At 47.7% G+C, this 45,450-nt stretch carries 35 protein-coding genes and 1 tRNA gene; 18 read left to right on the plus strand and 18 right to left on the minus strand.

Annotation, left to right across the window (positions count from 1 at the left end):
- Positions 1 to 104: 104 nt before the first annotated feature.
- Entirely contained in the window at positions 105 to 1,346 is a 1,242-nt protein-coding gene (locus LRP50_RS22910) for a multifunctional CCA addition/repair protein (protein WP_274166741.1), read from the minus strand.
- 216 nt (positions 1,347 to 1,562) lie between these two features.
- Here LRP50_RS22910 and LRP50_RS22915 point away from each other — a divergent pair, with 216 nt between their 5' ends.
- Positions 1,563 to 3,920 (plus strand): AAA family ATPase, encoded by a 2,358-nt coding sequence (locus tag LRP50_RS22915; protein ID WP_274166742.1) that lies wholly within the window; start codon positions 1,563 to 1,565, stop codon positions 3,918 to 3,920.
- Between the two features lie 156 nt (positions 3,921 to 4,076).
- On the opposite strand, the gene LRP50_RS22920 is transcribed toward LRP50_RS22915, so the two are convergent.
- The 3 genes from LRP50_RS22920 to LRP50_RS22930 form a co-directional block, all read right to left on the minus strand.
- Complete coding sequence (locus LRP50_RS22920) at positions 4,077 to 4,691, minus strand: TIGR04211 family SH3 domain-containing protein (RefSeq protein WP_274166743.1); 615 nt, start codon at positions 4,689 to 4,691, stop codon at positions 4,077 to 4,079.
- Positions 4,692 to 4,922: 231 nt separating this feature from the next.
- Positions 4,923 to 6,188 (minus strand): inorganic phosphate transporter, encoded by a 1,266-nt coding sequence (locus LRP50_RS22925; RefSeq protein ID WP_274166744.1) that lies wholly within the window; start codon positions 6,186 to 6,188, stop codon positions 4,923 to 4,925.
- A gap of 35 nt (positions 6,189 to 6,223) precedes the next feature.
- On the minus strand, positions 6,224 to 6,904 hold the full coding sequence (locus tag LRP50_RS22930) for a TIGR00153 family protein (RefSeq protein WP_274166745.1): 681 nt from the start codon (positions 6,902 to 6,904) through the stop codon (positions 6,224 to 6,226).
- A 179-nt stretch (positions 6,905 to 7,083) separates the two neighbouring features.
- On the opposite strand from LRP50_RS22930, the gene LRP50_RS22935 reads away from it, so the two are divergent.
- A complete protein-coding gene (locus tag LRP50_RS22935; protein ID WP_274166746.1) occupies positions 7,084 to 8,610 on the plus strand; it encodes a CYTH and CHAD domain-containing protein in 1,527 nt (508 codons plus the stop codon).
- A 60-nt stretch (positions 8,611 to 8,670) separates the two neighbouring features.
- On the opposite strand, the gene LRP50_RS22940 is transcribed toward LRP50_RS22935, so the two are convergent.
- Positions 8,671 to 9,549, minus strand: coding sequence for a potassium channel family protein (locus tag LRP50_RS22940; protein WP_274166747.1), 879 nt, complete (start codon positions 9,547 to 9,549; stop codon positions 8,671 to 8,673).
- A 114-nt stretch (positions 9,550 to 9,663) separates the two neighbouring features.
- Here LRP50_RS22940 and LRP50_RS22945 point away from each other — a divergent pair, with 114 nt between their 5' ends.
- Positions 9,664 to 11,262 (plus strand): methyl-accepting chemotaxis protein, encoded by a 1,599-nt coding sequence (locus LRP50_RS22945; RefSeq protein WP_274166748.1) that lies wholly within the window; start codon positions 9,664 to 9,666, stop codon positions 11,260 to 11,262.
- 126 nt (positions 11,263 to 11,388) lie between these two features.
- A complete protein-coding gene (gene glnE / locus LRP50_RS22950) occupies positions 11,389 to 14,235 on the plus strand; it encodes a bifunctional [glutamate--ammonia ligase]-adenylyl-L-tyrosine phosphorylase/[glutamate--ammonia-ligase] adenylyltransferase (protein ID WP_274166749.1) in 2,847 nt (948 codons plus the stop codon).
- An 87-nt stretch (positions 14,236 to 14,322) separates the two neighbouring features.
- Here glnE and lpxL read toward each other — a convergent pair whose 3' ends face one another.
- Positions 14,323 to 15,252, minus strand: a complete 930-nt coding sequence (lpxL, locus tag LRP50_RS22955) for an LpxL/LpxP family Kdo(2)-lipid IV(A) lauroyl/palmitoleoyl acyltransferase (RefSeq protein WP_274166750.1) — start codon at positions 15,250 to 15,252, stop codon at positions 14,323 to 14,325.
- Positions 15,253 to 15,426: 174 nt separating this feature from the next.
- Between lpxL and hldE the strand changes: the two genes are divergently transcribed.
- Positions 15,427 to 16,857 carry a bifunctional D-glycero-beta-D-manno-heptose-7-phosphate kinase/D-glycero-beta-D-manno-heptose 1-phosphate adenylyltransferase HldE gene (gene hldE / locus LRP50_RS22960; protein WP_274166751.1) on the plus strand — a complete coding sequence of 477 codons (1,431 nt, stop codon included), beginning with the start codon at positions 15,427 to 15,429 and terminating at the stop codon, positions 16,855 to 16,857.
- 124 nt (positions 16,858 to 16,981) lie between these two features.
- Here the strand turns inward: hldE and tolC are convergent, their stop codons facing one another.
- Positions 16,982 to 18,310 carry an outer membrane channel protein TolC gene (gene tolC / locus LRP50_RS22965; RefSeq protein WP_274166752.1) on the minus strand — a complete coding sequence of 443 codons (1,329 nt, stop codon included), beginning with the start codon at positions 18,308 to 18,310 and terminating at the stop codon, positions 16,982 to 16,984.
- 242 nt (positions 18,311 to 18,552) lie between these two features.
- Here tolC and nudF point away from each other — a divergent pair, with 242 nt between their 5' ends.
- The 8 genes from nudF (at position 18,553) to idi (ending at position 26,975) form a co-directional block, all read left to right on the plus strand.
- Positions 18,553 to 19,185: an ADP-ribose diphosphatase gene (gene nudF / locus LRP50_RS22970; RefSeq protein ID WP_274166753.1), complete on the plus strand. Its 633-nt coding sequence runs from the start codon at positions 18,553 to 18,555 to the stop codon at positions 19,183 to 19,185.
- 35 nt (positions 19,186 to 19,220) lie between these two features.
- Positions 19,221 to 19,649 carry a DUF1249 family protein gene (locus tag LRP50_RS22975; RefSeq protein ID WP_274166754.1) on the plus strand — a complete coding sequence of 143 codons (429 nt, stop codon included), beginning with the start codon at positions 19,221 to 19,223 and terminating at the stop codon, positions 19,647 to 19,649.
- A 51-nt stretch (positions 19,650 to 19,700) separates the two neighbouring features.
- Positions 19,701 to 20,525, plus strand: coding sequence for a 3',5'-cyclic-AMP phosphodiesterase (gene cpdA, locus LRP50_RS22980; RefSeq protein ID WP_274166755.1), 825 nt, complete (start codon positions 19,701 to 19,703; stop codon positions 20,523 to 20,525).
- Positions 20,526 to 20,527: 2 nt separating this feature from the next.
- Positions 20,528 to 21,106, plus strand: coding sequence for an esterase YqiA (gene yqiA, locus LRP50_RS22985; RefSeq protein ID WP_274166756.1), 579 nt, complete (start codon positions 20,528 to 20,530; stop codon positions 21,104 to 21,106).
- A gap of 96 nt (positions 21,107 to 21,202) precedes the next feature.
- Positions 21,203 to 23,095, plus strand: a complete 1,893-nt coding sequence (gene parE, locus LRP50_RS22990) for a DNA topoisomerase IV subunit B (RefSeq protein ID WP_274166757.1) — start codon at positions 21,203 to 21,205, stop codon at positions 23,093 to 23,095.
- Between the two features lie 26 nt (positions 23,096 to 23,121).
- Positions 23,122 to 25,401: a DNA topoisomerase IV subunit A gene (parC, locus tag LRP50_RS22995; RefSeq protein WP_274166758.1), complete on the plus strand. Its 2,280-nt coding sequence runs from the start codon at positions 23,122 to 23,124 to the stop codon at positions 25,399 to 25,401.
- A gap of 220 nt (positions 25,402 to 25,621) precedes the next feature.
- Positions 25,622 to 26,350 carry a 1-acylglycerol-3-phosphate O-acyltransferase gene (locus LRP50_RS23000; RefSeq protein WP_274166759.1) on the plus strand — a complete coding sequence of 243 codons (729 nt, stop codon included), beginning with the start codon at positions 25,622 to 25,624 and terminating at the stop codon, positions 26,348 to 26,350.
- 88 nt (positions 26,351 to 26,438) lie between these two features.
- On the plus strand, positions 26,439 to 26,975 hold the full coding sequence (idi, locus tag LRP50_RS23005; RefSeq protein WP_274166760.1) for an isopentenyl-diphosphate Delta-isomerase: 537 nt from the start codon (positions 26,439 to 26,441) through the stop codon (positions 26,973 to 26,975).
- Between the two features lie 94 nt (positions 26,976 to 27,069).
- On the opposite strand, the gene LRP50_RS23010 is transcribed toward idi, so the two are convergent.
- From LRP50_RS23010 to arcA, 5 genes are all read right to left on the minus strand, one after another.
- Complete coding sequence (locus LRP50_RS23010; protein ID WP_274166761.1) at positions 27,070 to 27,459, minus strand: RidA family protein; 390 nt, start codon at positions 27,457 to 27,459, stop codon at positions 27,070 to 27,072.
- A 220-nt stretch (positions 27,460 to 27,679) separates the two neighbouring features.
- Positions 27,680 to 28,147 (minus strand): aspartate carbamoyltransferase regulatory subunit, encoded by a 468-nt coding sequence (pyrI, locus tag LRP50_RS23015; RefSeq protein ID WP_274166762.1) that lies wholly within the window; start codon positions 28,145 to 28,147, stop codon positions 27,680 to 27,682.
- A 16-nt stretch (positions 28,148 to 28,163) separates the two neighbouring features.
- Entirely contained in the window at positions 28,164 to 29,093 is a 930-nt protein-coding gene (gene pyrB / locus LRP50_RS23020; RefSeq protein ID WP_274166763.1) for an aspartate carbamoyltransferase, read from the minus strand.
- Between the two features lie 404 nt (positions 29,094 to 29,497).
- Positions 29,498 to 30,502 carry an ornithine carbamoyltransferase gene (gene argF, locus LRP50_RS23025; protein WP_274166764.1) on the minus strand — a complete coding sequence of 335 codons (1,005 nt, stop codon included), beginning with the start codon at positions 30,500 to 30,502 and terminating at the stop codon, positions 29,498 to 29,500.
- Positions 30,503 to 30,708: 206 nt separating this feature from the next.
- Positions 30,709 to 31,929, minus strand: a complete 1,221-nt coding sequence (arcA, locus tag LRP50_RS23030) for an arginine deiminase (RefSeq protein WP_274166765.1) — start codon at positions 31,927 to 31,929, stop codon at positions 30,709 to 30,711.
- A gap of 573 nt (positions 31,930 to 32,502) precedes the next feature.
- On the opposite strand from arcA, the gene rraB reads away from it, so the two are divergent.
- On the plus strand, positions 32,503 to 32,907 hold the full coding sequence (gene rraB / locus LRP50_RS23035; RefSeq protein ID WP_274166766.1) for a ribonuclease E inhibitor RraB: 405 nt from the start codon (positions 32,503 to 32,505) through the stop codon (positions 32,905 to 32,907).
- A 116-nt stretch (positions 32,908 to 33,023) separates the two neighbouring features.
- On the opposite strand, the gene LRP50_RS23040 is transcribed toward rraB, so the two are convergent.
- A complete protein-coding gene (locus LRP50_RS23040; protein WP_274166767.1) occupies positions 33,024 to 33,938 on the minus strand; it encodes a bifunctional helix-turn-helix transcriptional regulator/GNAT family N-acetyltransferase in 915 nt (304 codons plus the stop codon).
- Between the two features lie 503 nt (positions 33,939 to 34,441).
- On the opposite strand from LRP50_RS23040, the gene LRP50_RS23045 reads away from it, so the two are divergent.
- On the plus strand, positions 34,442 to 35,551 hold the full coding sequence (locus LRP50_RS23045; protein WP_274166768.1) for a YjgN family protein: 1,110 nt from the start codon (positions 34,442 to 34,444) through the stop codon (positions 35,549 to 35,551).
- A gap of 83 nt (positions 35,552 to 35,634) precedes the next feature.
- On the opposite strand, the gene LRP50_RS23050 is transcribed toward LRP50_RS23045, so the two are convergent.
- The 4 genes from LRP50_RS23050 to pepA form a co-directional block, all read right to left on the minus strand.
- Complete coding sequence (locus tag LRP50_RS23050) at positions 35,635 to 36,036, minus strand: DUF2061 domain-containing protein (protein WP_274166769.1); 402 nt, start codon at positions 36,034 to 36,036, stop codon at positions 35,635 to 35,637.
- A gap of 369 nt (positions 36,037 to 36,405) precedes the next feature.
- Positions 36,406 to 39,279 carry a valine--tRNA ligase gene (locus LRP50_RS23055; protein WP_274166770.1) on the minus strand — a complete coding sequence of 958 codons (2,874 nt, stop codon included), beginning with the start codon at positions 39,277 to 39,279 and terminating at the stop codon, positions 36,406 to 36,408.
- Between the two features lie 24 nt (positions 39,280 to 39,303).
- Positions 39,304 to 39,753, minus strand: a complete 450-nt coding sequence (locus tag LRP50_RS23060; protein ID WP_274166771.1) for a DNA polymerase III subunit chi — start codon at positions 39,751 to 39,753, stop codon at positions 39,304 to 39,306.
- Positions 39,754 to 39,898: 145 nt separating this feature from the next.
- Complete coding sequence (pepA, locus tag LRP50_RS23065) at positions 39,899 to 41,407, minus strand: leucyl aminopeptidase (protein ID WP_274166772.1); 1,509 nt, start codon at positions 41,405 to 41,407, stop codon at positions 39,899 to 39,901.
- A 193-nt stretch (positions 41,408 to 41,600) separates the two neighbouring features.
- Here pepA and lptF point away from each other — a divergent pair, with 193 nt between their 5' ends.
- Both lptF and lptG read left to right on the plus strand, forming a co-directional pair.
- Positions 41,601 to 42,701: an LPS export ABC transporter permease LptF gene (gene lptF / locus LRP50_RS23070; protein WP_274166773.1), complete on the plus strand. Its 1,101-nt coding sequence runs from the start codon at positions 41,601 to 41,603 to the stop codon at positions 42,699 to 42,701.
- Positions 42,701 to 43,774, plus strand: a complete 1,074-nt coding sequence (lptG, locus tag LRP50_RS23075) for an LPS export ABC transporter permease LptG (RefSeq protein WP_274166774.1) — start codon at positions 42,701 to 42,703, stop codon at positions 43,772 to 43,774. Before lptF ends, lptG begins: the two co-directional genes overlap by 1 nt.
- A 144-nt stretch (positions 43,775 to 43,918) precedes the next feature.
- On the opposite strand, the gene LRP50_RS23080 is transcribed toward lptG, so the two are convergent.
- Positions 43,919 to 44,395 carry an RDD family protein gene (locus LRP50_RS23080; protein WP_274166775.1) on the minus strand — a complete coding sequence of 159 codons (477 nt, stop codon included), beginning with the start codon at positions 44,393 to 44,395 and terminating at the stop codon, positions 43,919 to 43,921.
- 181 nt (positions 44,396 to 44,576) lie between these two features.
- Between LRP50_RS23080 and LRP50_RS23085 the strand changes: the two genes are divergently transcribed.
- A tRNA-Leu gene (locus tag LRP50_RS23085) sits at positions 44,577 to 44,662 on the plus strand.
- The last annotated feature ends 788 nt before the right edge of the window (positions 44,663 to 45,450 follow it).

The following is a 45,450-nucleotide window of genomic DNA, read 5'->3' on the forward strand; positions in this document are numbered from 1 at the left end:
AGAAAAGAAAAAGCGGCTCTCAATAGAAGCCGCTTTTTTTGTATCTCATTGAGGGTAGTTAATCACTGAGGACAATGTTCTTTTAGGACCTAGAACCTTGATTATTACTCCGGCTTTTCTGGCCTCGCCTCTGCCAGAAAGCCTTTCACCGCTTCAATACGCTGACGCGTTAACTCTTCACGGATCTGCGGCCCTTGAAAACCCGCCGCAACAATGTGCTTCACTTGTACGCTTAGCGCTGCGTGAAACGCGCCTTCTAGTAAAGCCGCTTGCGGATAAGCGCGAGTTTCAAACCCTGTTCGACCTTGATGGTCAGCTTCACTGGCAATGGCGAGTTGTGGCACTTTTTCTGGTTTACGCCAGCAATCATTGCGATCAAATATTTTGATGAAGGTAGCCGCTTTTAGCTCGCCTGCATTGTGTACATTGGTGTGCTCGGCACAGACCAGTAAGCCCGCATCGCGGTAAGTATTGGGGACACGAATGCGTTGGCACAGTGCTTTAACAGGCTTTAGCCCAAGTTTGGTATGCAGTTTGTGGCTTGGCCATTCTTCTTGTGGTGTAAGCGCTTTTCCGAGGTCATGAACTTGCGCGGCAAAGCGGATCAGAGGGTCATCGGTGAGTTGGGCGGCTTGCTTGGCGACCATTAGCGTGTGAATGCCGGTATCAATTTCTGGATGCCATTGCTCGGGTTGGGGCACGCCAAACAGGGCGTCGATTTCTGGCAACACGACAGCGAGTGCGCCGCAGTCACGAAGGACACGAAGAAAGATGTCTGGGTTGGCAGTTTGTAGCGACTTCTCCCATTCTTTCCACACGCGCTCGGGCGTTAATGCATCCAGCTCACCGCTTTCAGCGATGGTGCGCATTAAGCCCATGGTGTCGTCGGCAACCACAAAGCCAAGGTGATGGAATCGCGCCGCGAAACGTGCCACTCGGAGTACGCGTAAAGGGTCTTCAACGAATGCGGGGGACACATGCCGCAGTATTCGGTTTTCGAGGTCCCCTTGCCCCTGATAAGGGTCAACCAGCGTGCCATCAGAGGCCTCTGCAATGGCGTTGATGGTGAGATCGCGACGAGCAAGATCTTCCTCCAGCGTCACATTGGGGGCGAAATCGCAGACGAAGCCAGTATACCCAGCACCTGATTTTCGCTCGGTGCGCGCAAGGGCATATTCTTCATGGGTTTTAGGGTGCAAGAAAACAGGGAAATCTGCGCCGACTTGTTGGTATCCCGCATTGAGCATGGTGTTGATATCGGCACCCACCACTACCCAGTCTCTATCTGTCACACTGAGCCCCAGCAATTTGTCTCTTACTGCGCCGCCAACAAGGTAGGTATTCACATGACTATCCGATATTTAAGCAATAATGTAATTATCATAAACCGTGTGGCGAGCTCAAACCAATCCATTGTGATGGCTGATAATCGCATTAGTGTGCAAAAGCTGCGAACCCGCACTCGATTCACCTGTCACACCTAGTGATAACCTTTACATGGTTAGGGTGGCGCGATACCGTGACGTGCCAATCAAACAGGATTGAGAACACAGAGAACCTTCATGTATCAAGATTTTTTCCGTCTTACCGAATCGCCTTTTGCGATCGTGCCAAATCCAAAATTCTACTTCTTAAGTGAACGACACAAAGAGGCATTGAGCCATGTGCTGTCGGGTATCGAAGACGGTGGTGGTTTGGCATTGTTGACAGGGGAAGTGGGCACGGGCAAAACCACGACCATGAAAGCGATGTTGGAGCGTTTACCTGAGAAAACACAGGTTGCGACCATTCTTAACCCCAGTGTCTCTGTGCTCGAATTGTTGCAAACGCTGTGTGACGAACTCGGTGTTGAGTACCGTGAAGATGACAGCTTTAAACGCCTCTATGACGCCATTACGGATAAGTTGTTTAATAACGAGTCCAAAGGGATTCAAACCATCTTATTGGTTGATGAAGCGCAACATCTGATGCCTGATGTGTTGGAGCAGCTTCGGTTGCTGACCAATATTGAAACCTCTTATCGCAAGCTGTTGAAGGTCATTTTGATCGGACAGCCTGAACTGCAACAAATGCTGCGTCAGCCGAATTTGCGTCAGTTAGCACAGCGCATCACCGCGCGTTATCACTTAATGCCACTGACGGCGGATGAAGTGCATCAATACATGACGCACAGAATTAGCTGCGCTGGTGGCCTTGTTCCCTTGTTTGATACCGCTGCGGTAAAGGTGATAGCCAAAGAAACTGGCGGTGTCCCGCGATTAGTTAACTTGGTGAGCGATCAATCGCTCAAGATAGCATTTAGAGAATCCAAGCAGCGCGTGAACAAAGATATCGCCTTGCAAGCCTGCCGAGACGTGCTGGATTGGCAAGACGCAAGTAAGCCTGCTTTTCGCGATGCATCAGAGCGTTCTGTCAGCCGTTATTGGCCATATTATGCGGGGGCGATTGGTGGGGCTGCATTGCTCGCTATTGCTATCCGCATTGGGCTAAGTGGCGGTGCAGAGACGGTATCACCGCAGGTAGCGAACGTATCTACACCCATCAATGCCCCCGTCGTTTCGAGCCAGTCTGTCGAGCAGCCCGTGGTGACCGCTGATACCGCAAATCATGCGATGAAAACCACAGCGCCAATGCCTGAGGCCACCCAAGCGCCTGCAGCTAACCGTGCGGTGGCTGCGACGTCTGCAGTGAAAAACACCCCTGAAACGGTTTCTTTCTCGTCGCTGGTGGCTGAGAGTTTGAGTGCTGGATCTGCGATGCAGTCGCTTTATAAGCTATGGGGCTTTGACGCCGATGTATTTGCAGCAGGCTGTTCTTCACAAGTGCGTGGCGAGCTTGCTTGTTACAAAAGCAAATTACCCTTCGATCAGTTAATGACGATTGACCGTCCTGCAGTACTCGGCATGAATGGCCCTGAAGGGAGTTCATGGTTTGCGGTGCTGTACAGTAAGGGCAACCAACAATACGAGTTGCTGGCAGGCGATCAGCGTGTATTGGTTAGCGAAGCGTTTCTTAAGCAAATGTGGAATGGCGACGCGTTGATTTTATGGCGTCCGCCTTTGGGTGATCCGTCAGCCATTAAATCGGGGCAACGTGGCGAGCGTGTTCGCTGGCTGGAGCAGCGATTAAATCTGGTACTGGGTAGCACGGATCCGATTTCGAATCAGTTTGGTTTAAAAGAGCGCAGTAAAGTGCGTGAGTTTCAACGAAACAATGATCTGGATGCCGATGGTATTCCAGGACCTATCACCTTTATGGTGTTAGACAGGGTGCTTGAAATGCCAGGGCCTAGCTTGATGAAAAGCATCAATGCGACATCGTCTGAGAAAGCACTAATTGCAGATGGCGACATTGTTGTGTTGCCTGACGAGGAAGTGTTTAACGTCGCGTTACAGCAACTGCCAGAGCCTGAAGACGATGAAGGCGTAGTGAATATTGGTATTGCCCCTTCTTCTCCATCACTAGAAACAGGCTCTGTGAGTGCGAATACAGATGCGACGCCTTCTCGCGGTAAACCAGTAAAATCCCCGCTGTCGATGATAGAACAAGATGAGATTTCGCTAGATGATCTCGACTTGTCTGCGTTGTCACCTGAGCTGGCTCTGAAAGTAGAAAGTGCGTTAAGCAGTGATAAATCGCGAACATTAGAAGCGAAGTTAGAGAGAACTCGCGCTGATAACAATGTGTTGTCTATTGCCGAGTTGTCGAATGACATGCTGAATCGCCTGCCTAAGATGGATTTTCAAACCCATATTTATGCTTCAAATGAGCGTTCACGTTGGATTAAAGTGAATGGGCAAGAGGCACGTGAAGGGGAGTTTGTGGCCGACGGTGTTTTACTTCGTGGCATTGAACCGCAGCAGGTGGTTGTTCAGTTTGAAGACGCGTTGATTGCTATTCCTGCGTTGTCGACGTGGTAAGGATGAAGAGTAGGTTCTAGGAAGAGCAGGTCCTAGGAAGAGCAAGGGCCTAGGAGAAGATCTTAGTAGGACCCAGACCTTAGGGCGTTCCTTTCCTTATACCCAAACCAAAAAAAGCCGCTTTCGCGGCTTTTTCGTGTTGAATCTTTCGTAGGCTTACGCCCAACCGTTATTACGTTTCTTACGGCGTGGAATAAGATGCGGCAAAATCAAACCAAACAGCAAGCCACCACCGGCAACCATGCCACCATAGGTGAAGTAACGCATCAGTAGGTCGTCTTTCTGTGTGTCGATACGTGCACGCAATTCGCGGATTTCAGTCTGTGCATCAATCAGCTTTTGATTCAGTTCACTGGTGTGCTGCTCAAGCTCTTGTACTTGTGCATTGCGCTGCTCTAGCGATGAAATTAATCCTTTGGTTTTTGCTTCCGTATCGCCTTGTGCACTTTCTAATGCAGATTTGACTTGGGAAAGCTCTTCTTCCAAAGCAGGTAGACGGGTTTTTAGACCCGGCTGGTTGGTGACATATTTGGTTTCGACCCAGCCTTTACGACCGCGATCATCAATCACTTGGCTGTAACCTGCATTACGGTTACGGTCCACAACTGTAATCTTCGTTCCCGCATCCACGCTACCAATAATGCGATATTGGGAACCCGGGCCAGAATGCATGTAAGTGAAAAGTTCGTCAGAGATGTAGTTGTCCTTAGCGTGTGCCAATGGGACCACTAGCATCATCAACACAGCCAGGGCAGAGAAAAGTTGCTTCACGGATTCTTCCTTTGGTTGTTCGTGAGTGTCGTTAGTTTGTCTTTATTTCGTCTATGTGTCTTGCTCAGGGTTGCTTTGGCAATCTTCGAGCGGAAACACCATGCGATTGGTATCAGATACTAAAAAATTTTCGGGGCTAGGTACAACAAAAGGGAGGCATAACCTCCCTTTTTTAACCGAAGACTGACATCACTGCACAAAAACGTGACGGAAATGCCTTTCTTGGCGTAGTTACAACCCGAAGATTGCCTGCATCATGAAGAAGAAAATCACGGCTAACAGCGCACCCGCTGGTAGGGTAACCACCCAAGATGCCACGATGTTTCTGACCACACCTAAGTTCAGTGCGCCAATACCACGAGCAAAGCCTACACCCAGTACCGCACCGACTAGCGTCTGTGTGGTAGAGATTGGCAAGCCAGTGCCTGAGGCTAGAACAACGGTTGATGCGGTTGCTAGCTGCGCGGCAAAACCACGGCTTGGTGTCAGTTCAGTAATGCCCGTACCGACGGTTGCCATTACTTTATGACCAAGCGTTGCCAGACCGACGACGATACCCGCGCCACCCAGTGGCAATATCCACCATGCGATTTGCGTTTTCTCTGACAGTTGACCCATGTTCTCTACCGTTGAAACGATAGCAGATAGGGGACCAATTGCATTGGCAACGTCGTTAGAACCGTGGGCAAATGCCATGGCACATGCGGTCACCACCATGAGAAGGCTAAATACGCGTTCTACACCTTGGTACCCGTTAGTTCCCGGTACATCATCTTTGTATTTACGGTTGATGTAGACGTAACCAAACATCATGATCAGTGCAGAGATGGCGATTGAAACCATGACCGCTTCACCCGTAGTTAGGTGCAAGCCTACATGCTTCAAGCCCTTTTTGATGGTGACCATAGCGATGATCAAAGCCGTCAAAAACATGTAAACAGGTACAAAGCGTTTGGCGTTGATCAGCGGTTTGTCGGTATCAAAAATCAGACGTTGTGCGCTGACAAAAATCACGTAAGCAAAAATGCCTGAGATCAGGGGAGTAACAATCCAACTGCCCACAATACCTTGCACTGACGCCCAATCTACGGCTTCAGTACCGACAGATACGCAAGCGAAACCAATGATAGCGCCAATGATGGAGTGGGTCGTTGATACAGGCCAACCCATGAAAGAGGCGAGCAGAAGCCAGGTGCCAGCGGCAAGCAGGGCTGCCATCATGCCGTAGACCAATACTTCTGGCTGGCTAGCATAGAGAGAGGTGTCGATGACGCCTTTACGGATGGTGTCGGTCACTTCGCCACCGGCGAGGTATGCACCCGCAAATTCAAAAATCATCGCAATGATGATTGCTTGTTTAACGGTGAGTGCTTTAGAACCAACAGATGTTCCCATGGCATTCGCAACGTCGTTTGCGCCAATACCAATAGCCATCATGAAACCAAAAGCCGCGGCCACCAAAATAATGATGGTGCCGTAATTCGCTAGGATTTCCATTGTCTTACCTTGTTATTTGTTCGGTGAACGTTGCACTACGAACGAGAAAGCATAAGCTCAAGACGCGAGCCAACACGTTGTGCTTGATCGGCGATTTCGCCGACCCATTCAAGGATCTTGTACAGGAACATCACATCAACCGGATTGTATTCACTCTCGATTGACATTAGTTGCTGACGTAGGTGAATTTGCATCGTATCGGTGTCATCTTCGATGGCATCCAATTGATTGATCATCTCTTCCACTAGCGTAACTTCACGTCCTTTAAAGCCAGTTTCGAGTAATTCATCCAATTCACTAATAACGCGGCGCGCCTGATCGGCGGCGTCGAGACAGCGCTGCACATAAGCAACAAAGTCTGGGTAAAGAAGGGAAGGAACCTGAAGTTGTCGGCCAATAACGCGACCAGCAATGTCTTTGGCGAGGTTGGCTAGCTTGTCTTGCTGAGTCAGCAGGTCAAGCATATCGGTGCGGTCTACAGGGAGAAAAAGACCACGAGGTAATTTGAGACGAATTTCGCGCTTCAAGACATCCGCTTCTTTTTCTAGCGTCGAAATTTCGTGTCGCAAAGACTCTGCTGCCACCCAATCCCCTTTTTCACATTCAGCAAAAAAAGGTACTAGCAAAGAGCAGCAGTCATTGACGCGGCTCACGTGACGTTGCAAAGGTTTTAAAGGGCTCTTTGCGAATAGCCCCATGATTGTATTTACTGGCATAGCCGTATCTACCTATCAAGTCAGCATTGAGTGCGGACTAAATTTTACACGATGGTGTACAAGCGGCGAATGTTAACGCAATCACATTCTCATTGATACCGTTTCAGATCAATGAAAGTCTCTTGCTCGAGTGCCCAATTCCCCATATTCTTGTTTGGCTATTGGTTATAGGTACCTTTATGGAAACTGAGATAGAGTTAAAGTTTTTTGTCTCGTCCGATTTTTCGCGACAGATCCGAGACAAAATTGCTGATTTAAAGGTATTGCAGCAACGCCAGCGAAACCTCGGCAATATCTACTACGATACCCCTGATTTTTTGCTGCGCCAGCACGATATTGGCTTGCGGGTAAGACGATACGACGATGTATTTGTACAAACCCTAAAGACCGCCGGACGTGTTGTTGCAGGCCTTCACCAACGACCAGAATACAATGCGGAGCTTGACTCTCCGGTTCCTGACCTTTCGTTGATCCCCGCCGATGCTTGGCCTGCAGGGCTAGATGTCGAGGCGCTTGGTGCCAACATTCACCCTCTTTTTTCGACTGATTTTGAACGCCAACAATGGTTACTTGCGATGCCCGACAGCAGTCAGGTTGAGCTGGCTTTTGATTGCGGTGATGTCACCACCACTGATGGTGGCTACGATCCTATCTGTGAGGTAGAGATTGAACTGAAATCAGGCCAAACGGATGCTTTGTTTGTGTTAGCCCGTGAGCTGGCTGAAAACGGCGGCTTGCGTCTAGGTAACTTGAGTAAAGCTGCGCGAGGCTATCGCCTTGCTACGGGGTATCAAGGCGACCTTGTTAAACCGTTATCGATTGTGAAGGTGGGTGATTCCGAGTCCACCGAGCAAGCATTTGTTACTGCGTTAGAACATGCACTTGAGCATTGGCATTACCACGAACAAGTGTATGTTGAACGGCCTGAGCCGGACGCTATTTTCGAAATGTGCAATGCGGTGGCGTTGATCCGCCAAGCATTAGCTTTATACGGTGGTTTAATACCGCGCCGTGCCAGTGCGTTGCTTCGCCAAGAGCTGCAATGGTTAGAAGGTGAGCTGGATTGGATCAACGAAGCGCGAGCTATTGAGCGTTTGGTGGATGACAAAGGCTATTTCCTGAGAAAGCTGAACGTGCAAAAGCCGTTGTTAGCCAAGTTGAGTGAGAACTATGAAGCGCTGCCTGAACGTTCGGAAGTGCTTGAATTACTTCACTCTGCGCGTTACTGCAATTTGTTGCTTGATCTTAGCCGATGGATTTTGACACGAGGCTGGCAACCGTTTTTGGATGACAAAGCCCGCGAAAAGTTGGCCGAGCCAATTCGAAGCTTTGCAAACCGCGCATTAACGACGTCTTGGAACGAACTGCTAAGTGTATTTTCGCTTGAGCATGAATTAGATCGATTTGGCTACTTGGATCAACAACCACGCCTGACGCGTAATTTGTTGTCGGGGTGCTGTGTTGCTGCACTTTATGATGTAGAAGATCGTGAGACGTTCAGGTTGCCTTGGCTGGATCTTCTTCAAGGCATTGACGACATTTTGTTGCTCGATCCGGTGCGCAAGTTGGCTGAGGAAGAAGACTTCAGCGAGGAAGACAAAGCGCAGATTGAGAAATGGCTGCGACGCAAGGAAGAGTCCTTGTCCCATGCCATGATGCAATCGCGTCAAATTGGATTAAACCTGGACCCTTACTGGGACGAGTAGGCTTGCCTCAAGCCCGATCTTAAAACGAGATCTAGAGATGAAAAATAGCGCCTGATGGCGCTATTTTTTTGTCTGCGTATCTGAGCCAGAACCAGAATTGTCACTGGAACCAGAAACATCGCTTGCTTGCTTGGGACGCGGCGCTGAGGGCGGTGTCGCTAATTGTTGAGATGTCGTTGGCGAAAGCACATCTAAGCGCTCTTCCATAGCGGATAAGCGAGTGAGGATTTTCTCTTGCTGGTTCAATATGGTTTCCAAGGCTTCGCGCTGACGTTCGGATTGTTCCTGCTCTTTCTTCTCTGGCTTAGTGATGTAAGACGCGACTAAGCCAGTGACCGCACCAAAAATAGCGACGCCACAAATGATCACAATAACGGAGATGGCTCGTCCCACTGGCGTCACCGGGTAATGATCGCCATACCCAACCGTAGAAATGGTGACAAACATCCACCAGATTGCATCAGTCAGACTCGTGATGTTGGCGTTTTCTGCAGGGCTTTCAAAGGTAAAAATGGCGGCAGAACCCGTCGAAATCAGCAAGGTCATGAGCAGCAGTATGCTGGCTAGCGTGGTTTCGTTGCGATTTTTTCCCATGTATGTCAGCAACGGTTCGCTGACTTTGAGCAATCTGATCACCCTGAAAATTTGGAACACACGAGCAAACCGAAGGGCTTCGACAACGGGAATACTTGCAAGTATGTCGATCCAGTGTGTTTTCAAATAATTGAGCTTTTTGTCACTTTTAAGAAAATGTATCGAGAGTTGGAGCAAGAAAATTAGACAAATCAGCGTGTCGATACCGAGCAGTAAGGTATAAAGGGGATCACTTTTGGGCAATAACAGAATGGTACTGACAACACACAATGAAACGAAAGAGAGCACTAAGCTCAACAAGCTCATCGGATTGAGATCTAGGTTTTGTGTTTTAGAGTCAGTCATCACTCAATGAATTGCCTTTGCTGTCGTTAAAAATAGGGCGAATTGAAGCCACGATGCCTCATCGCTTTAGTGTATCGCAACCGATGCGAAGCCACGATTAAGGAGTCACGTAGAATGTCCAAGATGATATTCAAGCCTTGGGAAAAGGCTGTTAGTAACATCAAACTCGTCCCTAAACTTGTGCTGCTGATGGTATTTAGTACCGTGTTGCTGATCGCAAAGCAACTGTGGGATGCCAATACATTTCGAGAATCCGTTATTACTGTGACGGAAACGCACAGCCATAGTCAGGCGTTACGCAGCGCTGAACTTGCCAACGTACTCCTTACGCAGCCTCAAGGAAGCACATTGCTGGAAAATGTGGCCAACCGTGAGAACGCGACCAGCACAGACAATGAATATGTCTTTTTCGCTAACCCATCTACTGGTGAAGTTCTTGCACACCCAACGATTCGTGATTTTAAAGGGTTAAACCTATCACTCAAAAATGGGCGCATGCTGGACGAGCAAATGCGTAATGCGCAGAGCGACTTCACCTATCACCTGACGGGACAAGATCGTCATGGCTTTGTTGTACCAGTTAGGGGAACAGATTGGTTAGCCGTTGCATCACAACCTGATTCTGCAGCAAATCAGTATTACCAAGCTTACCTCGTGCAAGTGGCTTGGCAGACCGCATTTATGATTGTCGCGTTTATGGTGATTCTGCTTGGTGGCTCTCGACTCATGCTTCGCCAGATCAATTACTTGATTGATTGCATTCGCGAGATGGCACGTCGGAATTTGAGCCAGCCCGTGGTGATGGAGTGCGATGATGAGTTTGGTGAATTGGCCCGTGAGCTAGAGAAAACCCGAATTCAGCTAGCTGGCGTGATCAAAACGCAACGAATCTCATCTGAAGATCTGTCCTCTTTGGCAGAAGTGATGACCATCAGTATGGATGAAACGCGAGAATCGACGAAAGAGCAATTTGGTGAAATTGATCAGCTTGCATCGGCCATGAGTGAAATGACATCGACGGTACAAGATGTCGCAGGCCATGCTCGTGCAGCGTCGCAAGCGACTGAAAATTCACGTGCGCAGGCGGTCAGCGGTCAGCAATATGTCAGCAATACCATTGGAACGATCAATAAACTGTCTGACGATATTCGTGAATCGGCAAAAGTGGTCAATCAAGTTGAAGAGCGCGTCGAAAAAATCAGCTCTGTGGTGGTTACCATTCAAGGGATCTCTGAGCAAACGAACTTACTGGCTTTGAATGCAGCGATTGAAGCGGCACGAGCGGGTGAACAAGGCCGAGGTTTTGCCGTGGTTGCTGATGAAGTGCGAAATCTGGCGCAAAGCACACAAAAAGCGACGGTTGAAATTCAGGATATGATCAGCCAGTTGCAATCATCAGCCCAACAAGCGGTGGGCTTGATGGAGCAGAGCGTCGTGGAAGCGGTTGAGAGCGTAGAATCGGTGAGCAAGGCGGGTGATGAACTGAACCTGATTGTTGAACAGATCGCTCAAATCAATGACATGAATTTCCACATCGCGACGGCTGCGGAGCAACAATCCTCGGTCACGGATGAAATGAACCTGAACCTGAACAATGTGAGGGAGTTGGTACAAGCATCGGTGACCGTGGTGACTGAGCTGGCAGAAACGTCTGGCGAAATGCAAAACAATGCGGAAGCGCTGGATCTGAAAATAAAAGAGTTTGCCGTTTAGTCCCTGTACGAGAATCAAGAAGCCTGCACCTTGTGCGGGCTTTTTTTATGATATTTTAAAGAGGATATTGGCTAGAAAATTAGCGAAGAAACTAAAAATAGCATTTTGTGATAGGAAAAATATCAGATGTCGTTGCCCATGGAACTGGAAACTTGCGCGACACGCAGGTTAGAAGCACTTGTTGAAAATCAGTCGGATAACCTTGCCAGTTGGCAAGGCGCGTCTCGCGAAACGCTGATACGTACATTGGCGTTGAGCGATTTTATTGCTGAATCCATCTTGCATGACAGTACCTTGCTACCTTGGCTTGAGCAAAATCTGTCATCAGGTTTGCGTGCACCACAGTATCGCGAGCGCCTCAAAGCAAAGCTTGATGAACAGCAAGACGAAAACAGTTTGATGCGAGAACTGCGTCGTTTTCGCAGGCAGGAAATGACGTGGCTTGCGTGGCATGATTTTAATAACACCATGTCATTGGATGACAGCCTGTCGCACCTGTCTAAGTTGGCTGAAGCATTGATTATGGAGGCCTATGGTTGGCTTTATCGCCAATGTTGCACCGACTGGGGGACCCCTTGCGATGCTGATGGAAACCCACAGCCTATGTTGATCCTCGGTATGGGGAAACTCGGTGGTGGTGAACTGAACTTTTCGTCTGATATTGATCTTATCTTTACCTACCCTGAAAACGGTGAAACACAGGGCGCACGCCGCAGCATTGCCAATGCACAATTCTTTACCCGCTTGGGACAGCGATTGATCAAAGCGCTGGATCAACACACATTCGATGGTTTCTGTTATCGCGTCGATATGCGATTGCGTCCGTTTGGCGATAGTGGTCCTTTGGTGATGAGTTTTGCGGCACTGGAAGATTATTACCAAGAGCAAGGGCGGGATTGGGAACGTTACGCGATGATAAAAGCGCGTGTGATGGGCAAAGAGCAATTTGATTGCTACCAAACGTTACGCCAAATGCTGCGTCCTTTTGTTTTCCGTCGTTATATCGATTTCAGTGCGATCCAATCATTACGTCGCATGAAAGCGATGATCCGCAGTGAAGTGCGCCGCCGTGGGCTTAGTAACAACATCAAGTTGGGGGCGGGTGGCATTCGTGAAATCGAATTTATCGCGCAATCATTCCAGCTTATCCGGGGGGGACGAGATCCTATTCTTCGCCGACGTGGTCTTTTCTTCACGCTCTATGCGATTCGTGAACTGGGTCTGTTACCGGATCCTGAGGTGGATACGCTGGAAGCGTCATATCGTTATTTACGCCGTGTTGAAAACCTGCTGCAGGCGATTGACGATAAACAGACACAAACCTTGCCGGATAAACCTATCGATCAATCACGTTTGGCGATCGCAATGGGAGAAGCAAGCTGGGACGATCTGTTGGCCGCGATCGGTGGTCACATGCAAGGCGTTCATACCGTTTTTGATGATCTGATTGGTGATGAAGAAGACAGTGGTGGTGAGAAGATCGCTGAAGATTTTAGTGAGATTTGGGATGCCGCCCGCGATCCTGATTTGGTCGAAAAGATCTTGTTCGATATCTCAGCTAATCATGCCGCTGAAAAAGCGAAAGCCTTATTGAGCTTTAAAGAAGAGCTCGCGAAACGGACGTTGGGGCCTCGCGGCCGTGAAGTGATGAACCGTCTGATGCCAGTGGTTCTCAGCCAAATTGTCTGTCGTGAAGATAGCCTTGCAGTGCTCGAACGAGTGTTAAAGCTGTTAGTGCGAATTGCGACCCGTACCACCTACCTTGAGTTGCTTGATGAGCACCACGGTGCGATCACGCAGTTGGTGCGTTTGTGTGGTGCTAGCCCAATGGTTGCGGAGCAATTGGCCGCGTATCCTATCCTGTTGGATGAGTTGCTGGATCTCCAGCACCTTTATAACCCGACACCGCTCGATCAATACCGCAACGAGCTGTTTGATTTCTTGGCCCGTATTCCTGAAGAGGATATGGAGCAGCAAATGGAAATGATCCGCCAATACAAGCAAACTCAGTTACTGCGCATTGCGGCGGCAGATATTGCGGGTGTATTGCCCGTGATGAAAGTGAGCGACCATTTGACCTATCTTGCAGAAGCCATTGTGGAAGCGGTGGTGAATCAGGCGTGGTATCAAATGGCGGAGAAATATGGTCAACCGTCGCATTTGCTTGGGCGAGATGGTCGTGGTTTTGCGGTCGTTGGCTATGGCAAAGTCGGTGGGATAGAGTTGGGGTATGGCTCGGATCTGGACGTGGTGTTCTTGCATGACTGCCCTGACAATGTGTATACCGATGGCCCGAAAGAGATTGATGGTCGCCAGTTCTACCTTCGTCTGGCTCAGCGTATTGTTCATCTATTCTCTACGCGCACGGCTTCGGGCGTATTGTATGAAATTGATACTCGCCTGCGTCCGTCTGGCGCGTCAGGCATGCTGGTGACAACGTTGGAGTCTTTCCAAGAATACCAAAACACAGAGGCGTGGACGTGGGAGCATCAGGCCTTGGTGCGTACACGTATGATCTATGGTGATGCGGCGTTGGGTCAAGGTTTTGCCAAAGTGCGTAAACAGGTACTGACTCAAGCCCGTGACGTGGATGTGCTGAGAAAAGACGTGGCTGATATGCGAGTGAAAATGCGCGAGCATCTTGGTAGCAAAGAGAGCGGTAAGTTTCACGTTAAGCAAGATCCCGGTGGGATAACGGATATCGAGTTCCTGACGCAATTTTTGGTGCTTGCGAATAGTCAGGACGAATCAGGATTAACACGTTGGAGTGATAACGTCCGTATTCTTGAGGACATGGCGCAAGCGGGGATTCTAGCCCCAGCTCAAGCCCTTGCACTGCGTGATGCTTATGTGGCAATGCGTGATGAAATCCACCGTCTCAACTTGTTGGATGCGTCTGTCGAAATCGCCAATGATCGTTTCTGTCATGAGCGCAAAGTGGTGCGTGATGCGTGGAAAGCATGGATGGAATAAATGCGCTCCTAATAGCCCGATAGCTCGACACAAAAAAGCCAGCAGTGATGCTGGCTTTTTCGCGATCATTGTCTGTGATGGCGAGTGTTAGTCGTAAAGCGACGGCTCACCTTCAGGACGGCTTTTGAAGCGGCGATGCAACCACATGTATTGCTCAGGTGCTCGCATGATAGAGCGTTCTACAAATTTGTTGGTGTAAATGGCAGCGGCTTCTTCGTCGTCATACGGGAAGGCATCCATTGGTGGGTCTAGGGTCAGCGTATACCCTGTGCCGGTGCGATCACGCGTGATGGTAAATGTCATCACTTTCGCTTTGCCTGCAGAAGCTAGAAGGTGCGTACCTGTCGTTGTACAGGCTTTTTCTACTGCAAAAAAGGGAGCCCATGCGTAGCGATGGCGACCGTAGTCGTGGTCTGGCGCATACCAAAGTAACTCGCCCTTACGCAGTTCTTTAACCATACGTTTTACATCGCGGCGTTCAATCGCTCCATTTTCACGGGTGCGGCCTCGGTATTGAAACCAATCGTACACAGGGTTGGTGTTTGGACGATAAACGCCGTAACCGGAGGTGTGCACACCAAATGCGCGAGCGCCTAGCTCCAAGTTAAAGGAGTGAACGGCGACAATCAGTACGCCTTGTTCACTTGCACTTATCTCGTCAAGTTGCTCAAAGCCGACGTATTTCATGTGTTTCTTAATACGCCATTGCGGCCAAAACCATGCCATGCAGGTTTCAAATAGGGCTAACCCCATATGTTGAAAGTTTTCTTTCAACATGGCGTCTCGCTCGCCGCCTGTCATTTCAGGAAAACAGAGTTGAAGGTTACGCTCGGCGATTTTTCGACGGCTTTTGAACAGCTTCATGATCAGAAGACCAAGGTTCTGACCTAAGAAGCGCTGAACGCGATATGGCAGCCAACTGATGAGAAACATCAGGCCAACCCCAATCCACGTATGCAGATATTTAGGGTGTAGATAAGACCATTGGAATGTCGGTGCGTCGTGTGTTCGACTCATGGCGATTATGTGTTTCCTGACTCAGTCGATATACAGAAGAAACGCATTGTAACCTTAACTCTGACTAAGATGCATGTTTCAGTGTGTTAGTGAAGGAGAGATAGCCCTAATCGGCTGTTGCTTCGAGGGCTTTATGATATTATCGCCAACGTTCCTTTGTCCGTGGAGAAAACGATGAAACTCACTTTGCCTGACTATCAGCAAGCCGACGTTCTGGTTGTTGGTGATGTAATGCTAGACCGTTACTGGTATGGCCCAACTGGCCGTATTTCACCTGAAGCACCCGTTCCTGTGGTGCAAATCAGTCAAACTGAAGAACGTCCAGGCGGCGCGGCGAACGTGGCAATGAATATTGCAGCGCTTGGCGGCAAAGCGCGACTGATTGGCCTTGTTGGTCAGGATGAACAAGCTCAGGTGCTGAATGACACCTTGAGTTCACTGAAAGTGGATTGTCATTTTGTTGGCTTGGCGGATTACCCTACCATCACGAAACTGCGCGTGATGAGCCGTAACCAACAACTTATCCGTCTGGATTTTGAAGAAAGCTTCCGTAACGTGGATGTGCAACCGATTCTTGAGCGCATTGAAGCCGCGTTACCGCAAACCAAAGCGATGATCTTGTCTGATTACGCGAAAGGTGCGCTAGAGAATGTTCAGCCGATGATCCAATTGGCGCGTAGTGCGGGAATTCCAACGCTGGTTGATCCTAAAGGCGCAGATTTTGAACGTTACCGCGGCGCAACGCTTCTAACGCCTAACATGAGTGAATTTGAAACTGTGGTAGGCGCGTGTCTTTGTGAAGATGACATCATCGAAAAAGGCTTAGGGCTTATCCGTAAGTTTGAATTCGACGCATTGCTTGTTACTCGCAGCGAACACGGCATGATGCTGTTGCAAGAAGGCCACGAGCCTTTGAACCTGCCAACACTGGCGAAAGAAGTGTATGACGTGACAGGTGCAGGCGATACCGTGATTTCTGTGTTGGCGTCATCGCTAGCAGCGGGTAAATCACTGGCTGATGCATGTGCGTTGGCGAATGCTGCAGCGGGCGTGGTTGTGGGTAAACTGGGTACGTCAACATTGTCTACCATTGAGTTGACAGAAGCGGTACACGGTAGCCACCAATCTGGTTTTGGTGTTGTGACTGAAAACCAACTGATTGCTGCCGTTCAAATGGCTAAAGCCCGTGGCGAGAAAGTCGTGATGACTAATGGATGTTTCGACATTCTGCATGCGGGTCACGTCGCTTACCTGAATGAAGCAGCTAAATTGGGCGATCGCTTGATTGTGGCTGTGAACACGGATGAATCTGTTCGTGGACTGAAAGGTCCTGGTCGCCCTGTTAACCCAACGGATCGCCGCATGGCGGTACTGGCAGGGTTGAGTGCTGTGGATTGGGTTGTTCCTTTTGGTGAAGAAACCCCTCAGCGTTTAATCAGCGATGTGCTGCCAAGCTTGCTGGTAAAAGGTGGTGACTACAAACCGGAAGAAATCGCTGGTGGTAAAGAAGTGATCGCTGCTGGCGGTGAAGTGTTGGTGCTGAACTTTGAAGATGGTTGCTCAACCACTGAAATCATCAATTCAATCTTAAGCGGTCATAACTAACTGATTCTGTCTAGGCGCTAAGAATAAAAAAAGGCACCGCATCTGCGGTGCCTTTTTGTTTTTTCAGAAAATTCAGCGCTGTTATCAGCAACCGAACGTTAACGAAATACGATAACCAAAGGGCTTATTTCTTCGGTGCGATAAGACCGCTGTTTACTTCAACCAGATCATTTTCACTCAGTGTACCCACTGCTTGACGAAGTTGAAGAACGCTGACGATGTAGTCGTAACGTGCATCAGATAGGTTGCGGTTTGCATCGTAAAGGCGGCGCGTGGCATCCAATACGTCAACAATGGTACGCGTACCCACTTCGAAACCTGCTTCAGTGGCTTCCAACGCAGAGCGCTGTGAAATCACGGTTTGCTCATACGCACGCAGTGCGCCAATGCTGGCATTGATGTTGTTGTAGAATGCGCGAACATCTTTCACTGTGGTGCGGTAGGTGCCTTCAAGTTGCTCAGACGCTGATACATAGTTGTATTGCGCTTCTTTCACACCTGCGGAGATGGTGCCACCCGTGTATAGCGGCATGGCAAAGTTGATGCCACCCGTTAACTGGTTGTTGCTCACATCACGTGTTGAATTCGATTTGTTGTTTTGATCGGTGTAACCGTAACCCATGTTAAAGGTTAGAGACGGCATATGACCCGATTCGGCCAAGCTGATGCGCTCTTTCGCCGCATCGCGAGAAATACGCTGGGCCAACAGGCTCAAGTTCGTTTCTTCTGCTTGTTTCACCAGTGCTTCAGGCGTTTGATCTGGGCGGGTAGCCGAGAACGATTTGGTGTTAAGAACACTCAGTGACTCATGGCGTTGGCCTGTGATTTCACGCAGCTCTTCGTAGCTGTTGCTCACTGAGTTTTCAGACAGGATTTCTTGCGCCAGTACTGAGTCATATTGTGCTTGTGCATCATGAACGTCAGTGATCGCGGATAGACCGACTTCAAAGCGCTGCTTGGTTTGTTCTAGCTGACGGCCTACCGCGGCTTTTTCAGCACGAACAAAAATCAGATCATCAATCGCACGCAATACGTTGAAATAAGATTGAGAGACGCGAAGGATAAGCCCTTGTTGCTCAACGGCGTAAACAGCATCTGCTTGGCGTGCAGTGATTTCTGCAATGTCTAAATTGATCCAGCTATTTTGGTCAAACAGCTCTTGGCTCAAATCGATACCCGCTGTTAGCGTGTCGGTGTCGAAGAAGGGACCATTTGTTCCTTCATCGCTGTTACGGGCTAGGTTGTAACCAGCAGAAAGATTGATTTGAGGCAAAAGCGTACCGCGATTTGTATCAACAGCAGCAAAGGCAGCATCACGTGTAGCCGCTGATTGCAGCAGTTGTGGGTCGCTTTGTTTTGCCTGTTCGTATACTTGGATCAAATCATCTGCGCTAGCCATTGAAGCTGCTGTACTCAGCGCAACTCCGATGAAATAGGGAAGCAATTTCTTCATAAAGGTAATCCCTGAACTTTTCGTTGTTTTATAAATTGCCAAAAGGTAATCGGCCTAGTGTAAACCATGCTCGCTTACTTGAAACTGACAATGTGCGGATTTATTAAGAAAAATTGGTCGTAAAAGCATCGAAACTTAGACGACACTCAAATATTTCTGCAATCCATACCAAAAAAGTGAAGCTTTATGATTGCGGCTACTTATTTGTGAGACTTATCATTTGCACTCCGCTCGGAGGCAATATGGGACAAAACGTGCCACAAAATATGCACCCAAATCAATTTGGTGGAGATGACGTCGAGATTGAACATTCTGACGTTGTCTATAATGGTTACTTTAAGATGGTTAAATATCGCTTTCGTCACCGCCTGTTTGCTGGTGGCTGGAGCGAGACCATTGAACGTGAGCTTTTCGAGCGAGGGCATGCGGTGGCGATGCTCCCTTATGACCCTGTCACTGACAAGGTCGTACTGGTCGAGCAGATCCGCATCGGTGCAATGGCCGCGAGCCCTTCGCCTTGGCAGTTGGAAATTGTCGCGGGTATTATCGACAAAGATGAGACACCGGATGCGGTTGCTGTGCGTGAAGCCGAAGAAGAGGCTGGCCTCTCAGTGAATGAATTGGTGCCAATGACCAGTTACCTTTCTAGCTCGGGTGGCTGCTCTGAACGCATTCATTTGTATTTGGGTATTGTTGATGCCAGTGATGCTGAAGGCATCCATGGTCTGCCTGAAGAAGGCGAAGATATTCTAGTTCACCTTGTGCCGCGAACAACCGCGATGCAGTGGGTTGAAGAAGGTAAAATTGAAAACGCGGCGTCGATCATCGCGTTACAGTGGTTAGCCTTAAACTTAAAAAAGTGGCGTGAAGATTGAGTGACGCATTCATCGGACCGCTAGCGGGAAGAGATATGTTGAAACGAGGGTATCAGGTTGATTTATCTGCCTTGATGCGAATGTATGAAACCAATTATGCCAAGTTGCTGCGACTGATGCCCCGTCAGGATGATGTCGGGGAGTTCTGTGTGTATGACATACAGGGAAATGAGTTCCAATTAGATGTAGTTGAGTCGACACGTTACACCACGCTGTTAGATATTTGGCAGCGGGGCGAGATCCCTCATTATTTGAGACCTCGGCTCACGGTTCGAATGTATCACGATGCACGAGTCGCTGAAGTGTGTACTAGTCAGCAGATTTCTCGAATTCAGCCGAGTTATGATTATCCGAATCCACGTATGCACCAGCGCAATGAGAAACATCAGATTAATGCGTTTCTTTCTGACTGGCTGGGGCATTGTTTGAGAAACGGAATAGCAAAACAGAATATTATTTATTAGTTTGACGCGTTAACATGTCGACGCGTATTTACCATCAGGATTTTCAAGACGTTGCGGACTTGCCATCTACCTAGCCAACACAGCCAGACCGTCCGGTTGTTGCAAATAACAGATACTCACCTTTTTGCCGATCCTTATGGCTGTTTGCTGGGGGTGAATACGGCTGCGAGTTATCATGCCGTGGTGGCTGAGATCCAAGCTAAAAATGTAGAGTTTGACGCGATTATCGCAACGGGTGATTTATCTCAAGATCACACGGAAGAGTCTTATCAGCGTTTTGTGGATGGTATCGCTTCTTGGTCTCAGCCTTGTTATTGGTTACCGGGTAATCACGACTACCAGCCAGAAATGCAAAAAGCCTTGGCGCAATCGACGCTTGTGCGTTGCGATCATGTATTGGTTGGCGAAGACTGGCAGTTAGTGATGCTCGACAGCCAAGTAAAAGGCGTGCCTCATGGGCGTTTGTCGCTAGAGCAATTGTCGTTACTGGAACAGGCACTTTCTGCCAATCCCAATCGCTATACCTTAGTGTTGTTGCACCATCATCCACTTCCTGCCGGCAGTGCTTGGCTTGATCAGCATCAGCTTCATAATCAAGAAGACTTTTGGAGCTTGGTAGGGAAGTACAACAACGTTAAAGGCGTTGTGTGCGGACATATTCATCAAGCATTAGACGTTAATGTAAATGGGTGTCGAGTCATGGCTGCGCCATCGACGTGTATTCAGTTTCTGCCTGATTCTGATGATTTTGCTCTTGATTCGACCAATCCAGGGTGGCGAGAAATCTCATTGCATCAAGACGGCACCATCACCTCAACGATTGGACGTTTGGACGGCAGCGTGTTTCAACCTGACATGAATTCGTCTGGCTACTAAACATGGCGCCTTTACTGCTTTATATCCACGGTTTTAATAGCTCCCCTCTGTCAGCAAAAGCGCAGCAAATGAAGACTTGGTGCGACGTTCATCGGCCTGACATAAAGCTGGAAGTTCCCCGCCTCGCCTGTTACCCTGCCGACGCTGCAAGCCAGCTAGAACAGCTTGTTGAGCGTTATAAAGGTGACTATTGTATCGGTTTGGTCGGTAGTTCTTTAGGAGGGTATCTCTCCACATGGCTCAATAACAAATATGGCTTTCGTGCTGCATTGGTTAACCCTGCTGTGAAGCCGTATGCGTTGTTGGCCGATTATCTTGGCCCGCAACAAAATCCGTATACTGGTGAGCAGTATTTGCTGGAGCCTCATCATATGGATGAGCTCAAAGCGCTGGATACAGAATTCATCACACATCCCGATTCAATTTGGCTGCTTCAGCAAGAAGGTGATGAAGTGCTTGATTACAAGCAGGCCGTCTCCAAATATCAGCACTGTAAACAGACTGTTGAGGCGGGCGGCGATCATGCTTTCGTCGGCTTTGATAGATATCCCGCTGAGATTATTCAATTCTTAGGACTGTGACTGTAACTCACAGAAAGATCGCATCAGCTGTGTCATTATTTGACAAGCAAGCGAACCATCGCAGACCATGTAACAAAATTTAGAAACCAATCATCTATGACAGAGCAAGTTTATAACGCTGGATCCATTGAAGTCCTCAATGGTCTTGAACCGGTTCGTCGTCGTCCCGGTATGTATACAGACACGACCCGTCCTAACCACCTTGGTCAAGAAGTCATCGATAACAGTGTCGATGAGGCATTGGCTGGGCATGCACGTAAGGTTGAAGTCATTCTTCACGCCGATCAATCACTTGAAGTGATTGATGACGGCCGAGGTATGCCTGTTGATATCCACCCTGAAGAAGGGGTTTCGGGTGTCGAACTGATCATGTGTAAACTGCATGCGGGTGGTAAGTTTTCGAACAATAACTACCAATTTAGTGGCGGTTTGCACGGTGTCGGCATTTCTGTGGTGAATGCGCTATCGAACCGTGTGGAAGTTTCTGTCAAACGCGATGGTCAGGTATATGAAATCGCCTTTGAACATGGTGACAAAGTCCAAGACTTAACGGTCACAGGTACTTGCGGACGCAGAGCGAAAGGCACGCGAGTGCATTTTTGGCCAGATGCTAAGTACTTTGATTCTCCAAAATTTTCTGTTTCTCGCCTAAAAAGCAACCTGAAAGCCAAAGCCGTTTTGTGCCCAGGCTTAGAGATCGTCTTCACTGATAAAAACACCAATGAAACCATCAAGTGGTGTTACGACAGTGGATTGAAAGACTATCTCGCTGAAGGCGTGAAAGGCTATGAACTGCTGCCTGCTGAGCCGTTTACTGGCGACTTCAATGCACCTCATGAAGCAGCCGACTGGGCGGTGATTTGGCTACCTGAAGGTGGCGAACTCGTCACTGAAAGTTACGTTAACTTGATTCCGACAGCACAAGGCGGTACGCACGTTAATGGTTTGCGTCAGGGCCTTCTTGATGCAATGCGTGAGTTCTGTGAATTCCGTAACCTATTGCCACGTGGCGTGAAACTGACCGCCGATGATGTCTGGGAGCGCTGTGCCTATGTGCTTTCAGTCAAAATGCAGGATCCTCAGTTTGCAGGGCAAACCAAAGAGCGTTTGTCTTCGCGTCAGTGCGCTGCATTTGTTTCAGGTGTGGTGAAAGACTCTTTTAGCTTGTGGCTGAATGAACGCCCTCAAGTGGCAGAGCAGTTGGCGGAAGTCTGTATTGCAAACGCGCACAAGCGTATGCGTGCTGCTAAGAAAGTCGTGCGTAAGAAAGTCGCTTCTGGCCCTGCATTGCCGGGTAAGCTGACCGACTGTTCTATGCAAGATCTGGCGCGTACTGAACTCTTCCTCGTGGAAGGGGACTCGGCAGGTGGTTCAGCCAAACAAGCGCGTGATCGTGAGTTTCAAGCCATCATGCCGCTGCGCGGTAAAATCCTAAATACGTGGGAAGTCTCTGCCGATCAGGTGCTTGCTTCACAAGAAGTTCATGATATTTCTGTGGCGCTGGGTATTGACCCTGATAACGATGATTTGACAGGGCTTCGCTATGGCAAGGTTTGTATCCTCGCGGATGCGGACTCGGATGGTCTTCACATTGCGACCTTGCTCTGCGCACTGTTTGTTAAGCACTTCCATGCGCTGGTTAAAGCGGGTCACGTTTACGTGGCAATGCCGCCTCTTTATCGTATCGACTGCGGTAAAGAAGTGTTCTACGCCCTTGATGACGCAGAGAAAGCGGGCATCTTAGAAAGCTTGAGCAAGAAGCGCGCGAAAATTGATGTTCAGCGATTCAAAGGTCTGGGTGAAATGAACCCATTGCAATTGCGTGAAACGACCATGGATCCGAATACTCGCCGATTGGTGCAGTTGACCATTGACGATCAAGAAGAAACAGACCGCATGATGGACATGCTTCTTGGTAAAAAACGCGCTGAAGATCGTCGCCACTGGTTGCAAGACAAAGGCGACAGAGCCGAACTGGCAGATATTTAATTAGAGTTTAGAATCGGACGTTTTCAATGACTGATATCACTTATGACGGTGTCGAGCAGCTTCCCCTTCGGAAGTTCACCGAGGATGCATACCTCAACTACTCGATGTACGTCATCATGGACCGCGCATTACCATTTATTGGTGACGGCCTAAAACCGGTACAGCGCCGCATTATCTATGCCATGTCAGAGCTAGGTCTGTCGGCAACCGCAAAGTATAAAAAATCCGCCCGTACTGTGGGTGACGTGTTGGGTAAATACCACCCACATGGTGATTCGGCGTGTTATGAAGCCATGGTATTGATGGCTCAGCCTTTCTCTTACCGCTATCCATTGGTTGATGGACAAGGTAACTGGGGCGCACCGGATGATCCGAAATCATTCGCCGCAATGCGTTATACCGAATCTCGTTTGTCGCGCTTCTCAGAGGTTCTGCTGAGTGAGCTAGGCCAAGGCACGGTCGATTGGCTGCCAAACTTTGATGGCACCATGAAAGAGCCAAAAACCATGCCGGCGCGTTTGCCTCACATTCTGTTGAATGGTGTGACGGGTATCGCGGTAGGTATGGCGACGGACATTCCGCCGCATAATGCTCGTGAAATTGCCAACGCTGTCGTGGCGCTGATTGATTCGCCGAAATTGGATTTGGACGGCATTCTCGAGCACGTGAAAGGACCTGATTATCCAACGGAAGCGGAAATTATTACGCCGCACGTTGAATTGAAGAAGATGTACCACGAAGGCCGTGGCTCGGTGAAGATGCGTGCTGTTTGGCACAAAGACAATGGCGATATCGTCATTACCTCTTTGCCGCATCAGGTGTCTGGAGCAAAACTGCTTGAGCAAATCGCGAACCAGATGCGTGCGAAGAAACTGCCAATGGTGGACGATCTTCGTGACGAATCGGATCATGAGAACCCAACGCGTATCGTGATCGTGCCGCGCTCAAACCGTGTCGATTGCGATCAGTTGATGAATCACCTGTTTGCCTCTACCGATCTTGAGCGAAGCTACCGCGCTAACTTGAATATGATTGGCCTTGATGGTCGTCCTCAAGTAAAAGGCTTGCTTCAGATCCTCACTGAGTGGCTGGAGTTCCGCCGCACCACAGTGACACGTCGTTTGCAGTACCGCTTGGACAAAGTGCTTGCTCGCTTGCACATCCTTGAGGGTTTGTTAGCTGCGTATCTCAATATCGATGAAGTGATTGAGATCATCCGCACCGAGGATGAGCCAAAGAAAGAATTGATGGCGCGTTTTGACCTGAGTGAGAAACAGGCCGAAGCAATCCTTGAAATCAAACTTCGTCAATTAGCGAAGTTAGAAGAATTTAAGATCCGCGGTGAGCAAGACGAATTGAACAAAGAGCGTGAGCAGCTAGAGAAGTTGCTGGGCTCTGAGCGTCGTCTGAACACGCTACTGAAAAAAGAAATCATCGCAGATGCTGAGAAATACGGTGATGATCGTCGTTCACCATTGGTAGAGCGCGCTGAAGCGAAAGCCATGACAGAACGCGATTTGATGCCGAGTGAGCCGATCACTGTTGTGCTGTCAGAGAAAGGCTGGATTCGTCATGCGAAAGGCCATGACGTTGACGCAAGCACATTGAGCTACAAATCAGGTGATAACTACTTGGCTTCAGCCCGAGGAAAGAGCAGTCAACCTGCTGTATTCATTGGGACTGATGGGCGTAGCTATGCGCTGGAATCACACTCTATGCCGTCTGCACGTAGCCAAGGTGAACCAATCACTGGTCGCCTTAACGTCACGGCAGGAACCACTATCCGTCATGTATTGATGGGTGAGAATGATCACTTGATGCTGATGGCGTCTGATGCGGGTTATGGCTTTGTGTGTAAGCATGACGATCTGCTGTCGAAGAATCGCAGCGGTAAAGCACTGTTAAGCCTGCCTCAGGCTTCAGAGGTGATGCCACCGCAAAAAGTCAGCGACATTGAAAGTGACGATATTCTTGCGATCACCAATGAAGGACGGATGTTGGTATTCCCGGTGAAAGAGCTGCCTCAACTGGGTAAAGGCAAAGGGAATAAGATCATCAATATTCCTGCAGCGCGTGCGAAAGCCCGTGAAGAATTGCTGGCACAGTTGTGTGTGATCCCACAAGGCTCAACCGTGACCTTGCATGCAGGTAAGCGCAAATTGTCGCTTAAGCCGACTGACATCGATAACTTCCGCGGTGAGCGAGGTCGACGTGGTGCAATGTTGCCGCGTGGGTTGCAGCGTGTCACAACGATTGAGATTGAATCGCCAAATTCGGTGGAGCCTTCGGAAACACCGGAAGCGTAATCATCAACAATACTCTAAACCCTCCAGCCGGAGGGTTTTTTATCGGCTTTTGTTGACGTTTTATCGTTCGGTGGGTGAATTTTGCCGATGGATAAGTATACTAGTCGCCAATATGTTTAAGCTTACACCTGTACGCTGTAATTCTACCGCTTGGTTGAATAGGGCTCACAGGGATGTTTTCCTACCCCCGATAACGGGTGTCAGGCATTAGGAGAGAAGAATGTACTTTATACTGCGACTGCTGGCGGTTGCCTTGTTTGCGATTGTCATCTTTGTGTTCGGTTGTGGTTACTGCCTGTTAAGCCCGAGAAACCCCGAGAATGTTTACACCATTGGTCGCTGGTTCGGCAAACTCTCTAGTTTGTTTGGGATCAAGCTGAGTTTACGCGAAACTGACGCTTCAAAAGAGGTGGGTACCTGCGTATATATCGCTAATCACCAGAGTAACTGGGATTTGGTCACTGTTTCTAACGCGGTGCGTCCACGCGCGGTGACCGTGGGTAAAAAGAGCCTGACTTACATTCCTATCTTTGGTGCTATTTATTGGTTAACGGGTAATATTCTGATTGACCGTAATAACCGCAGCAAGGCGATGGGCACGATTGGTCAGGTTGTGGATCAAATCAAAGAAAACAACGTGTCAGTGTGGCTATTCCCTGAAGGTACGCGTTCTCGTGGGCGCGGCTTATTGCCTTTCAAAACGGGAGCGTTTCACGCTGCTATTGCCGCTGGCGTACCGATTGTTCCTATCGTGTGTAGTTCAACCCGAGATCTGAGAGCATCTCGTGGTGACAATGGGCATGTGATTGTGGAAGTGATGAATCCTATCTCGACGGAAGGCATCACGAAAGAGCAAGTCCGTGAATTGGCTTCTCGTTGTCACGACGTGATGGCAGAAAAGTTAGCGCAACTGGACGCTGAAGTGGCTGAGTTAAACAAAAAGGCATAAACTTCCGCTCACGCTGAACAAAAGGATACGCCTGTGCGTATCCTTTTTTAGTTTTTACGCGATAGTAGAGTGAGAGAAGTTAAGCACTATGCTGAGAAATCAGGTTGTTTTAGTCACTGAAAGTGGTGAAGTCACGGGACTTGCTGAGAAAATGGCAGCGCACCAACAAGGTCTGCTTCATTTGGCGTTTTCTGTGATGATTTATCGAGAAACGGCGTCAGGGCGTGAGTATTTGCTTCAGCAACGTGCAGAGCATAAATATCACAGTGGTGGGCTGTGGACCAACACGTGCTGTTCCCACCCTATGCAAGGGGAATCTTTCGAAGTCGCGGCGACACGTCGCTTGAATGAAGAACTCGGTATTATTGCGCCGCTGAAATTTCAAATGGGTGTGACATTTTGTTATCGCGCAGTCTTGGACAACGACCTTACTGAGCATGAGCTTGATCAGATTATTTTATGCCAAGTGGATGAGGTAGAGCTTGAGCCAAACCCCGATGAAATCATGGATTGGCGCTGGTGGCCTGAGCAAGAGATGAATACAGCACTGGCAGCGACCCCTGAACACTTCACCGCTTGGTTTGCGCAAGTCGTCGGGCATGTTGATGCTCAATTAGCGAGTTAACAGCTTGCTGTGTGCGTTTGTCATCGAACAGAAAAAAAGCGGCAGTTGCCGCTTTTTTTGATTCTATACGCTGTGATGCGAAAAGCGATGTCGATTATTTGCGAACCGCAATGGCTTCGATTTCGATACCCACATCTTTTGGCAAGCGTGCCACTTCTACACAAGAACGTGCAGGGTAATGCTCGACATTGTGCTCATCGAAAAACTTGCCATAGACGTCGTTCACTGTACCAAAGTCGTTCAGATCTTTAACGAATACGGTCATTTTCACGATGTCGCCGACTGTCAGGCCTGATGACTCAACAACCGCTTTCACATTTTCCAGTGACTGACGTGCTTGCACAGCAATTTCTGGAGATACTTCGCCCGTGACTGGGTTAACTGGGATCTGACCAGAGGTCAGTACCATGTTGCCAAGATCAACACCTTGAATATAAGGGCCAATTGCTGCTGGAGCGTGTTCAGTGTGAAGCACTTTAGTCATTTACCAATCCTTAATTAAACATTTGGTACGGAAACAAGGTAGGTGCCTAGTCTGCATCTTGGCAGGGGCAAGGTAAACCTGCGAAATCACATTTTACATCTGTTGTGCTCTTTGGTGCGCATCAGGAGCAAGAAAAAGCCGACGGTTATCGTCGGCTTATCATGCATACCATGCTGTGACGATAAATTTATCGCCGAGGACAGGCAATGGTGACGTAGGATTAATGGCGCTCTGTCATGATTTCTCGAGAGAATACTTTCTCGCAGTATTTACACTTCAAGTGGATATCATCCGCTTTGTTGATAACAGTAAAGCTGCTTTCAACAGCATGCTCATCGTGGGTAATACAGTTGGTGTTAGGGCAACGATAAACGCCAAGAATGGTTTGAGGTAGTGTGAGCGGAAGTTTTGCCACGACCTCGTAGTTTTCAATCTGGTTCACGGTGGCGTTCGGTGCATAGAGTGCCAATTGCTGTGCTTGCTCTTCGCTGACAAAGATATTTTCGATCTTGATAATGTCTTTTGCACCCAGCGCAGATGAAGGCAGGTTTAAACCCACGGTGATGCGTTCGTTGGTTTTATGCAGCTTGAACAGTTTCATCACCTTAAAGCCGACATTGGCAGGGATGTGGTCGATAACGGTGCCGTTCTTAATGGCTTCGACTTGTAGTTTGTTTTGTTTTCCCATGTCCTGTGCTCCTGCCTTAAATCTCTTCGTTCATAACCAATGCGAGTAGTGCCTGACGTGCATACACCCCATTCTCAGCCTGCTGGAAGTAGTAGGCGTAAGGTGTTTTATCGACAGCGACAGTGATTTCATCAACGCGCGGGAGTGGATGAAGTACTTTTAAGTTATCGCGAGCATGTTCCAAAGCGGGTGTATCAAGAATAAAGGCAGCTTTGATGTGAGCGTATTCAGATTCGTCAAAGCGCTCTTTTTGGACACGAGTCATGTACAAAATATCTAGCTCAGGCACGACATCTTCAATGCTGCCGTGCAGACTGTAAGGGATCCCTGAATCATCGAGTTCTTCCAGAATATAGTCTGGCATTGCCAGTGCGTCCGGCGCGATGAAATAGAAGCGATTGTTATCGAACTTAGAAAGCGCCTGTGTCAATGAATGCACAGTACGCCCGTACTTTAGGTCACCGACCATGGCAATATTGAGGTTATCCAAGCGACCTTGGGTTTCAAATATGCTGAATAAGTCGAGCAGGGTTTGCGTTGGGTGTTGGTTCGCACCATCGCCGCCATTGATAACAGGCACGCCCTTAGAGAATTCAGATGCGAGTCTCGCTGCACCTTCTTTAGGGTGACGCATGACAAAGGCATCCACGTAAGAAGAAATCACCTGCACGGAATCAGACAGGGTTTCTCCCTTTTTGCCTGATGAGGTATTGCCTGCGTCAGGGAACCCGATCACGGTACCGCCAAGTCGTTGCACAGCCGTTTCGAAGGATAGGCGCGTTCTTGTAGAGGCTTCAAAGAAGCAACTGGCTACCACTTTGTTTTTCAGCAATGTCGGATTCGGCTCTGCTTTTAATTTGCCAGCCGTATCGACGATGATTTCCAATTCTTCGCGGGACAACTCCGGGATGGAGATAATGTGTTTGTTGTACAGCGAGGTCGCCATGTTTTTTCTTCCCTCAATGGTTGCGCATCATGCTTGTTTGGGCAAAACCCAGAACGTGATAGCGCTAAGTGGTACGTTTTTTAGCCAAAAAAAAGCCTCCCGATCAGGAGGCTTTTTTTGAAAATACACGAAAAATAAAATAGGAGGCCATTGCCGCTGTTGGGCAGTGTTTAGCAGTCGATTGTGTCGCTAAATATGGCATTCCGATTCGATTTTTTGACAAATTGCGAAGAATTATACGCCCATTTTTTACGTGTGCAAGCATGAGGCTACAAACGTGTCTGTGCTGCTCTTTGAGTGGGAAAACCAAGGTTTAAGTACGTAATGGCATTGGATCAGGCTGCATTGCCAATAAAAAAGCCGCTGTAAGTGACAGCGGCTAGTTGGGGGATTTCTATGACGGGTTAATCACCCAATGTGGCTACCAACACCGCTTTGATGGTGTGCATGCGATTTTCTGCTTCGTCAAATACGATGGAATAGTCCGATTCGAACACATCATCGGTGACTTCCAAGCCATTCATGCCATATTTCTCCGCCACTTCTGCACCAATCGTGGTTTGGTCGTTATGAAAGGCGGGCAGGCAATGCATGAACTTCACGTGTGGATTACCTGTGGCCTTGATGACATCCATATTGACTTGATATGGCTTCATGAGGGCAACACGCTCATCCCATGCATCTTTAGATTCGCCCATAGATACCCAAACATCGGTATAAAGGAAGTCACAGCCTTTCACGCCTTCTTCGACGTTTTCGGTCAGGGTGATCTGTGCGCCGGTTGATTCTGCAATGGTTTGGCATTGCGCCACGAGGGCTTCTTCTGGCCAAAATTGTTTAGGCGCCACCAAGCGAATATCCATGCCCATTTTAGCTGCGCCAACCATCAGTGAATTGCCCATGTTGTTGCGTGCATCACCAAGGTAGGCAAACTTGATGTCATGCAGTTGTTTGCCGCGTCCGTACTCTTGCATGGTCAGGAAATCGGCTAAGATTTGTGTGGGGTGGAATTCGTCAGTGAGGCCATTCCACACTGGAACACCTGCAAACTGGCCGAGCTCTTCAACGATCTCTTGCCCAAACCCTCTGTATTGAATGCCATCGTACATTCTGCCCAATACGCGGGCAGTATCTTTCATCGATTCTTTATGGCCAATCTGAGAGCCTGAAGGGCCAAGGTAAGTCACTTGCGCGCCTTGATCGAAAGCGGCAACTTCGAATGCACAACGAGTTCGCGTAGAGGCTTTTTCAAAAATTAACGCGATGTTCTTGCCTTTCAAACGAGGCTGCTCGTAACCATTGTATTTGGCTTTTTTGAGATCGGCCGACAATGACAACAGATGTTCGATTTCGCGAGGTGTGAAATCTAATAGCTTCAGAAAATTCCGGTGGCGAAGATTAAAAGCCATAAATGAGTTCCCTTCAAAATCTTGCGTACAACTGAATAGTAGAATTACCCTCTACTATGATAATAATCACGATTTTCACTCAAATATGATTAAGAATGCAACCCCTGTGAATAAATAATTATTTGTTATGGATCTCTATTCATTAAAAAGGCCACCTTGAAGGGGGGCCTTGATGGGGGTTATAAACAGAAGAGGATCTGCGATTTTTACACCCCGTCGCGTTCGATTGGGCAACTCATGCAGCGTGCGCCGCCGCGTCCTCGTCCCAATTGGTCTCCTGGGATAGGCAGTACTTTTATTCCCGCTTTATCATATTTCTCGTTGGTGTAGACATTGCCTTCGTAGCCAATGACAACACCTGGGCGCACAGTCAGAACGTTGTTGGCATCATTCCATTGTTCGCGTTCTGCTTCGAAGCTGTCACCACCAGTGGTAATGATATTGAGTTGTGGTAGGTCGAGGGCCTTTTCGATCGCATGGAGGAAATAGTCAGCTTCTTTGACCTCAACCTCGCCATTGCCTTTGTTAATGAGTCGCCAAGACTGAAGATCTTTGCGCATAACCTGCGGATAGACAGAAAAAGTATCAATATCCATATGTGTCATGACGGTGTCTAAGTGCATGCATGAGCGATGCTTCGGCAGATTGATTGCAATCACTTCTTTCGCTTGCCCATGTTTGAACAGGTTTCTTGCCAGTGCTTCAACACCTTGTGGGGTGGTGCGCTCAGACATGCCGACTAAGACTGCCCCATTACCGATAACCAATACATCACCACCTTCTACCATGGCATTGTCATAGTCACGTTGTTCCGCGCCAAGGTAGGTAAGGAAATCTGCACCGGCGAAGATAGGGTGCCAGCGGTAAATGGCGCGAAGGTGGTTGGTTTCACGTTGGCGAGCGGGTTTCGCCATTGGGTTTAGCGATACGCCGCCGTAAATCCAGCATGAGGTATCACGGGTAAATAGATGATTTGGCAGTGGGTCGATAATGAAGTCGGTACGCTCATGCATGGCTTGCATCATGGAAGATGACTGCACCGGGAAATCAATATAACTGAGACCACCCAATAGAATATGTGCCAATTCTTCATTGTTCAGTTCATTAAGATATTTGCGCACATCGCCTGCGAATTGATAACCGAGGCGGTATTCACCCACCTGTACATCAAGTAGCCACGTTTTTGCTTCGGGGATCGCTAAGGTCTCTGCCAACAGATCATGCAAGAGCAAGACGTCGACGCCTTGGTCGCGTAGCGTCTGTGCAAATTGGTCGTGCTCTTCACCAGCACGCTCAACGGCTAACACATCATCAAATAGTAGGTCTTTATAGTTTGATGGTGTCAGGTGATTAAGGGCTCGCTCTGGTCGATGCAGCAATACGCGCTTTAATTGACCGACTTCAGAACCCACATATAACTGACTCATTATCGTCTCTCTCTTGAATTTTTATTAGACCCGCCTGTTGCTCACCATGCTCGCTATTCACTCGGTTTTATGGGTAAAACTGAGGATGTTAAGCGTGAGTAAGATGTTTGCAATCACGGGGAAATAGGGAGATTAAGCGACAGAATTCTGTAATTGGGGCGCTTGATAGCAAAGACGCCTGAAAACATGTCGTAAATCCATTTATCAAAACAGCGGCTTAGGATAGTTCGCGCTAACGATAAGTGTTGAATATCCTAATAAATGCTCGCGTTTATTTGTGCTTATCTATGCGATAGAAATGCACACTATTCCATAATTCGGGGTTTTCTTGGCGCAAGATGATGCAAAACCTAGGTATACGCAGCATCTTGTATGGTTATGTCCCCGTTCTCAAATAATGACAACCTTGTTGGTCAAGGTCAATTTTACTTTTAATTAACATGTGTCGTGTGCGATCTTTTTCGCGATAAATCCGATCGCTTGGCGTCTTGGTATTGGTATCAATTGAACGTGGCAAACCAAGCCAATCCATGCGATAGTGCCTCGGTTATTATTTCAGTCTGGAGTTATCCAATGTCTTACGCTGACATTATTGAAGAACAAAAAGCGGAAACCCGCGAAATCATTGCTGCGCTGCTAGATGATGGTAGCGATCCAGATGCGCTTTACACCATTGAACACCACTTTTCAGCTGATAGCTTTGCGGAGCTAGAAGGCGCTGCAGTGGAAGCGTTCAAATTGGGTTATGAAGTGCTAGATGCGGAAGAGCTTGAACTGGATGACGGTTCAACAGTGATTTGTTTTGATGCGGTAATGGAATCTGCTCTTGACGCTGATCGTATCGATGCACAAGTAGAAGCACTTGCTGCATTGGCTGAAAAACACAAAATTGATTATGACGGTTGGGGTACTTACTTTGAGTCAGACGAAGAATCTGACGAAGAAGAAGGTGACCTTGAAGAAGAAGACGAGAAATAACCACGTCCTCTTTTAATACCGAGTAGAAAAACGACAAAAGCCGGAGATATCCGGCTTTTTTGTGGGCGTTATTTGAAAATGCCACTTGAGCCTGAGTTTGAACAAGGCTAAGGCTGTTATGACGAGAAAACTTTCAGCATAACGACTTCGCAATCGCTATGTCCGGTATCACCAAGCGGCTTGTCGAGATGCTCAAAGCCAATCGATTCATACAGGTGAATCGCCTCTTTTAAACATGCTGTGGTTTCCAGATAACACGCGGTGTAGCCTTTTTCTCGTGCAAACTTCATGGCCATTGCGGCTATACGACGTGCAAACCCTTTACCCCGTAACTCTGGGCGGAAGTACATTTTCTGTAACTCGCATACGGCGTCTTCGCCTTTCAATGGTGCAATGCCACCACCACCTAAGATCTTCCCATTCTGTTCAACGACCCAATATGCTGCGTTGTCTGCTTGGTAGCATTCGCTCAGTGAGTCGAGCGTTGGATCTGCGACGCTGTAACCCTTATCTTCAGTTAATCCGTATTCTGTCGACACTTTGCGAATCACCGCCGAGATGGCGGCGTTGTCAGCGGGCTCCAACAAACGCAACGTAAAGCCTTTCTGGTGATGACTTTGCTCCATCGCTCGATTATAGCGATACAGAGAGCGTGACAAGTTTTCAATTTCGTCCAAATCAAGTTGTTCTAAGTACAAGGCGATTTCTGAATTGATCCCGACATGATGCTGGTCGAGTCGTGCTCGGCCAAAATCAGACAACAAATAGGTGGGGTGGGCACTTTTGGCATCGGCTTGGTAAGAGACGGTGTCGTTATTGATCAAGATAGCCAAGGTGCGATTGGCGTTGATGACATCAATGTTAAGTCGCCCTGCGAGTTCTTCTGCGCTTAGCGGGCCTTGCTCTAGTTCAATCAATACATGGCATTGCACGGTTGTGAGACCAGCCGTGCCATAGATGTTATCTAGCAACCCGCGATGCCTGAGCAGTTGACGGACTAAAGAGCGGATTTCAACCGGACCTGTAGGCATTGTTTCTCCATTTTACTTCAAATGTATCGAGATGAATCATGATTCAATCTTGAGGTGAACCTTGGCTTTATTGCTGTATCAACTGTTTGGTTACAGCAATTATACCCGAGCAATCTCAAAGTGCTTGTTCCACGACAATTTGTTGGCTTGCAGGCTCAGGATTGTTTTGAAAGCATAGTGGATCTAGGTTGACAGTCAGCAACAGAGTATGACCGCCAACAAAACTCGCCTTTCATGAGAGCCTCATTACATCCAATTGTTTGTCGAAAAGCCATGAAAGGGATCTTCCTTCCATCGACTTTTTCCGCATATTGAATGTGATGAGACTCTCTGTACCTGAGGCAACTCGGTAGACAGGCTTCTGGTTTGCATATGGATAAGAGTAGGGAGCGTCATTCCTGTTAAGACATTAATATTATTCTTCTAAGACATAAACATAAACATAAATAAAAAACTCATTTCAGCTGAGATGCTGACAATGAAGTTGGCAAGGGATTGATTCAATGAAAAATACAATGATATTTCATGGCTCAGGTCGTGAATTTTTCAACACATGGATAATGAACGTTGTGATGAGCGTGCTGACACTTGGTCTTTACTCTGCTTGGGCCAAGGTTCGGACGAAAAAATACTTCTATGGTCAAACCGAATTAGCAGGTGACCGTTTCGACTATCATGACTCTCCTGTGAGAATACTCTTTTGGAGGGTTATTTTTTTTGTAACATTAGTGGTCTGCATATTTTTTGTAAGTCATAGCAAAGAAAGCGCTTATTTTATAGCTATTGTTTTTCTGATGGTTTCCCCTTGGTTTTTTAGAAGAAACCTTAGAGTTAATGCTGGTATGACCAGTTATCGGAATAAACGGTTTAACTTTAATGGGACCTTGATAGGTGCGTATAAATCAATCTTTGTTGGCTCTTTGGTCTCATTATTAATTTTTTCATTAGGGATGATATTTTCTTTGATTGTTAGCCCTCAAAATAATTTACTTGTGGCGATTTATCTTGGCATTTTTTTTGTTTTGGGGCTATCTAAGTTAATTTATGAAGTGGTTAAGTATGTTAATTGTGGATACGAATATGGTGGTGCTAAATTTGGAACTAAAACTGATATTTCAAAATTTTTCTGCTTCGTCGTCAGTTTGGTATCTCTGTTGATTTTTTCTTCTTCTACAGTTGGCGTATTCTATTTGGATTGGAAGCTAGAGGATGCGGTGACGCATTATACGCTGGAGGGGATCAGTAGTCGAATGTCGATGGTTGACTATGCCTTATATGCATCTAAAGTTATTGTTGTTAAAGGCTTATTTTATGCGATGCATGCGATGCCAGCCTTAATGGTTTTTCATTTTTTATCTCGCATGATTCACGCTTATGTTTTTAATGACAAAAAAATGATGCATTCTGTCATTTTTGTTTTGTCTAATATGCTCGCGAGAATGTTGACTCTTGGTTTTTTAACACCTTGGGTTAGGGTTAGGGAGTATAACTATTTTGTCTCTTCGGTAATAATTGATGGTGATTTGGATGTGCGTTCTGACATTGTTGGTTATGAAGGCATGAACTCAAATTCAAAAGTTGATAAACAGTCTTTTCAACATGCTATTGAATGATTTTAATTGATATGTTGTCGATGAAATGATTTGTGAGTAAAGGCAGAAATAGACTGCCTTTTTATGGTTATGGCTTTATCTTTTTATTTTTGGAAAACCGTGTGACGACATTGCATTGCGCGAAACGCTTCTTTGTTTTGCCAAACACGTTCATGGAAGTAATAAGCCATGGTGTTGATGCATGGTTCAATCATCGCCATCACGCTACCAATCAAGATATCGCCTGTCAGCAAGTACACCACACCAAATGCAACACTGAAGTGAACGACAGCAAAGCTTGCTGTTTTTCGGCCAGGGTTGTTGTTCATCGTACGTTTCAATAATTTGCTGTCCCATGCTTTTTCATGGAAGTAGAAAGCAACCGTGTTGACCATTGGTTCTACCATGGCTATCAAACTACCTAGCAGAATATCACCAGTCAAAATGTATGCGACGGTAAAGGCAACGGTAAAATGGATCACAGCAAAACTGATGGTCTTTTTCATAACAGGTCCTTCGGTCCTTCATGGGTATGACCTCATTATTGCAAATGATTCTCATTTGTAAATAGGAGTTTCACGTATTGTTCCAATAGGTCTGAACTATTGGGTGGGGATTTCGAGTTAATCCATTGAGTAATAACGATTAAAATTGTTTTCATGTTGGTTGATGAAACCCGAAATAATGAATGTTCGTGATGATAATCAAACGCGACAATCAATTTGAGCACGATTTTTTCGCAGGAAAGTAGTGGTGGAACGTTAAAGTGACGCCCAATTTGTCTGGGATTCGGTTGCTTGGTGGTGAGAAAAACGCATAAAAAAAGGCTGATGGTCACCCATCAGCCTTTTGTGTTACGTTGGTTAACGTGAGAATTACAGTGCCGCGATAGTCGCTTTCTGCTCTTCCAGTTTCACCAGTGTTTCTTTGTAGCCATCTAGCTTCGCACGTTCAGCTTCAACTACCGCTTCTGGTGCTTTAGCAACGAAACCTTGGTTGCCAAGCTTGCCAGCGATACGCTTGATTTCGCCTTCCGTTTTTGCGATTTCTTTGTCTAGACGTGCTAGCTCTGCATCTTTGTCGATTAGACCAGCCATTGGGATCATCAGCGTAGACTTACCAACCAGTGCAGTTGCACACGCAGGTGTCTCTTCGCCAGCAGACAGAACGCGAATGCCATCCAGTTTTGCCAAAGACAGTAGAACTTGTTTGTTTGCTTCGAGACGAGCAACGTCTTTCTCGTCCGCGGCTTTCAGCATTACATCAAGCGCTTTGCTTGGCGCGATGTCGTATTCTGCACGCAGGTTACGAATAGAAGTGATAAACGCTTTTACCCACTCAATGTCTGCAAGTGCATTTTCATCGAACTGTGCTTCATCATACTGAGGCAATGCTTGCAGCATGATAGTGTCACCTTCAACACCGTTAACTAGCGGCTTCACGCTCTGCCAGATAGATTCGGTGATGTATGGCAGCACTGGGTGAGCAAGACGCAATGTCTTCTCAAGTACAGTGATCAATGTGTAACGTGTCGCTTTCTGTTGCGCTTCAGACCCTTTCCAAAGAACCGGTTTGGTCAGTTCTAAGTACCAGTCACAGAATTGGTTCCAGATGAATTCGTACAGCGTGTTTGCTGCCATATCCAGACGGAAGTTATCAATGTGTGCGTTGAAGTCTTTTGCTGCCAGTTGGAACTGAGATTCAATCCACTTGTCTGCCAGTGAGAATTCCATCGCGTCGCGCTGTTCTTGAGACAAAGAGGTGCCGCAATCTTGGTCTTCTGTATTCATTAGTACGTAACGGCTAGCGTTCCATAGCTTGTTACAGAAGTTACGGTAACCTTCAAGGCGCTTCATATCCCAGTTGATGTCACGGCCGGTAGAGGCCATAGCTGCTAGGGTGAAACGCAGTGCGTCTGTACCGTAAGGTTCGATGCCGCCTTCAAAGGCTTTACGGGTGTTCTTTTCAATCTTGGCTGCAAGTTGAGGCTGCATCATGTTGCCACAACGTTTCTCAACAAGAGATTCCAGATCAATACCGTCGATCATGTCGATAGGGTCAAGCACGTTGCCCTTTGATTTCGACATTTTGTCACCGTTCTCATCACGGATAAGACCCGTAACGTAAACGGTTTTGAATGGCACTTGTGATTTGCCGTTTTCGTCTTTACAGAAGTGCATGGTCATCATGATCATGCGAGCAACCCAGAAGAAGATGATGTCAAAACCGGTGACCAATACGTCAGACGGGTGGAAGGTTTTCAGATCTGGGGTCTGCTCAGGCCAGCCTTGTGTACCGAACGTCCACAGTGCAGATGAGAACCAAGTATCCAGTACATCGTCGTCTTGGCGAAGTACAACAACGGGTGCAAGGTTGTTTTGTTCACGCACTTCTTCTTCGCTGCGACCAACATAGACGTTACCGTCGTTGTCATACCATGCAGGAATGCGGTGACCCCACCAAAGCTGGCGAGAGATACACCAATCTTGAATGTCACGCATCCAAGAGAAGTACATATTTTCGTATTGCTTAGGCACGAATTGAATGTCGCCATTCTCTACGGCTTCAACCGCTGGTTTTGCCAGTGTTGCAGCACGTACGTACCATTGGTCAGTCAGCATTGGCTCAATGACCACGCCACCACGGTCACCGTAAGGCACGGTTAGATCGTGATCTTTGATTTCTTCAAGCAGGCCTAGCGTGTCAAACTCCGCAACGATCGCTTTACGTGCAGCGAAACGTTCCATGCCGCGGTAAGCTTCTGGAAGCTCCGTGCCATAAATATCGCTTGCTTCGCCGTTGGTGTTGAACACTTCAGCGCTGTCACGGATGTCAGCATTGAAGGTCAGAATGTTGATCATTGGCAATTGGTGACGTTTACCAACTTCGTAGTCATTGAAATCGTGCGCAGGGGTGATCTTCACACAACCTGTGCCTTTCTCCATGTCTGCGTGCTCATCGCCCACGATAGGGATACGACGATTCACGATTGGCAGCATGATTTCTTTGCCAATCAGTGCTTTGTAGCGTGGATCTTCAGGGTTTACTGCAACGCCTGTGTCACCCAGCATGGTTTCTGGACGTGTAGTCGCAACAACAATGTAGTCTTTACCGTCTGCTGTTTTTACGCCGTCAGCCAATGGGTAACGGAAATGCCACATATAGCCTTTGACGTCTTTGTTTTCTACCTCTAGGTCAGAAATTGCGGTGTGCAGTTTCGGATCCCAGTTAACCAGACGCTTACCACGGTAGATAAGATCTTCTTGGAAAAGGCGAACGAACACTTCCTGAACGGCATTAGATAGGCCGTCGTCCATGGTGAATCGTTCACGATCCCAGTCGACAGATGCGCCAAGACGGCGAAGCTGCTTGGTGATGGTGCCACCTGATTCAGCTTTCCATTCCCAGATCTTGTCGATGAAGGCATCACGACCGTAATCGTGCTTAGTTTTGCCTTCTTCTGCTGCGATCTTGCGCTCAACAACCATTTGCGTCGCGATACCTGCGTGGTCGGTACCTACCTGCCAAAGGGTGTTTTTGCCTTTCATGCGTTCGCAACGGATCAAGGTATCCATGATGGTATCTTGGAATGCGTGACCCATGTGAAGGCTACCAGTGACGTTTGGTGGCGGGATCATGATGCTGTACGCATCTTTTGATGTGTCACCATGAGGCTTGAAGTAACCGGCCTCTTCCCAGCGCTGGTACAGCGCTTTTTCAATCGATGTTGGGTTGTATGTCTTTTCCATAGCGCTCTTGATGGATCGTGTGATTTAGGACATGTCATCAATGGCAAGGGTTCGCATTTGTCGCCCTGCCATTCTGTAAATTTTGTAGCGCTCTCGCGCTTGCTGCTTGAGAGTTTCTTCGCAAGGCACGAAGTCTACCACTTGTGCAAAGGAAGGCGCAAAAATTGCTGCTTCTTCGGCCAAATTTATCAGCACATTTCGGTGTCCTGAATGTCTGACACCTGACCAGCCAATCTCAACTTGCGCACCACCTCTTGGGCCTTCGCCTACAAGATTATGCGGGACAAAGTGATCGGGAGACTGTTGCCAGAGATATTCGTCGACGGTTTCTGCTTGAGATTTGTCGCTCGCAGAAATGTAAACCTTCATACCTTGTTGAGAAAAATGCGCAGAAAGTTGGCAGGCTTTTTCCACCATGCGATCTTGGTGGTTGGTATGGGTATCATCCAATAAATAGAAGGTTGCCAGTGCCATATTCGCGTTTCTCTCTTAAGCCGTATTAACGTATCTCAGTGTGCGGTGAGTCAGAATCAAAATCTATTGCTTTTTGTTTCTTTGCTCTCGTTGCAAACGAAAAGAGGGGGCTTTGTCAGCCCCCTCTTTTCAGTGTGGATAAATGTTACTCCACGGTCTCAAGGCCAGAACGGTTCAGCAAGAACTGGACGAGCAGTGGGACAGGACGACCCGTCGCGCCTTTATTTGCGCCACCACGGAACGAAGTACCCGCGACATCAAGGTGTGCCCAGTTGTATTTCTTCGCAAAGCGAGACAAGAAACAACCAGCAACGATAGTGCCGCCGCCAGGGCTACCAATGTTCGCCATATCTGCAAACGGGCTCTTCAGCTGCTCTTGGTACTCTTCTGTCATCGGCAGACGCCACGCGCGGTCACCCGCTTGTTCTGATGCGTTCACAATCTCATGTGCCAGAGGGTTGTGGTTAGAGACCAAGCCACTGATATGGTGGCTTAGCGCCACAATGCATGCGCCTGTCAGCGTTGCAACGTCAACCACGCATTCTGGTTCGTAACGTTCGACATAGGTTAACGCATCACAAAGTACCAAACGGCCTTCAGCATCGGTGTTGAGCACTTCAACGGTTTGACCTGACATTGTGGTCACGATGTCGCCTGGGCGGTAAGCATTGCCATCAGGCATGTTTTCACAACCAGCAAGCACGCCGACTACGTTGATTGGTAAATCAAGTTTTGCGAGCGATTTCATCGTGCCAAATACGGATGCAGCACCACACATGTCGTACTTCATTTCGTCCATGCTTGCTGGTGGCTTCAGAGAGATACCACCCGCATCAAAGGTTAAACCCTTACCCACCAATACGATAGGTTTCGCATCTGGGTCTGGGTGGCCTTTGTATTCCATGATCGACATGAATGATTCATTACGAGAACCTTGACCAACCGCTAGGTATGACGTCATGCCTAGTTCTTTCATTTCTTGCTCACCAATGATCTTGGTGCTGACTTTATCAAAGTCATCAGCAAGACGGCGTGCTTGAGAAGCTAGGTAAGCTGGGTTCGCAACGTTTGGTGGCATGTTGCCAAGATCTTTACATGCTCTTACGCCTGATGCGACAGCAAGGCCATGGGCAATGGCACGCTCGCCAAGGTTTAGCTCGCGACGCGTAGGAACGTTAAACACCAATTTACGTAGTGGACGACGGGTTTCCGGCTTCACACTCTTAAATTGATTAAAGGTATATAGGCTGTCTTTGGTGCTTTCTACTGCCTGGCGTACCTTCCAATAAGTATCACGACCTTTAACGTGAAGTTCAGTCAGGAAACAAACTGCTTCCATTGAACCCGTCTCGTTTAAGGTGTTGATGGTGTTTTTGATGATCTCTTTGTATTGACGCTCACCCAGTTCACGCTCTTTACCGCAGCCCACTAACAGTACGCGCTCAGACAGTACGTTAGGAACATGATGCAGAAGTAGCATCTGCCCTGGCTTGCCTTCTAGATCGCCACGACGCAAAAGACTACTGATGTAACCATCGCTGATTTTGTCGAGTTGCTCCGCTACAGGTGATAAGCGGCGTGGTTCAAACACACCGACGACGATACATGCGCTGCGCTGCTTCTCGGGACTCCCGCTTTTTACACTGAACTCCATGCGTACTCCTACATCCTAAAGACAAGTGAGGCTAAATGTTGGATAATGCCCGCTTTATTGGCACTCGATTTCTTGTTCGAGGTAATTTGAATTAAGCAGGTCAACACTTGGCCGAAAGATTAAAAAATAACTCATTTACCCAAAAACTATAGCGATTCGAGTAAAAAAACAAGTTTTCTAAAGGTAAAACGCCGTGATTATTGTTCGGTATTTGATCCGAGAGACAGTGAAAACACAACTTGCTGTGTTGTTTGTGCTTTTTCTGGTCTTTTTTAGTCAGAAGTTTATTCGTGTACTGGCAAACGCTACAGATGGCTCAATTCCGGGTAGCGATGTGTTAACTCTTGTGGGCCTTTACATGCCATCAATGGCGATGTTAATGCTGCCACTTAGTCTTTATATAGGGATTTTGATTACTTTCGGGCGTCTCTATGCCGAAAGTGAGATTACAGTGATGAATGCGACTGGGATTGGGAACAAATTTCTCATCCATGCTGCGTTGTATTTGGCACTGATTACTGGCGCTGTTGCGGCGTTTAACGCACTGTGGCTGACCCCTTGGGCGAATGACAAAGAAATTAAAGTGATGGAAAGCCTCGAGTCTGATTCAGGGCTTGAGCTTTTGGTGCAAGGACAAATTCAAACCACGCCAGATGGCCAGGCTGTTGTGTATGTCAACGAAATCACTGAGAGCGGACAGAACTTACACAATGTCTTTATTGCCCAGCCAGTTCCTCGCGGAACGATGCGTCCGAATGTGATTGTTGCTGAAAAAGGCTTCGTTTCGGAGCTCCCGGATGGGCGTCAGGTGTTGGATCTGAATACCGGTGTTCGTTACGAAGGTATCCCAACACGATTGGATTACACCGTCACAGACTATGAAAACTACCAGGTGTTGATTGGTCAGAGGGAAGTGCGTCAAAAGCACCGTGACTGGGATGCAATGCCGACAGTCGCCTTAATTGATGAACCGTCAGCACCGGCACAGGCGGAATTGCAATGGCGAATCTCATTGGTGCTTTGTATTCCATTGATGACGATGATTGTGGTGCCCTTATCTTCGGTGAACCCACGCCAAGGTCGTTTTGCGAAGTTATTCCCAGCAGTACTTATATATCTGACTTACTTCCTGGCTATCAGTGCGGCAAAGTCTGCTATCGAAGAAGGCACGTTAAAGCCTGAAATTGGTCTGTGGAGTATCAATATACTTGCCTTGTTGGTGGCAGTAGCGCTGATCAGTTGGGATACGTTGCCGATGCGGAAAATGAGATATCGACTGAGGAGAGCCGCTTAATGTTTAAGATCCTCGACCTTTACATTGGGCGAACCATCATAGCGACGACCTCGCTTTGTTTGGCAACGCTGGTGGGGTTGTCAGCCATTATCAAATTCGTAGAGCAATTGCGTTCGGTCGGTGAAGGTGCTTTTACCATGATGACTGCCGTGCAATACGTGATGTTAAGTATGCCTCGTGATATCGAGATGTTCTTTCCGATGGCGGTGTTGCTTGGCGCGTTGATTGGCCTAGGAACATTGGCGTCTAGCTCTGAGCTTGTTGTTATGCAAGCCTCGGGTTTTTCAAAACTCGATATTGGTCTCTCCGTATTGAAAACCGCGATGCCGCTTATGCTAATAGTGCTGGCGCTTGGCCAATGGGGCGCACCTGATGCACAAAAGGCAGCGCGTGAGCTAAGAGCATTCGCGAAGTCTGGCGGTAATGTCATGTCAGTTCGTAGCGGCGTATGGGCGAAAGACGGTTCAGACTTCATCTATATTGCACGTACTGATCAGAAAGAGTCTTTAACAGGCGTGAACATATGGAAGTTTGAGGGTGACCAAGAATTAAAGACCATGGTGTTTGCGGAGAAAGGGACATATCTGGATAAAGACAGCTGGATGTTGAGCAACGTAACCATCACCCATTTTGAAGGTCCGGTTAAAATCAGTGAAACCGAGCAAGAGCAATTAGCTTGGAGAACGACGTTGACCCCTGAAAAGCTCTCTATTGTGACGGTCAAACCTGAAGAGCTTTCGTTGAGTGGGGTATACAGTTACGTGGATTACCTCAAGGCCTCTGAACAGGATGCTTCTCGCTATGAACTCGCGTTGTGGCGCAAAGTCCTACAGCCTCTTTCTATTGGGGTAATGATGTTGCTGGCACTGAGTTTCGTCTTTGGGCCGCTGCGTTCTGTGACAATGGGGGCTCGAGTACTCTCAGGTGTCATTTTCGGTTTTGCGTTCTACATTTCTAACGAGGTGTTCGGGCCATTGACCTTGGTTTACAATTTACCGCCATTTTTTGGTGCAGTGGCACCCAGTTTGGCGTTTATCGGTGTGACGCTCTATTTGCTTAATAGAAAGCTCTAGCCGATAAAGTGAAAGTTGTGGAAGGTTAAGCGATTTTTTAGTCGTAACCAATAACGATACCCAATAACAGAACGACAAAAAGAGGGAGCCAAAAGGCTCCCTCTTTTATTATCAAACCGGTGGAGTATCAGACGTCGCTGTAAGTCAGTCGATTTTGACCATTTGACAGTTCGCGAAGTGGTCTTGAAATGATCGATTGTTACGGTCAAATAGGGCGAGTAAGTTGCCTGCACCTAAACATGAAGTTGCCATGCGAATCAGTGATTGGGTAAACGTGACATTCCCACCAAACTCGCTAATGAGTTGAAGCTTCCAAGCTTTCATGCCAACAGTCTGGCCTGCCTTTGACCAAAAGTAGCCATAAAAAGCTGATGCGACAGCAAACACATAAAGAGTAAACAGGGGACTGACCATTGGATTGCGAGTGAGATAATCCCCAACATCGACATAACCTTCAATTGAAAAACCAAATTGAATCGCAATAGCAAAACCACCGACCACCACACCAATGGCTAACATCTCCACGGCAGCAAGCACGAGAAGGTCATATAACCATGCGCCCATACGACGAAAAAAGCTTGCGCCTTTGGGGACACTGTATTGAATTGAAGATTGAGACATCTTTCTGTCCTAAAATTGAGTATATGCAGAGTCTACCAGCCTTAGCGGTGATGTTGAATGCATAAAAATGCTCCCATTTGAGCGTATTTATAGCAGGCTGGCGAAAAAAGAAACGGTTGAACAAAAATAATGAATTAGGGGGTTGCGCTGTAGTTCGGCTTGCGTATAATCAGCCTCACTTGCCCGGGTGGCGAAATTGGTAGACGCAGCGGATTCAAAATCCGCCGGTGAATAACTGTGCCGGTTCAAGTCCGGCCCCGGGCACCAATTTCCGGAAAAGCCCCAGTCGAAAGACTGGGGCTTTTTTCGTTCTATGCATTCAAGATTATGCGTTAACCTTTCTACTTCTACTTCCAACAGTTCGTATCTTCTATATAGCAAAGAGCCTGTGAATTGATGTTTATTTGAAGATAATCATCAAGGGTGCTGTGCGTTGAAGTCATTGACCATTTCTCTTCTCTATATACACCCAACTAACCTTAAAGCCTCCCTTCGACGAGTTTACTGAGGCCGTGCTCGGTGTTATCCCTTTTTGATGGAGTTCACTACACCAAAAAAGGACGCTTTGATCATAACGTCAGTAAGCCTTGCTGAATCCTGCATCTTCAGGTTGGTGGGGTATACCATTCCGAGTTAAGGCGGTTTCGTGTCAATGTTGCCGTGTCTTATTAAAGCATGGCGTTTTTGTCATGAAGCATCTCGTTAATGGACTTCAATTGCTGAAACTGAACAGAGAGATTTTTTTGGTATAGATAGACAGTTCGATTTGTTTGAACGCACTATCTAGAGATGTATAACTGTGTACTTAAGATAGGTTTCTCACGCAGCTGTGAGGAATTCATGTTGTTTCCAGAGGTTTTGGTGTGCTTCTAAGATAGCAACTAGAGGTGAAACTGGTAAAAACAGCGTAAATAATCGTCTCTTTTGGGTGTTTTGATGAAAAAGTGAACGGTTGAGTCGATTTTATAAAGTTATTTGTATTTTGCTATTGCCAACGTGATCGATCTCTCTATAATGCGGCCCATCGACACGGAACACGGCGAGTTAAGCCAGTG

Origin of the sequence: Enterovibrio gelatinilyticus (assembly GCF_028683095.1) — a bacterium.
In the GTDB taxonomy this organism is placed as follows: domain Bacteria; phylum Pseudomonadota; class Gammaproteobacteria; order Enterobacterales; family Vibrionaceae; genus Enterovibrio; species Enterovibrio gelatinilyticus.

Coding starts and splice junctions, on each gene's coding strand:
- LRP50_RS22915 (WP_274166742.1), top strand. CDS start 1,563: ATGTATCAAGATTTTTTCCGTCTTACCGAATCGCCTTTTGCGATCGTG.
- lptG (WP_274166774.1), top strand. CDS start 42,701: ATGTTTAAGATCCTCGACCTTTACATTGGGCGAACCATCATAGCGACG.
- hldE (WP_274166751.1), top strand. CDS start 15,427: ATGAAACTCACTTTGCCTGACTATCAGCAAGCCGACGTTCTGGTTGTT.
- idi (WP_274166760.1), top strand. CDS start 26,439: ATGCTGAGAAATCAGGTTGTTTTAGTCACTGAAAGTGGTGAAGTCACG.
- arcA (WP_274166765.1), bottom strand. CDS start 31,929: ATGAGTCAGTTATATGTGGGTTCTGAAGTCGGTCAATTAAAGCGCGTA.
- pyrB (WP_274166763.1), bottom strand. CDS start 29,093: ATGGCGACCTCGCTGTACAACAAACACATTATCTCCATCCCGGAGTTG.
- LRP50_RS22935 (WP_274166746.1), top strand. CDS start 7,084: ATGGAAACTGAGATAGAGTTAAAGTTTTTTGTCTCGTCCGATTTTTCG.
- pepA (WP_274166772.1), bottom strand. CDS start 41,407: ATGGAGTTCAGTGTAAAAAGCGGGAGTCCCGAGAAGCAGCGCAGCGCA.
- lpxL (WP_274166750.1), bottom strand. CDS start 15,252: ATGAGTCGAACACACGACGCACCGACATTCCAATGGTCTTATCTACAC.
- LRP50_RS23060 (WP_274166771.1), bottom strand. CDS start 39,753: ATGGCACTGGCAACCTTCTATTTATTGGATGATACCCATACCAACCAC.
- parE (WP_274166757.1), top strand. CDS start 21,203: ATGACAGAGCAAGTTTATAACGCTGGATCCATTGAAGTCCTCAATGGT.
- LRP50_RS23040 (WP_274166767.1), bottom strand. CDS start 33,938: ATGCCTACAGGTCCGGTTGAAATCCGCTCTTTAGTCCGTCAACTGCTC.
- pyrI (WP_274166762.1), bottom strand. CDS start 28,147: ATGGGAAAACAAAACAAACTACAAGTCGAAGCCATTAAGAACGGCACC.
- nudF (WP_274166753.1), top strand. CDS start 18,553: ATGGGACAAAACGTGCCACAAAATATGCACCCAAATCAATTTGGTGGA.
- LRP50_RS23000 (WP_274166759.1), top strand. CDS start 25,622: ATGTACTTTATACTGCGACTGCTGGCGGTTGCCTTGTTTGCGATTGTC.
- LRP50_RS23055 (WP_274166770.1), bottom strand. CDS start 39,279: ATGGAAAAGACATACAACCCAACATCGATTGAAAAAGCGCTGTACCAG.
- parC (WP_274166758.1), top strand. CDS start 23,122: ATGACTGATATCACTTATGACGGTGTCGAGCAGCTTCCCCTTCGGAAG.
- LRP50_RS22975 (WP_274166754.1), top strand. CDS start 19,221: ATGTTGAAACGAGGGTATCAGGTTGATTTATCTGCCTTGATGCGAATG.
- glnE (WP_274166749.1), top strand. CDS start 11,389: ATGTCGTTGCCCATGGAACTGGAAACTTGCGCGACACGCAGGTTAGAA.
- LRP50_RS23080 (WP_274166775.1), bottom strand. CDS start 44,395: ATGTCTCAATCTTCAATTCAATACAGTGTCCCCAAAGGCGCAAGCTTT.
- LRP50_RS22925 (WP_274166744.1), bottom strand. CDS start 6,188: ATGGAAATCCTAGCGAATTACGGCACCATCATTATTTTGGTGGCCGCG.
- LRP50_RS23010 (WP_274166761.1), bottom strand. CDS start 27,459: ATGACTAAAGTGCTTCACACTGAACACGCTCCAGCAGCAATTGGCCCT.
- LRP50_RS23050 (WP_274166769.1), bottom strand. CDS start 36,036: ATGAAAAAGACCATCAGTTTTGCTGTGATCCATTTTACCGTTGCCTTT.
- LRP50_RS22930 (WP_274166745.1), bottom strand. CDS start 6,904: ATGCCAGTAAATACAATCATGGGGCTATTCGCAAAGAGCCCTTTAAAA.
- LRP50_RS22940 (WP_274166747.1), bottom strand. CDS start 9,549: ATGACTGACTCTAAAACACAAAACCTAGATCTCAATCCGATGAGCTTG.
- tolC (WP_274166752.1), bottom strand. CDS start 18,310: ATGAAGAAATTGCTTCCCTATTTCATCGGAGTTGCGCTGAGTACAGCA.
- LRP50_RS22945 (WP_274166748.1), top strand. CDS start 9,664: ATGTCCAAGATGATATTCAAGCCTTGGGAAAAGGCTGTTAGTAACATC.
- rraB (WP_274166766.1), top strand. CDS start 32,503: ATGTCTTACGCTGACATTATTGAAGAACAAAAAGCGGAAACCCGCGAA.
- LRP50_RS23045 (WP_274166768.1), top strand. CDS start 34,442: ATGAAAAATACAATGATATTTCATGGCTCAGGTCGTGAATTTTTCAAC.
- yqiA (WP_274166756.1), top strand. CDS start 20,528: ATGGCGCCTTTACTGCTTTATATCCACGGTTTTAATAGCTCCCCTCTG.
- argF (WP_274166764.1), bottom strand. CDS start 30,502: ATGGCTTTTAATCTTCGCCACCGGAATTTTCTGAAGCTATTAGATTTC.